This window comes from Enterobacter sp. UPMP701, from assembly GCF_053709515.1.
Genome location: NZ_JBSKJN010000007.1, coordinates 172338 through 213439, shown reverse-complemented (window position 1 = coordinate 213439; position 41102 = coordinate 172338). Strand labels below are relative to the sequence as shown.

Sequence of the window (41102 nt, the reverse complement as noted above, 5' to 3'; positions counted from 1 at the left end):
GGCCTTTTTTATTCCCCAGCCAATGCTCGCGGGAACAGAACGTTATTCTCAAGACTGATGTGCTCCATCAGGTCGTCGATCATCTCGTTGATGCCGTTGTACATCGCTTTCCAGGTGGTGCACGCCTCTGGCGGCGGTGTGACGTTGTGGGTGGTATGTTTGATGACTTCCAGCAGTTCGCCGGCGTCGTCATGTTCACTTTCCATCACGCTGATAGGCCCCATCGCCTGGCTGCCCATTCCCTGTTTGATCATCGGGAAGAGGATCTGCTCTTCTTTCATCATGTGGCTGGAAAGCTCTTCGTGCAGCATGGTCAGGTATTTTGCCAGACCGCGCGGTACGGAGGATTTATCAGCGTGAACGCGCTCAACTTTGGTCGCCTGCAGGATCAGCTCAGGTAGCTGCTCACGGTGGCGGTCGTGGTAACGTACGATGATATGGTCGATGATTTCAGCGAGCGGGGCGGTGCGCCAGTCTTTGTCGACAGGCTGTTCGGCCAGAAGTGCCAGCTCCGCTTCTATAACCTCCACGTCCAGCTCTTTACGCGAGGCCGCTCGCGCCAGCGTTTGTTTACCGCCGCAGCAGTAATCCATGTCGTATTTACGGAACAGCGCAGAAGCGCGAGGGATGGAGAGCGCCAGCTCGCCCAGGGGTTGGTCGCGAAAGGCCATAGCAGTTACCTCGTCATCAAGAATATAAGATGCATATTAAATGCATCTTTATGGCGGCGCTATAACCCTTTAGAGGGAAGGGGAAAAGTGCGACGCTGATCACAAAAAAAATGTTCCATTTAACTCCCTGAATGGACATAAGAAAGTGGTTTAGAAAGTTTTTAAAGGTGGAGAAACAGTAAACAACCCGCCGCGCATGCCGATAGATACACGTCAGACAAACCTGCATATAACAAAGGCGACGCATGTTTAAACGTATAAAAGTCATAACTCTTCTTATTTCGGTGCTGCTTGTGCTCGGCATCATGCAAGTGATTTCCGCGGGTATCTTTATCAACGCGCTGAATAACGACAAAGACAACTTCACCGTGTCGCAGCTTTCCAGCCAGAACGTGGCGGAATTTACCGACGCGTGGATCAGCCTGAACCAGGCGCGCGTCACGCTAAACCGCGGGATGCTGCGTCTGCAAAGCAGCATGGCCTCTCAGATTAACGGCGGACAGCTGAACGAGCTGGTTAACACCGCGAAAAACCTGCTGGCTAATGCGCAGGTCCATTACGACAAATACTACGCCCTGCCGAATACCCCGGGTCTGGATGAGAACCTGGCCGATCGGCTTGAAGAGCAGTACCGCATCTACTCCGCCACGTTGGCGCAAATGAACGTTCTGCTGGGCCAGGGCAACCTGGAAGATATGTTCAAACAGAATGCCGAACAGAAGCAGACGGCAATGCAAAAGGTATATCGCGAGTGGCGTGAGGCGCAGGCTGCGCTCACCAGTAAAGGCATTCAGGATAACGAAAGCGACTACAAGCGCATCCTGTGGATCCTTTCTGCCGTCATGATTCTCGTCATTGCGGTAATTCTCTCCAGCTGGATCGCCATGCGCCGCGTGCTGCTGCTGCCGCTGGAGGAGGTGATCAACCATATCCGCGCCATCGCGGCAGGGGATTTAACCCAGCCGATTCAGGCTGAAGGCAAAAACGAAATGGCGATCCTGGCGCGCAACGTTCAGGAGATGCAAACCTCGCTGGCCAACACGGTTGGCGTGGTGCGTGAAGGCGCAGACACTATCTATACCGGCGCGGGTGAAATCTCTGCGGGCAGCAACGATCTCTCTTCCCGTACCGAACAGCAGGCCGCGTCTCTGGAAGAGACCGCCGCCAGCATGGAACAGCTGACCGCCACCGTGAAGCAGAACGCCGATAACGCGCGTCAGGCTTCTCGCCTGGCGCTGGATGCCTCCTCAACCGCGAAGAAGGGCGGTAACGTGGTGGAAGGCGTCGTGCGAACCATGGACGAGATCGCCACCAGCTCCAGCAAAATCGCGCAAATTACTAACGTGATCGACGGTATTGCCTTCCAGACCAACATTCTGGCACTGAACGCGGCGGTGGAAGCGGCGCGCGCGGGCGAACAGGGCCGTGGCTTTGCGGTGGTGGCAGGGGAAGTTCGCACTCTCGCACAGCGCAGCGCCCAGGCGGCGAAAGAGATCAAAGCGCTGATCGATGATTCCGGCGAGCGCGTGAACGCGGGCTCCCAGCTGGTTAACGAAGCCGGGGAGACGATGGCGGAGATCGTCAATGCGGTCACCCGCGTCACCGACATCATGGGCGAAATTGCCTCGGCCTCTGATGAACAGAGCCGCGGTATCGATCAGGTGGGCCAGGCGGTAGCGGAGATGGACCGCGTCACTCAGCAGAACGCCTCGCTGGTGGAGGAGTCTGCGGCGGCAGCGGCGGCGCTGGAAGATCAGGCTGCGCGCCTGAACGAAGCGGTGGCGGTGTTCAAAATAACGCGTAATCAGGCGGTCAAAGCGGCGCCGGTGAAAACCTATGCGCCAAAAGCGCAGCCAGCAGCGACGGCGTCTGAAGCGAACTGGGAAACGTTTTAAAGGCTTGCCCTGCAGGCGTAGCGCCGCAGGGCATTGCTCACCTCTCCGAAGCCGGAACGATCCTTGGTTTTTCCGGCTTCGCTCTTACCGCCATCACCACCCCCACCACCAGTAGCGCGATCCCACAGGCCGTTAACAGCGGCGGCACGCTCTGGCGCATCAGGAAGGTGTACAGCAGCCCGGCCAGGGTTTCGAAAACAATCAGCGGCCCTAAAATCACCGTCGGCAGCTTCTGGCTGGCAATGTTCCAGCACAGCGCGCCTACCCAGGAGCACAGCACCGCAATCGCCACCATCAGGCCAATAAAGACCCACGGTCTTGGCCCGAAGGGCTGGGCAAACTCCGGCTGCTGATGTCCCAGCCAGATGCATGCACCGGCATATCCCACTAACGAGACGGGGAGCGTAACCAGCGCCTGCGCCGTCGCCCACATCATCGGATGTTTGTCCGGGTTCTCCCGCAGCCAGCGCGCATTGCGCAGGGCGTACCAGGCCCAGCACGCGACAGAGATGAACGCTAAAAAGATCCCCGAACCGTAACGCCATAAGCTGAAGTCTTCCAGGCCGTGGCGCAGTTCAGCGATATTGACGCACACCAGCCCCACGGCGGTGCAGGCCAGGGCGGGTATCATTTTCGACCACGCCAGCTTGCCGTCCCGATGGCTATAGAGCAGATTCGCGAAGATGGGGATGACCACCGGCAGCGTGCCGATAATCATGGTCGACACCGGCGCACCGGTACGCTGAATGGCGCTTGCCAGGCAAACGTAATAGATGAGATTGCCCATCATGGTCAACGCCAGTGCGGTGCCCCAGTCCTGACGGCTGAGCTGTCGCAAGCGCGTGCGCCCCAGCCATGCCAGAGGAAGGGCAATCAGCCCGAGTGCCAGATAACGTCCGGTAGACTGCAATATCGCCGGGTATTCCGGCACGATCAGTGGGCCGACAAAGATCAGTCCCCACATCAGACCTGCAAGCAGGGCATACAACACGCCGCTAATCATTTTTCCATCCACATTGATTTACTCTGCACTCAGTCTAGGAGGGTGAAACGCGCGCGTATTGTATGAGATTGCGCATTAGCGCCGGGCGACCTGCTTCTGATAGCGCACGGGCGTAATGCCGTAGCGGCGGGTGAAGGCGCGGGTTAAATGCGACTGGTCGGTCAGCCCCGTTGCGGCGGCTACCTCGGCGGCGGGCATACCGTGGGTGAGGAACGCTTTGGCGCGCCACAGGCGAATCGCCATCAGCATCTGGTGTGGCGTAACGTGAAAGTGGGCTTTGAACTGGCGCTGGAAATGGTACGGGCTGAGCGAGACGACATTGGCCAGTTCGTCCAGCGTCATGGCGTGCATGTAATTGTCGTGCAGGTACTCGCGCACGCGTTCGAACCGGTGCGCACCTTCGCGAATCACCGGCGCGTGATGGGCTAGCGGCTGGAAGGTCTCAATCAAATCCAGCAGCAAGCTTTTTTGCGCCAACGGGTCGTCCGTGTGCCACAGGCCGTAAATAAGCTGACCGATTTGCTGCGAGCGCAGCGGGTCATAGCGGGTTACGTCGCTAAACCACCAGTGACGCAGGCCGGTCACCTCTTCCAGAAGATCGGGTTCGATGTAGACCATCCGGTAGCGCCAGCCGCCTTCGGTGGCGGATTCCCCCGTGTGGATCTCATCCGGGTTCATGGTGACAACGGAGTTTTCCGCCGCGAGATGCTGTGTGCCGCGATAGCGAAAGCGTTCGGCGCCGGTTTCGATGGTACCGATGCCGAAGGCTTCATGCGTGTGGGGCTCAAAGGCGTAGTCAGAGATATGGGCGTGATAGAGTTCCAGGCCCGGCAGCTGCGCCAGATGGCGAAAGCGCGCGCTGTCTCTCTCGTCAGTAAACTGTTCCGGTACGCCTTGCACGGTGAGCCTCCTCATGGGTCATCGCTTCATTATCAGAGATGACCCGAGGGGATGCCACAAAAAATAACCAATCCGTAACAATTACAGAATGGCTTTGACGCTTTCCGCCAGCGGTGTGGTCGGGCGGCCGATCAGTTTGCTCAGGGTACGGCTGTCGTCAAAGAGCCCGCCTTTGGAGGCACCTACGTCGGAGTCCGCCAGCATATCAGCCAGCCCGGCAGGTAAACCTACGCTCTTCAATGCGGCTGCAAAATCCGCTTCGCTCAGGTTTTGATACGCCACAGGTTTACCGCTCTGCTTGCTCAGTTCTGCCGCCAGTTCGCTCAATGTCCAGCCGTGGTCGCCAGCCAGTTCATAGACCTTACCTGCGTGACCGTCTTCAGAAATCACTTTTGCTGCTGCCGCCGCGTAATCTGCACGGGTCGCAGAGGCAATTTTGCCTTCGCCTGCGGCACCAATGAATACGCCGTGTTCCAGCGCAGGCGGCGCGCTCGCCAGATAGTTTTCGGTGTACCAGCCGTTGCGCAGCAGGGCGTATGGCACGCCAGATTCTGCCAGTGCTTTCTCGGTTTCGACATGTTCAACGTGCAGGCCCAGCGGTGATTTATCCGCGTGCAGCAGGCTGGTGTAGGCGATAAATTTCACGCCTGCCGCTTTGGCGGCGTTGATGACGTTCTGGTGCTGGGCCGCGCGCTGGCCCACTTCGCTGGAGGAGATGAGCAGCAGTTTATCCACGCCGCTCAGCGCGGCAGTAAAGGCGGCCTCATCAGTGTAATCCGCCTGACGAACCACAATACCCTGGTTGCTTAACGCTTCAGCTTTCGCCGGGTTACGCACAATGGCAACAATCTGGTTTGCCGGAACGGTTTTCAGCAGTTCTTCAATAACGTGTTGGCCAAGCTGGCCGGTAGCGCCGGTAATCGCGATCATGATAAATCTCCTTCGTGTTTGTCTGGTGTTGTGGCACACTATCACCATAGCTAACTTTTAGTAAGTACGTACAAAAAGGTAAGTATGAAAACAACGATACCGACGCTTAGCGAGCAAATGCGCGATGGCAATCTCTTCGCGGAACAGTGCCCTTCACGGGAGGTGCTCAAACACGTTACCAGCCGCTGGGGCGTACTGATCCTGCTGGCTCTGCGCGGAGGAACGCACCGTTTTAGCGAGTTGCGCCATAAAATGGGCGGGGTGAGTGAAAAGATGCTGTCTCAGTCGCTTCAGGCGCTGGAGCAGGACGGCTTTGTCGATCGCGTGTCGTATCCGGTCGTGCCGCCGCACGTCGAGTATAGCCTGACGCCGATGGGCATCGAGGTGAGCGAGAAAGTTGCCGCGCTGGCAGACTGGATTGAGGTCAATACGCCGAAGGTGATGGCGAATCGGGATGAGCGCGCGGCGTAAAAGCCGGGAATGTGCGGTCTGATGCCCTCACCCTAACCCTCTCCCACAGGGAGAGGGAATAAACACTAAAAACGGCAACGTGCGTTGCCGTTTTGCTTTTACTTGCTCAAATCCACCTGATAAATCGCGAACCCAATATCATCCGTCGCCACCTTTTTCATCGGATACTGCGCTTTAGCCATAATAAACGCGGCTGCCTTATCGGATGGTGAGGTTTCAAAGCGGATATCCAGTTTCGTATCGCTGTGGATTGGCGCAAGACGCCAGTTGTTGTCCACCGCCGGATGAATTTCACCTGCCTTCTTCGACTCCGCGCCGATCCACGCCGCCAGCACCGAGCGGTTCTCGTCCGGAGAGGCAAAGGCAATATGGCTATCGCCCGTTCCGGCAAACTTGCCGCCGTAGGCGCGGTAGTTATTGGTCACGACCAGGAAGGTGGCACTCGGGTCAATCGCCTTGCCGTTGAAGGTCAGGTTTTTGATGCGCTCCGCCTGCGGGTTAATCGCCTGGCACTCACCGTCATATTTCGCCGGTTGGGTGACGTCGATCTGGTAATTCACGCCGTCGATCACGTCGAAGTTGTAGGTGCGGAAGCCGTCCCAGTTAATCAGCGACTGTGGTTTGCTGCTGTTCGGATCGATCTGGTTAAACTGTCCGGCGGAGCATTCCAGCCACTCTTTCACCTCTTTCCCCGTGGCTTTAACCACCACCAGGGTATTCGGGTAGAGATAGAGATCGGCGGCGTTACGGAAGGTCAGCTGGCCTTTTTCGACCTCAACATAGCTTGCCGGGTCGTTCTTGCGTCCGCCCACTTTGAATGGCGCGGCGGCAGACAGCACAGGCAGTTTTGCCAGATCCGGATCGCCCTGAACAAAGTGTTCGGCATAGGCTTTCTGCGCCATGTTGACCACCTGAACGGTCGGATCGTCCTGCACCAGCGCCAGGAAGCTGTACATGTTGTCGGCGGATTTGCCGATCGGCTTGCTGACGAATTCGCGGGTGGCGTCATGGTCATGCTTCAGCACGTCGACCAGCTTTTTATCTTCACCTGCCAGCGATTTTTTAGCCGCAGCGTCGTAAATCGGGCGCGCTTCGGCTTTTGACTGCGTCACCTTCCAGTTGCCGCCGTCGTTATTCAGCACCAGATCCACCACGCCGAGATGATCGCCCCACATGCCCGGCATCACCGACGGCACGCCGTTGAGCGTCCCTTTCTCGATATCCGCCCCTTTAATGCTGGCAAAATCTTTGCCCGGGAAAACAGCGTGAGCGTGGCCGAACAGGATCGCGTCAACGCCCGGGACTTCGCTCAGGTAGTAAACGGAGTTCTCCGCCATGGCCTGATACGGATCGGCGGAAAGACCCGAGTGGGCGACAACCACCACCAGGTCTGCGCCTCTCTCGCGCATCTCCGGCACGTATTTGCGCGCGGTTTCGGTGATGTCATTAACGGTCACTTTGCCGTCAAGATTAGCTTTATCCCACGTCATGATCTGCGGCGGTACGAAGCCGATATAGCCGATTTTCAGCGTCTGTTTTTTCCCGTCCTGATCGACAACCTCGGTCTCTTTAATCAGGTAAGGGGTAAAGAGCGGCTTTTGCGTCTTAACGTCGATGATATTGGCGTTAACGTACGGGAATTTCGCGCCAGCCAGCGCATCGTGCAGGTATTTCAGACCGTAGTTGAATTCGTGGTTGCCGAGGTTGCCGACGGCATAGTCCAGCGTATTCATCGCCTTATAAACGGGATGGATCTCGCCTTTCTTCAGACCTTTCGCCGCCATGTAATCGCCGAGCGGGCTGCCCTGGATGAGATCGCCGTTGTCCACCAGCACGCTATTTTTGACTTCGCCGCGCGCGGCGTTGATCAAACTTGCTGTGCGTACCAGTCCGAATTTTTCCGTAGGGGTATCTTTGTAGTAATCGAAGTCCATCATATTGCTGTGCAGATCGGTCGTTTCCAGAATACGCAGATCTACCGTCGCCGCCTGTACGCTCGCTGCAATCAGCGTCGCCAGAAGCGTTGCACTAAACTTAATCATCAGAGGAGTCCTTTTTTCGATGCAGACCACAAAAGAGTATGTATCTATCGCTTGTTGCTTACAGAAATGTGAATCCTGACAGAAAAAAGCGACCTGAAACCGGAATTGCTTCACAGATAGCGGAATTGTTCACATTACGATATAACTAAAACAAAGAGTTAACCTCACTGCGTTAACAAAGAGGTGGAAAATGCTAGATAAGATTTGTCAGCTCGCACGGGATGCGGGAGATGCCATCATGCAGGTGTATGACGGTGTAAAACCGATGGAGGTCGTCAGCAAGGCGGACGACTCCCCGGTCACGGCGGCCGATATCGCGGCGCATAAGGTGATCCTGCAGGGTCTGCAGGCCTTAACGCCGGATATTCCCGTTCTGTCTGAAGAAGCGCCGCAAAGCTGGGACGAGCGCCAGCACTGGCAGCGCTACTGGCTGGTCGATCCGCTGGACGGGACAAAAGAGTTCATCAAGCGCAACGGTGAGTTCACCGTCAATATTGCCCTGATTGAGAAGGGCAAAGCGGTGCTCGGCGTGGTCTACGCGCCGGTAATGAAGGTGATGTACAGCGCCGCAGAAGGGAAGGCCTGGAAGGAAGAGTGCGGCGTACGCAAGCAGATCCAGGTGCGCGATGCCCGTCCGCCGCTGGTGGTGATTAGCCGCTCGCACAGCGACAGCGAGCTGGAGGAGTATCTGCAGCAGCTGGGTGAACACCAGACCACCTCGATTGGCTCATCGCTTAAATTCTGCCTGGTGGCGGAAGGTCAGGCGCAGCTATATCCGCGCTTTGGGCCAACCAACGTCTGGGATACGGCGGCAGGCCATGCCGTTGCTGCGGCCGCCGGGGCGCACGTCCATGACTGGCAGGGCAAGCCGCTGGACTATACCCCGCGTGAGTCATTCCTCAACCCCGGCTTCCGCGTCTCTCTTTACTGAGACAGCAACGTGTGCAGCAGCGCGACAACCTGCTGCACTTCATCCTGCGTCAGTGCGCCGTCTTTTACCCACTGCACGCGACCATTCTTGTCCAGCACGATAATTGCCGAGCTCTCTTCTTCAAGCTGCCAGGCCTTCCGCGTCACGCCGTTGCTGTCGACGATAAATTGCGACCACGGGTAGAGCTTTTTATTGCTTTCAAGGCTGGAGCGCACAAACATCCCGGAGCCCGGGATGGCGTCATCGGTATTCACAATCGTGGTGGTCTGATAACGGTCATGGGGGAATTTTGCGGCCTTGATCGCTTCCACCAGGCTGGCATTTTTCTCTTTTGCGGATGTACGACCAGCAATATGTTGTACAACTCTCACTTTGCCCGCGAGCTGCGCGCTATTCCAGGCTTTATAGCTAAACTTATCATTGTCGAGAATCAATTCTCCCCGGTCAGCAATGCCGACTGGCGGTACACGTTGTCCTTTTTCAATGTTGTGAGCGGAAGCCCACAGGGGCAGTAGCAGACAGGCTGCTGCAAGGATGTTACGTAGGGTCATGGCGTTTCCTTATTGTTTGCAGGTGATCCGACCACTTGGTCTTACGCTTTTAATCATAAGTGCGATCAATGTGGTTTTCCCGCAATCCCAGTGCCAGTTTGCGGGTGAACGCACATATCCATGAAAAAACGACGGCTTATACTGCTCTCAGTCACGCTTTGCAAAGATTATTCTGAATAATTGTAATCAAACGGTAAATAAACTTATGCACACTGGGTAACACCGTAGTTCTGGTCTATAGTCATTGGGCATCAAAATTTGCGCTCAGGACAGTCGGGCCGATTGTGGCACCGCAAGAGCGTATGATTCGCAGGAGATACAAGAATGAAAATTTTCCAACGCTACAACCCGCTTCAGGTGGCGAAGTACGTGAAGATCCTGTTCCGTGGACGGTTGTACATCAAGGATGTTGGCGCTTTTGAGTTTGATAAGGGCAAGATCCTTATCCCAAAAGTGAAGGACAAACAGCACCTGTCTGTGATGTCCGAAGTCAACCGTCAGGTTATGCGTCTGCAGACTGAGATGGCTTAACCAACGTGCTATGCAGTAAGTAGTTAGAAAAACGGCTCCCGATGGGAGCCGTTGATGTTTGTGGAGAACTTAATTTTCGCACACGCTAAACGCTTGCCAGCCAGTAAGGTATTAGTTGATTTATATTTTCTAAAAATATTTTTCAGTGGCCTCATGTTGATGTAAAACAAAAAAGAACTAATTCTCTGTTGGACCTATCTCCTGACGGGCGAACAATGATTATCTCATTTACGTTAGGGAGTTCAGGAGATGGCTATTCCTGCTTATTTGTGGCTGAAAGATGATGCCGGTGCCTTAATCAAAGGTGCAGTTGATGTGCAAGGTAGAGAGTCCAGTATTGAGGTTAATGGTTTTTCACATAATGTTTCTATTCCTACTGATCCATTGACGGGGAAAGTAACAGGTTCCAGGAAACACTCCAGTATTGTCTTCCTGAAAGAGTTTGACTCTTCCTCGCCCTATCTGTTCAAAGCTGTTTGTACAGGTCAAACATTAATAAGTGCAGTTTTTAAATGGTATCGTATTAACGATGCGGGGCAAGAAGTAGAATATAATAACATGCTGCTTGAAAATGTAAGGATAGTGGGTGTTTCGCCGGTGATGCATGATACGAAAGATGCCTCGAAGGAGAAACATAACCATCTTGAATGCGTTGAAATGTGCTATGAAAAAATCACATGGAAGCATTGTGATGGAAATATCCTCTTTTCAGATAGCTGGAACGAAAGGTTATAATAATGAGGCATCCAGTAAACACGGTTACCCCTCATCCACCTTATGATATCGCTTCTTTCGCACCGTCAGGGGTTTCAGTGACAAAAAACATGATGATTGCTCGGTTTCATCATGGGCCTTCGCTATTGACCTACTTATGGTTTTATAAGCAAGTAAGAGGACACGGACCATGGGATTACAAAAATTTGTTAGGAAAACAGTATGACAATTTCGGGAATTTTCATTATGGAGCGGTAGGTATTGCCGCAGGCATTAAACCAGGGATATTATTGCGGGGGGCTGGGTTCGCACAAATTTTAGCGGGAACCAGCGATCCAGCTTTTATGAATTATCCAGGGCCAGACTCATATGGCGACGATCCTAAAGATCAGACATGGATAAGGGCGGGAATAGATTATGCTCAGCGCTCAGGTTTCTAAAAAAAAGTGGCTGTATTTAGTCGTAGTGATCGCCTTGGTTGGATATGGGCTATGGCGTGTCGTTGATAACTTTTTTTATCTTGAGCAAAGAATTACTCATAGAGAGAATATTGGTCCGTTTTCAACATTATATATAACTGAAAGCAGTGCTGGAGCAACGACTTCGAATGTGTATAAATATTATCTATACCCTGCAAAATCATCTGATGAGAATTTTTTAAAAGAAGTCAGGAATGGTTATGAACCTTTCCTTATGACTACCGCTTCAGATGTTAAATTCAACATTGAGGAAAACGCAATACATCTCAAGGTTGCTGGGGACATCTTTAAATTTAATAACGTGGCGGGTCATACCTTTATCTATCTTGAGGCGTCACCCTTCTAAAATCGTGGGCGTATTATTCTAAGGATGCAAAAAGGGCAGCTTGTCGCTGCCCTTATGGATTAGCCTGACACCTTCTCTTCCGCATCTGGCAGCTTCGGCACCAGTACGGTCGGTTTGTTGTCGATACGCGTCACCAGCAGCTGGTCGATGCGGTAGTTATCAATATCCACCACCTCAAACTTGTAGCCGGAGAACTTCACCGAGTCGGTACGTTTCGGGATTTTACGCAGCATGAACATCATAAAGCCGCCGATGGTCTCGTAATTACCGGACTGCGGGAACTCGTCGATATCCAGCACGCGCATGACATCGTCAATCGGCGTACCGCCGTCGATAAGCCATGAGTTCTCGTCACGCTGAACAATCTGCTCTTCCAGCCCCTGGCCAACCAGGTCGCCCATCAGCGTGGTCATCACGTCGTTCAGGGTGATAATACCCACCACCAGCGCGTATTCGTTCATGATCACCGCGAAGTCTTCCCCGGCGGTTTTGAAACTTTCCAGCGCTTCGGAGAGCGTCAGGGTATCCGGCACAATCAGGGTATTGCGGATCTGCACGCCGCTGTTGAGCGCCAGGCTCTGGTTTGCCAGCACGCGGTTCAGCAGATCTTTAGAGTCGACATAACCGATGATATGGTCGATATCCTCATTGCAGACCAGGAACTTAGAGTGCGGATGCTGCGCCACTTTGTTCTTCAGGCTCTGCTCATCTTCATGTAAATCGAACCAGATAATGTTTTCACGGCCCGTCATGGAAGAGGGCACGGTACGGGATTCCAGTTCAAACACGTTCTCAATCAGCTCGTGCTCCTGCTTACGCAGCACCCCGGCCAGCGCGCCGGCTTCCACCACCGCATAAATGTCATCAGAGGTGATGTCGTCTTTACGCACCATTGGCAGCTTAAAGATACGGAAAATCACGTTTGCCAGGCCGTTGAAGAACCACACCAGCGGGCGAAACACGTACAGACAGAAGCGCATCGGGTTGATGATACGCAAAGCCACGGCTTCTGGCGCAATCATACCGATGCGTTTCGGGGTCAGGTCTGCGAAGAGAATAAACAGGCCGGTCACCAGCGAGAAGGAGAGGATAAAGCTCAACTGTTCGGCAAGTTCAGCGGACATGTACTTCACAAAGAGGCTGTAAAACGCCGGGGAAAACGCTGCATCGCCCACGATACCGCCGAGGATGGCAACGGCATTCAGGCCAATCTGCACCACAGTAAAGAACATGCCGGGATTTTCCTGCATTTTCAGAATGCGGGTGGCATTGATGTTACCTTCATCGGCAAGCAGCTTAAGTTTGATTTTACGGGACGCGGCCAGCGAGATCTCCGATATCGAGAAAAATGCACTGACGGCAATAAGACAAAGTATTACTAAAATACTGTTTAACATAGTTTATCCGGCTTCTCGCCAGATCCTCAGAAGGGGAGTTGATACCATTTGTGTGAAAACACATTGAACGTCAGCTCGTAGCGTTGAGCCGATTATTTCAGCGGGTAGTATAGCGTAAAGAGATGTAAACCTGCCAGAGGTCACATTTTGACATAAAAACAGACCGGACAGCAGGGCGCTGTCCGGTGCGTGCGGCTATTTCGCGGGAGATAAACCGGGGCTTCCCACCGTTTTTCGTGTGGCATCGCCTCCCCACACCTGGTCATACTCGTATCCCGTAAGCTGCTTGATGATCACGCGGGTATTGGCGTCGCAGTCGCGGTAATCTCCGCCCAATTTCCGGCGGGCAATCTCCTTGAGCAGTTGCTTATGCGTCTCGCGGGTGAGCTTAAACTTGTAGGTCGTGAAGAAACTCACCGCCAGCAGGGCGGCCGTTGCGAAGATCATCAGGCCGATAATCGCTCCCAGCGCGCTTTCTGGCTGTGCGCCGCTGCCCTTCACGAAGCCGGACTCCTGCAGCACCAGGCCGATAATCATGATGGCAATTGCAACGGTGCTTTTGCGGGTCAGGACCATCACACCGGCAAAAATCCCTTCGCGGCGCTGCTGCGTCACCATCTCATCGATATCCGGAATGAAGCTGTAAATATTCCACGGAATATAGTAGAGGCCGGAGCGGGCGGCCCCCAGCAGGATAAAGACCGCCGAGAACAGCAGCGTCGGTACCTGCGTTTTGGTGAGGTAGACCGTAAACAGGAATACCAGCACGCAGAAGATACAACCGTAGGAGAAGCGCAGGGCAGCGGAGGGAGTGACGTTTAGCCGGTTCAGCAGCAGCATAAACCCGTACGTGCCAGGCACCGAGGCGAAGGCGGCAATGCTCAGCCAGCCGGAAACTGCTGCTGCATCCTGGCTCAGGCAATAGACAACATAATAGGTAAACACCGAGCCGAATACGTCCATCGCCGTAAACGAAAAGATATAAATAATGATATGCAGGCGAAACGCGCGAATACGGAATGAAGAAAAGAGATCCAGGACCAGATATTTCAGGTGATTAAGTAGCCCGCTGCTGCGCTGGGTATCTACTTTAAAATCGGACTCCTGCGGCACATCTTTTGCCTCCCAGGTGGTGTACCAGGTAATAAATACCGCAATGCAGAATACGCAGGAAAATATCAGCCCGGTGAGGGTATAGGTAAATGGATTGTCTTTGCCCGTGAACTGCATAATCACGCCGGGAACGGACACCGCAAGAAAACCGCCGAGTTGAGAGCAGATCATGCGCACGCCAGAGAGGCGGCTACGCTCTTCATAGCGGTTTGTCATTTCCGCCGCCAGCGTCTCCCACGGAACCAGCACCATCGCCGACAGCAGTTCAATCGAGAGATAGGTGCCCAGGTAATACCAGTAGCCCATATCCGTCAGCCACAGCAGGGCATACAAAAACATTAATGGGGAGCTGAGCAATATAAAGAAGCGGCGGCGGCCAAATTTACGTCCCAGCCAGGTATCGCCGAAATTATCGGTGATATAACCCATAATCGGGCTTAAGAGTGCATCAATGACGCGGGCAATCGCAAATATTGAACCGGCTTCAATAACCGAGAGCCCGCAATAGGTGGTGTAAAAAAATAGCAGCCAGGTGCTGATAATGGCGAAAGCGCCTCCGCCAAACAGATCGGTTACGCCGTAGCCAAGCGCTACGCCATAACCAACTCTACGTTCAGTTGGTTTGACCATAATTATATCCAGTGTAGGGTAATGATTAACCTGTTGTTCAGGTCGTATTTTTATTTACTGCTGGACGACACATTACGTTCTAATTATTGATATCTATCCATTGTCTTAATTGAGATGAGCGATAAATGGCCTCCACAAGGGTGAGTGATTTTCCGGCTGCATGAATATCGGTGTAATCCGTTTCTCCCGGGTGAGTAATGGCGTGATAAAAACGGCGGATCGCCTGTTGATGTCCCAGCCCCCAGTAGCTTTTAACCGAGCCGTCAGGGGAATCATCGCTGACCAGCCTGCGACGCTCGCCTGGGGTGATGCGCCAGAGCACGTTGTCATTCAACAGCAGCGAGCCCCGTTCGCAGTGGATCTCCAGCCAGAGAGGGGAATCCGTGGTATTGCAGTTACTGGCGTAAAACAGGCCGCGCGCGCCGTTGGCAAAGTGCAGCGTCGCCATCGCGCTGTCTTCCCCTTCGGTCACGTCTGCCAGCTCTCCGATGTCCACCACTCCCTTCAGACGCGTCACGCCGCCGGCGAACCACTGCATCAGGTCGAGGGTGTGGATCGCCTGGTTGATCAGCAGGCTGCCGCCCTCCGTTGCCAGCCGCCCGCGCCACGGGCTTTCGGTGTAGTACGCGCCGGAGCGTGACCACGTCAGCACCGCTTTCACGCTAAGCATCTTCCCCAGCTCGTCATCGCTCAGCGCCTGCCGGATGCGAAGGCTGGTGGGGTTGAGCCGGTTCTGGTAGCACACGCCAAGCAGGCCCGGAGCCTGCTCAGCGGCGCGGGCGATATCACCGAGCTCGCTGCAGTTCATCCCAACCGGTTTTTCGCAGAACACATGTTTCCCGGCAGAAAGTGCGTCCAGGATCATGCGCTTATGTTCAAAATGCGGCGTGCAGATATGGACAACGTCGATGGCATCATCCAGCAGCATTTCCCGGTAATCCTGATAAAAGCGGCACTGATAGGCCATCGCCAGCGTCAGTCCTTTGACGCTGTCGATGTCTACCAGCGCGCGCAGCGCAACGTTGGGGATCTGGCGTAAAGCATTCACATGGCAGCTGTGAATGGCTCCGGCGCCGATAACCGCCGTGTTCAGGATCGTCATGGTTACCTCCCGTTATGCCGTCGCGTTGGCCAGCATCTGCGCCTTCACGCAGAGTTCCGCCGCCTTAAAGGCGTGAGCCTGCGTCATGGCATTTTCGGTACGATTCAGGCAGTCGAGGATCAGCTCGCCAAAGAACGGGAACCCGACCTGTCCGGCGACCGGGTAACGGAATTCCCCCTCTTTATTGACCAGGTAAACCACATCCTGCTCGCCGCGGGTGAGATCGACATATTTCCGGATTTCGATATAGCCTTCGGTACCGAGCAGCGTCAGACGGCCATCGCCCCAGGTAGAAAGCCCGTCCGGCGTAAACCAGTCGCAGCGGAAATAGCCGCTGGCGCCATTTTCCCCTTTGAGCATCGCGTCACCGAAATCTTCGAAGGCCGGGTATTGCGGGTGTTTAACGTTGCGAACCTGGCTTGCCACCACGGAGGCCTCGTTGTTTCCGGTGTAAAACAGGAACTGCTCAATCTGGTGGCTGCCGATATCGCACAGGATGCCGCCGAAGTAGCGACGATCGTAGAACCAGTCCGGGCGACCAGTACCTTCCCGGTGCGGGCCGGTTCCCAGGGTTTGCACCACGCGGCCAATCGCGCCCTGCTGCACCAGTTGCCCGGCAAAAACCGCGCTCTCCACGTGCAGACGTTCGCTGTAGTACACCGCGTATTTCTTCCCGGTTTTTTCCACCATCGCTTTGGCGTCCGCCAGCTGTTCAAGGGTGGTGAGCGGCGCTTTATCCGTGAAGTAATCTTTGCCTGCGGCCATCGCTTTCAGCCCCATCGCACAGCGCTCGGACGGGATGGCGGCTCCCGCAACCAGACGCACCTCGTCGTCGTTAAGGATCGCGTCCAGCGAGTCCGCCGCTTTGGCCTGCGGATACTGCTGAAGGAATTTATCTACTTTCGCCGGGTCGGGATCGTACACCCACTTCAGCGTGGCCCCGGCTTCAATCAGGCCGTTACTCATGCCGTAGATATGGCCGTGATCGAGCGCGGCGGCGGCAAACACAAATTCCCCCTCGCGCACCACCGGCTGGGGTTTGCCCACCGGGGCGTAGTTCATTCCGTCATTCTTGTTCATGCTGACACTCCTCGATCCAGATCTTTGCCCAGAGGGATAGCGCCCACTTCGCTGAAGTTGGCGACGCTTGCGGATTTCTCATAAAAACGGGGGGCGAGGGCGTTGATCCCGCCGGTACGGTAAAACGGGTCGTCGCGGCCAATGGGCAATGAGACGACACCGCGAGTAATGGCCGATTTATAAATGGCGGTAATCAGCTCCAGCGAGCGTTTGCCCTGCAGGTCATCCACTAACGGCGCCGTGCCGTGCTCAATGGCATAAAGCAGGTCATTAATCTGCCCGGTGTGCAGCGTCCACCTGAGCTTCGGCGTCTCCTGAAAAACGGCGTTAAGCTGTGCTTCTCGCTCAAAATCGTTAGTTTCCTGCGGGAAGCCGTTATCGGCACTCACGCTGGAAAAGGCCTGCCACGGGGCGGAGATACGGGCCTTTTCACCCTGAATGATGATTTTCTGATCTTCCCCGTGGTGCACCACCGAGGCGGTAAGCTGCGCGAGCGCGCCGCCGGGGTATTTGAAGATTGCGGCGCTCAGGTCTTCCACTTCGGCGTTGTCGTGCGCCGCGTTGGTCATCATCGCCACCACCTCGGACGGGAAGCCGAGCATCCACTGCATGGCGTCGATGTGGTGAACAGCGTGGTTAAGCGTGCAGCCGCCCCCCTCTTTTTCCCAGGTGCCGCGCCACCACAGGTCGTAGTAGCAATGCCCGCGCCACCAGAACGAATCCACCTGCGCGTGGCAAACCTTGCCCGCGATCCCCGAGTCCAGCGCGGCTTTTAAGCGCCAGAAGGCATCGGTAAAGCGGTTCTGGGCAATGATGGAGAGGATCTTGCCGCTGGCCTGTTGCGCGGCGATCATCGCGTCGCACTCCTCCAGCGAGGCGGCCATCGGCTTTTCGCACAGCACGTGGCACCCGGCGTGCAGCGCATCAATGCTAATTTCCGCGTGAACGTAGGGCGGCGTGCAGACGTCGACAATGTCGATATCCGGCTCAGACGCCAGCATCTGCTGGTGGCTTGCATACACGCGGGCGTCCGTCAGGCCGTAGCGCGCTTTTTTCTCGTGGGCTTTTTCCGGGTAAATATCCACCAGCGCGACGATCCGACAGCGCTGGCCAAACTGCAAATAGCCCTGAATATGGTTATGCGAGATATTCCCTGTTCCCACGATGGCGACATTTAACATCGTTTATCTCCGGAGTTACCAGGTGCCTGAGGCATCCAGCGTGACGCTGGCGGTCTCTTTAGCCACTGAAGTGCTGATGCGCTGTTGAAGCAGGCGCAGATACTGTTTCTCGTTGAGCGGCAGATCGACCCAGTCGTCTGTCCAGGTAGAGAGGTGCATGGCGTTGGAGAGCGTCAGCCCGCGGATCCCTTCCAGACCCGGCGCAATGAGCGGCTCGCCGCGCAGGATGGCGGCAGAGAAGTTGGCGGTAATCACGTGGTGTTCGCTGCATTCCGGGGCGACGGGGATCGTGACCTCCCAGCATTCGGGTTCACCAAAACCGTTTTGCCAGCGGGCGTTGAAGGCAGTTTCGGATTCGCGCAGCCGCCAGTAGCGCAGCTTGCCCTCTTCGACGACCACCTTGCCGCAGTCGCCGACGATTTCCAGCCGGTTAGTGCCCGGCGTTTCCGCCACGGTGGTGATAAACACGCCGGTCGCGCCATTGGCGTACTCCGCGTAGGCGGTGACCTCGTCTTCCACTTCGATATCGCGATGCTTGCCAAACTGGCAGAACGCGCGCAGGCGGACCGGCATGCCCACCAGCCACTGCCAGAGATCGAGCTGGTGCGGGTCCTGGTTGAGCAGCACGCCGCCGCCTTCGCCTTTCCAGGTGGCGCGCCAGCCGCCGGAGTTGTAGTAGCTCTGCGAGCGATACCAGTTGGTAATGATCCAGTTGGAGCGGCGGATCTCACCCAGCTCGCCGCTGTCGATAAGATCTTTCACCTTCTGGTAGAGCGGATTCGGGCGCTGGTTATACATGATGCCGAACACCACGCCGCACTCCCGGGCGCAGGCGTTCATCTCCTGCACCTGCGCCGTATACACGCCCGCCGGTTTTTCACACAGGGTATGGATGCCGTTACGCATCGCCAGCATCGACAGGCGCGGATGCTCGTAGTGCGGCGTGGCGACAATCACCGCGTCGATAAGCCCGCTCTGGAGCATCTCCTGCGCGTCGCTGAATAACGGGAGGGTGCCGACCAACTGGCGAATGGCCGGGTGCTTTTCCGGTGCATTATCGCAAACCGCCGCCAGGCAGGCGTCGCTGACGGTACCCGCCAGTAAATAGCGCGCGTGGACCGTACCGATATTACCTATTCCAATAATGCCAAAACGTACCTTCTCCATGTCACACCTTAATTTCAGTTGAAAAGAAGTGATGACCGGAAAATAGGAAAGGCGAGCCGCAGCGACAATGTGTTTTTGTGAGAATACTCGCAAGGTGATTAAGTAATTTCCAGGCTTTCTGAAATTTAGTTTTAAAATCAATAGACTGTTTCTGCAAATATTTGCAAAAACTGAATGAGAGCGAGGTCACACTATGCCTGGCAGGTTAAAAATGGAGGAAATTGCGGCCCTGACGGGCTATTCCGTCAGTACCGTGTCGCGGGTATTAAGCGGCAAGTCGTATACCAGCGATAAAGCCCGGGAGGCGATCGTTCGCACCGCCAGAGAATTAGGCGTCCTGGAGTCCATGGCGAGCGGAAGACTATTAATTAACGGTATCGCTGTTTTTGCACCAGAAAGAACCTTTCAGGGACGCGGGGATATTTTTTATCTGGAAGTGACGAAAGGAATTGCTGAAGCCTGCGCGCGACACAACGTGTGGGTCACCTGCTGTGGTTTAGAAGAGCAGCACGCCGATGTGAAAGTCTTTATGGAAAAGGCAAGCCAGAAGAATATTAACGCGATAATTATTATTGGAACTGATGATTCCACCATATTTAAACTTGCCAGCACGCTGAATAAGCCCTGCGTGTTAATTAATTCCGTTGACCGGGATAGGATGCTGGATGCCGTCTCACCCGATCACCGGGCGATTGGCTTCACCGCCATGCAGTACCTTTTTGAGCAGGGGCATCGCCGTGTGCTCACGCTCACCTGCCTGCGACGAGAAACGCTGTATGCGCGCCTGGACGGCATCAAAGAGGCGTACCGCCATTTTCACGTGGCTTTTGATCCCCAGCGTGATTTGCTGGTGACGGAGTGGTTTACCGCTGAGGAGGCCGAACGGGCGCTGGACGCGTGGCTGATGAGTCATGACAGATCCCAGTGGCCGGAGGTGATTTTCCCCAACAGTACCAGCATGGTGGAAGGGGTGATCGGGGCGTTGACGCGTCACGGGCTACGCATTCCGGAAGACATTTCACTCGTTACGACCGATTTTGCATGGAACTTAGCGCACCGTCTGGAAAAACCGATCACGGGCGTGACGGTGCCCTGCCGCGAGCTGGGGATTGAAGCCGTGCATCTGCTGCAAACGCGGCTCAACCGACCGCAGGCGCCGGTCTTTAACCTGCTGCTACAGGGAAAGGTGATGGATTACGGTTCGGTCAGCAATGCGACGCGCCACGCGGCTCGCGTGGCGCTGGAGCGGTAATCAGGCCAGCTGTGGCGGCAGGCAGACGCCAATGCCCCCGATACCGCAGTAGCCGTACGGGTTTTTATGCAGATACTGCTGGTGATCGTCCTCGGCGTAGTAGAACGGTTTTGCGGTGGTGATTTCTGTCGTCACGTCGCGCGTATCGCCCGCCTCACGCATGGCCTGCTGGAAACGTTCAAGACTGGCGCGGGCGGCGGCATCCTGCTCAGGCGTGAGCGGATAAATCGCCGAGCGGTACTGCGTACCGTGGTCGTTGCCCTGACGCATGCCCTGCGCCGGGTCGTGGTTTTCCCAGAAGACCTGCAGGAGCTGCTCGTAGCTAATGACCGCAGGGTCGTAAACCACGCGGACCGCTTCTGCATGACCGGTTTCGCCGGAGCAGACTTCGCGGTAGGTTGGATTCGGCGTGTAACCGCCCGTGTAGCCGGCCGCGGTGCTGTAAACGCCGGGCAGCTGCCAGAAGAGGCGTTCAACGCCCCAGAAGCAGCCCATGGCGAACAGGGCGATTTCCATTCCATCAGGAACGTTGGTCATTGAATGGTTATTGACGGCGTGTAAGGTCGCCACAGGCATAGGGGTGTTGCGTCCCGGTAATGCATCAGCTTGTGAAACCAGATGCTTTTTGTCGAATAAACTCACGATGGGGCCTCCCGGGGTGCGATGTTTCGGTTAAGGTTGTCACGAAGCGTTTAATTGAACACAATAAATGCGCTGAATGAGACTAGATTTAATCATAAGAAATATTTGGGTGTTACACCCGTTTTCAACCCACGATTTGGGTTTTTGGCTTCCAGGCCGTATTTTGCCGCACAGCGGCACTTCATTTGCTTCCAGGGTGGAAAAGGGATATTCAGGAGAAAACGTGACAAAAATCCGCCAGTTATGTTTAGTCAGTGTGTTGCTGACAAGCGGGGTTGCCAGCGCGGCGAATGTCCGTTTGCAGGTTGAGGGGTTATCCGGGACGCTGGAAAAAAACGTGCGTGCGCAGTTGTCGACCATCCAGAGCGATGAGGTGACGCCGGACCGGCGTTTTCGCGCGCGCGTGGATGACGCGATCCGTGAAGGGCTAAAAGCGCTGGGTTATTACGAACCCACTATTGATTTCGATCTTCGCCCGCCGCCAAAGAAGGGGCGTCAGGTGCTTATTGCCCGCGTCTCACCGGGCGAGCCGGTGCTGATTGGCGGCACGAACGTCATCCTGCGCGGCGGCGCGCGTACCGATCGTGACTATCTGGACCTGCTCAGCACGCGGCCGAAAATCGGCACCGTGCTCAACCACGGTGACTACGACCACTTCAAAAAAGAGCTGACGAGCGTCTCCCTGCGCAAGGGCTACTTCGACAGCCAGTTCAATAAAAGCCAGCTGGGCATCGCGCTGGAGCGACGCCAGGCCTTCTGGGATATCGACTACGACAGCGGCGAACGCTACCGCTTTGGCGATGTCACGTTTGAAGGCTCGCAAATTCGTGAAGAGTATCTGCAAAACCTCGTGCCGTTCAAAAAAGGCGATTACTACCAGTCAAGCGATCTGGCGGAGCTGAACCGTCGTCTCTCCGCTACCGGCTGGTTTAACTCCGTGGTTGTCGCACCGGAATTTGATAAGTCTCGCAAAACCAAGGTGTTGCCGCTGCATGGCGTTGTTTCGCCGCGCACCGAGAACACCATTGAGACCGGTGTTGGCTACTCGACAGACGTCGGCCCGCGCGTAAAGGCCACCTGGAAAAAGCCGTGGATGAACTCCTACGGTCACAGCCTGACCACCAGCGCCAGCATTTCCGCGCCGGAACAGCAGCTCGATTTCAGCTATAAAATGCCGCTGCTGAAAAATCCTCTTGAGCAGTACTACCTGGTCCAGGGGGGCTTTAAGCGCACCGATCTGAACGACACCGAGTCCGATTCCACTACGCTTGCGGTGTCCCGTTACTGGGATCTCTCCAGCGGCTGGCAGCGCGCGATTAACCTGCGCTGGAGCCTGGACCACTTTACCCAGGCCAACGTCACCAACACCACCATGCTGCTCTATCCCGGGGTGATGATCAGCCGCACCCGCTCCCGCGGTGGCCTGATGCCGACCTGGGGCGACTCGCAGCGCTACTCCATCGATTACTCCAACACCATGTGGGGTTCTGACGTGGATTTCTCGGTAATTCAGGCACAAAACGTCTGGATCCGCACGCTGTATGACAAACACCGCTTTGTGATGCGCGGCAATCTCGGCTGGATTGAAACCGGCGACTTCGACAAGGTTCCGCCGGACCTGCGCTTCTTCGCCGGGGGTGACCGCAGCATTCGCGGCTACAAATACAAATCCATTGCACCTAAAGACGATGACGGCAAGCTGATCGGTGCTTCCAAACTGGCGACCGGCTCGCTGGAGTACCAGTACAACGTCAGCGGCAAATGGTGGGGGGCCATGTTCGTCGACGGCGGCGAAGCGGTGAGCGATATTCGCCGCAGCGACTTTAAAACCGGTGCAGGCGTGGGCGTACGCTGGCAGTCACCCGTCGGGCCCATCAAGCTCGACTTCGCCGTGCCGGTCGGCGACAAAGAAGAACACGGATTACAGTTTTACATCGGTCTGGGGCCAGAATTATGAGTTTATGGAAGAAAATAAGCCTCGGGGTACTGATTTTTATCGTACTGCTGCTCGGTACGGTGGCGTTTCTGGTGGGAACGACGACCGGGCTCCATCTGCTGTTTAACGCCGCGAACCGCTGGGTGCCGGGGCTGGAAATTGGTCAGGTGACGGGCGGCTGGCGCGATCTGCGTCTGAAGAACATTCGCTACGAGCAGCCGGGCGTGGCGGTGAACGCCGGGGAATTCCACCTCGCGGTGAAGCTGGGCTGTCTGCGGGACAGCAAGCTCTGCGTTAACGATCTGTCGCTAAAAGACGTTAACGTAGCGATAGATTCAAAGAAAATGCCGGAGTCTGCGCCGGTTGAGGAAGAGGACAGCGGCCCGCTGAATCTCTCCACCCCGTACCCGATCGCGCTCTATCGGGTGGCGCTGGATAACGTCAATATCAAAATCGACGACACCACCGTGTCCGTAATGGATTTCACCTCCGGCCTGCGCTGGCAGGAGAAAAACCTCACCCTGACGCCAACGTCCCTGCAGGGGTTGCTGATCGCGCTGCCGAAAGTGGCGGATGTGGCGCAGGAAGAGATCGTCGAGCCGAAGATCCAGAACCCGCAGCCGCAAGAGAAGCCGCTGGGCGAAACGCTGAAAGATCTCTTCTCGAAGCCAGTCCTGCCTGAAATGACTGACGTTCATCTGCCGCTGAACCTCAACATTGAGGAGTTTAAAGGCGAGCAGCTGCGCCTGACCGGCGATACCGATCTGACGGTCTTCAACATGCTGCTGAAAGTCAGCAGCATTGACGGCAACATGAAGCTCGACGCGCTCGATATCAACACCAACCAGGGCTCGGTGAATGCGTCAGGCAACGCCCTGCTGCGCGACAACTGGCCGGTGGATATCACCCTAAATAGCGCACTCAACATCGATCCGCTCAAGGGCGAAAAGGTGAAGGTCAAAGTGGGCGGCGCGCTGCGCGAGAAGCTGGATGTCGGGGTGAATCTCTCCGGCCCGGTAGACATGACCCTCCGCGCGCAAACGCAGCTGGCGGAAGCCGGGCTGCCGCTCAATCTGGAGGTTGTCAGCAAGCAGCTTTACTGGCCGTTCACCGGCGAAAAACAGTATCAGGCCGACGATCTGAAGCTGAAGCTGAGCGGCAAGATGACCGACTACACGCTCTCGTTCCGCACCGCGGTGAAGGGGCAGGGCGTGCCGCCCGCGAACATTACGCTGGATGCGAAGGGTAACGAACAGCAGGTTAACCTCGATAAGCTGACCGTCGCGGCGCTGGAAGGCAAAACCGAGCTGACTGCCCTGCTCGACTGGCAGCAGGCAATCAGCTGGCGCGGCGAGCTGAAGCTGACGGGGATTAACACCGCCAAAGAGGTGCCAGACTGGCCGTCAAAGCTGGATGGCCTTATCAAAACCCGCGGCAGCCTCTACGGCGGCACGTGGCAGATGGATGTGCCGGAAATCAAGCTCACCGGGAACGTGAAGCAGAACAAGGTAAATGTTGAAGGCTCGGTGAAGGGCAACAGCTACCTGCAGTGGATTATCCCGGGGCTGCACGTGGCGCTGGGCCGCAACACGGCGGATATCAAAGGCGAGCTGGGGGTGAAAGATCTCAATCTGGACGCCACCATCGACGCGCCGAATCTGGATAACGCTCTGCCGGGTCTGGGCGGCACGGCGAAAGGACTCGTGAAAGTGCGCGGCACCGTAGACGCGCCGCAGCTGCTGGCGGATATCACCGCCAATAACCTGCGCTGGCAGGAGCTGAGCGTTGCCCGCGTTCGCGTGGAAGGGGATGTGAAATCCACCGATCAGATCGGCGGCAACCTGAACCTGCGCGTGGAGCGTATTTCTCAGCCGGACGTGAACATTAACCTGGTCACTCTGGACGCCAAAGGGAACGAGAAGCAGCACGATCTCCAGCTGCGCGTGCAGGGTGAGCCCGTCTCCGGCCAGCTGCACCTGACCGGCAGCTTCGACCGCAAGGAAGAACGCTGGAAAGGGACGCTGGACAATACTCGTTTCAACACCCCGGTGGGTCCGCTGGCGCTGTCACGCTCCATCGCGCTGGACTACCGCAACGCCGAGCAGAAGATCAGCATCGGGCCACACTGCTGGACTAACCCGAACGCGGAACTCTGCGTGCCGCAGACCATTGATGCGGGCGCGGAAGGGCGTGCGCAGATCAACCTCAACCGCTTCGATCTGGCGATGCTGAAGCCATTTATGCCGGATACCACGCAGGCCAGCGGCGTCTTCAGCGGAAAAGCCGATGTAGCCTGGGACACCACCAAAGAGGGGCTGCCACAGGGCAGCGTCACGCTCTCCGGGCGCAACGTGAAGGTGACGCAGGAGGTGAACGACGCGCCGCTGCCGGTGGCCTTCGATACCCTGAACCTGAACGCCGATCTGCATAACAACCGTGCGGAGCTGGGGTGGCTTATCCGTCTGACCAACAATGGTCAGATGGACGGGCAGATACAGATCACCGATCCGCAGGGGCGGCGCAATCTGGGCGGTAACGTCAATATCCGCAACTTCAACCTGGCGATGGTGAACCCGATTTTCGCGCGCGGGGAAAAAGCCGAGGGCATGGTGAATGCCAACCTGCGCCTGGCGGGCAACGCGCAAAGCCCGCAGCTGTTCGGCCAGCTGCGCCTCAGCGGGGTGGATATCGACGGTAACTTCATGCCGTTCGATATGCAGCCCAGCCAGATTGCGATGAACTTCAATGGTATGAGCTCGACGCTGAGCGGCTCGGTGCTCACCCAGCAGGGGCAAATCAACCTGAGCGGCGACGCGGACTGGAGCCAGATCGATAACTGGCGCGCCCGCATCGCGGCGAAGGGGAGCCGGGTACGCATCACCGTACCGCCAATGGTGCGCCTGGACGTCTCGCCTGATGTGGTCTTTGAGGCGACGCCAAGTCTCTTCACTCTGGATGGCCGCGTGGACGTTCCATGGGCGCGCATCGTGGTTCACGAGGTGCCGGAAAGCGCGGTCGGCGTCTCCAGTGATGAAGTTATGCTCAATGAAAATCTGAAACCCGTTGAAGAGAAGAGCGCTGGCATACCGATTAATAGTAACCTTATCGTGCACGTGGGAAATAACGTGCGGTTGGATGCGTTTGGGCTGAAGGCGAGGCTCACGGGCGACCTGAAAGTGGCGCAGGATAAACAAGGACTTGGCCTCAACGGGCAGATCAATATTCCTGAAGGGCGTTTCCATGCCTATGGTCAGGATCTGATTGTGCGCAAAGGCGAGCTGCTGTTCTCCGGTCCACCGGATCAGCCGTTGTTGAATATCGAAGCGATTCGTAACCCGGAAGCGACGGAAAACGACGTTATTGCTGGCGTTCGCGTTACCGGTTCCGCCGACGAACCGAAGGCGGAGATCTTCTCTGACCCGGCGATGTCGCAGCAGGAAGCCCTCTCTTATCTGCTGCGTGGACAAGGTCTGGACAGCGGTCAGAGCGACAGCGCGGCGATGACCTCGATGTTAGTCGGTCTGGGGGTTGCACAAAGTGGGCAGGTTGTGGGTAAAATCGGCGAGACGTTCGGCGTAAGCAACCTGGCGCTCGACACCCAGGGCGTGGGTGACTCCTCGCAGGTGGTGGTCAGCGGCTATGTACTGCCGGGTCTGCAGGTAAAATATGGTGTGGGGATCTTTGACTCACTGGCAACACTCACGTTACGCTATCGCCTGATGCCTAAGCTATATCTGGAAGCAGTGTCCGGCGTAGACCAGGCACTTGATCTGCTCTATCAGTTTGAGTTTTAGCAATGCGAATATTTGTCTACGGCAGTTTACGAACCAGGCAAGGCAACAGTCACTGGATGACCAATGCCCAGCTACTGGGGAATTACAATATTGAGAACTACCAGTTGTACAGCCTGGGCCACTATCCAGGCGCGGTTCCCGGCGAAGGAACAGTACAGGGTGAAGTTTATCGTATTGATAATGCTACACTTGCCGAACTTGATGCCTTGCGCACCAGGGGCGGTGAATACGCTCGCCAGTTGATCCAGACGCCGTACGGAAGCGCGTGGATGTATGTCTACCAGCGTCCGGTCGACGGGTTAACGCGGATTGTAAGCGGTAACTGGTTAGACAGAGACCAGTACTGAAAAACGACAACGCCACCGTGAGGTGGCGTTGTTTTTTGTGCCTTAGCAGCAGTAAGAATTACTTCTTAGCAGCGCGTTCGAAAGAGGCGATGATTTCTGCTTTCGCCGCTTCTGCGTTGTCCCAGCCGTCAACTTTAACCCACTTGCCTTTTTCGAGGTCTTTGTAGTGCTCGAAGAAGTGAGTGATCTGCGCTTTCAGCAGCTCTGGCAGGTCGTTCACATCTTTGATGTGATCGTACTCTTTGCTCAGCTTGGTGTGCGGGACCGCAACCAGCTTCGCATCTTCACCGGATTCGTCGGTCATCTTCAGGACGCCAACTGGACGGCAGCGAATAACAGCGCCTGGCTGCAGCGGGTATGGCGTTGGGACCAGCACGTCAACCGGGTCACCGTCCAGAGACAGGGTGTGGTTGATGTAACCGTAGTTGCACGGATAGAACATCGCGGTAGACATGAAACGGTCTACGAACAGGGCGCCGCTCTCTTTGTCCACTTCGTATTTGATCGGATCTGCGTTGGCCGGGATTTCGATAACTACGTAGATGTCTTCTGGCAGTTCTTTACCCGCTGGGACGTTGAGTAAGCTCATGTCGGTGTCCTTTAAAATGGATGGTAAACAAGTGGCAGGTATTATAGCCAACTCACGCTGAATGTCTCCGCCTGTTTTCGCTTTCTCTCCTCGCTCGCGCCACTTTTCAGACCGATTCCATGACAGGAAAATCCATAAACTCAGCCGCATTTTTAATGGTGAAATGAAAGCGATTACAAACTTGTGATTAACGTTTTATTCACTTTTCTGAAGTGTGATGTAACGCAATTCGTTACATATTTCATTAGCTATAGTCATTTCGCAGAACATCTTTTAACCAACAATAAACACCCCTACGAGGACGCTCATATGTGGAAGCGCTTACTTCTTGTTACAGCAGTTTCGGCAGCCATGTCGTCTATGGCGATGGCCGCCCCTTTAACCGTAGGTTTTTCGCAAGTTGGCTCTGAATCCGGCTGGCGTGCAGCAGAAACCAACGTTGCGAAAAGCGAGGCTCAGAAACGCGGCATCACCCTGAAAATCGCCGATGGTCAGCAAAAGCAGGAAAACCAGATCAAAGCCGTGCGCTCGTTTATCGCCCAGGGCGTGGATGCCATCTTTATTGCTCCGGTCGTAGCGACGGGATGGGAACCGGTTCTGAAGGAAGCGAAAGACGCTGAAATTCCGGTCTTCCTGCTCGACCGTTCCATCGATGTCAAAGACAAATCTCTCTATATGACCACCGTCACCGCCAACAACGTGCTTGAAGGGCAATTGATTGGCGACTGGCTGGTGAAACAGGTCGACGGTAAGCCGTGTAACGTCGTTGAGCTGCAGGGTACCGTCGGCGCGAGCGTGGCCATCGATCGTAAGAAAGGGTTTGCCGAAGCCATCGCTAAAGCGCCAAACATCAAGATCATCCGCTCCCAGTCCGGCGACTTTACCCGCAGTAAAGGTAAAGAGGTTATGGAGAGCTTTATCAAGGCTGAAAACAACGGCAAGAACATCTGCATGGTTTACGCCCACAACGATGACATGGTGATCGGGGCAATTCAGGCGATTAAAGAAGCGGGCCTGAAGCCGGGCAAAGATATCCTCACCGGCTCTATCGACGGCGTGCCGGACATCTACAAAGCGATGATCGACGGTGAAGCCAACGCCAGCGTCGAGCTGACGCCGAACATGGCGGGCCCAGCATTCGATGCGCTGGAGAAATTCAAGAAAGACGGCACGATGCCTGAGAAGGTGACGGTCACCAAATCCACGCTCTACCTGCCGGATACGGCAAAAGAAGAGTTAGAGAAGAAGAAAAATATGGGCTACTAAGCCCCGCAGCGCCCCTCACCCTAGCCCTCTCCCCGGAGGGGAGAGGGAAAAATGCGGGGTGGTGCAGGGACTTAACCATTGGCACGAAGAGTCCCCTCTCCCCTCCGGGGAGAGGGTCAGGGTGAGGGGAGGACATATGAATAATGATCAACACCAGGAAATCCTCCGCACAGAGGGCTTAAGCAAATTCTTCCCCGGCGTAAAGGCGCTGGATAGCGTGGATTTTAGCCTGCGGCGCGGTGAGATCATGGCGCTGCTGGGCGAGAACGGTGCGGGGAAATCGACGCTGATTAAATCCCTGACCGGCGTTTATCACGCCGATCGCGGCACCATCTGGCTGGAAGGCAACGCCATTTCGCCAAAAAATACCGCCCATGCCCAACAGCTGGGGATCGGGACGGTGTACCAGGAAGTGAACCTGCTGCCGAATATGTCGGTGGCGGATAACCTGTTTATTGGCCGTGAACCACGCCGTTTTGGCCTGCTGCGCCGCAAAGAGATGGAGGCGCGCGCCACGAAGCTGATGGAATCGTACGGCTTCTCCCTCGACGTTCGCGAGCCGTTGAATCGCTTTTCCGTGGCGATGCAGCAGATCGTCGCCATCTGTCGTGCGATCGATCTCTCTGCGAAGGTGCTGATCCTCGATGAACCCACCGCCAGCCTCGATACCCAGGAAGTGGAGATGCTCTTTACCCTGATGCGCCAGCTGCGCGATCAGGGCGTGAGCCTGATCTTCGTCACGCACTTCCTCGATCAGGTGTACGAGGTGAGCGATCGCATCACGGTGCTGCGCAACGGCAGCTTTGTCGGCTGCCGCGAAACCCGCGAGCTGCCGCAGATCGAGCTGGTAAAAATGATGCTGGGCCGCGAGCTGGAGACCAACGCCCTCCAGCGCGCGGGCCGCACGCTGCTAAGCGAGAAACCGGTCGCCGCGTTCAACGATTACGGTAAAAAAGGAACTATCGCGCCGTTTAATCTGGAAGTGCGTCCCGGCGAAATTGTCGGGCTGGCGGGTCTGTTAGGATCAGGCCGGACCGAAACCGCCGAGGTGATCTTCGGGATCAAGCCCGCCGACAGCGGCACCGCGCTGATCAAGGGCAAACCGCAAACGCTGCGATCGCCGCATCAGGCCTCCTGTCTGGGCGTCGGCTTCTGCCCTGAAGACCGGAAAACGGACGGTATTATTGCCGCTGCCTCGGTACGGGAAAACATCATTCTGGCGCTTCAGGCACAGCGCGGCTGGCTGCGCCCGATCCCCCGTAAAGAGCAGAACGCCATCGCCGAGCGCTTTATCCGCCAGCTCGGGATTCGCACCCCGAGCGCGGAACAGCCGATTGAATTTCTCTCCGGTGGTAACCAGCAGAAGGTGCTGCTCTCCCGCTGGCTGCTGACCAAACCCCAGTTCCTGATCCTCGACGAGCCGACGCGCGGTATCGACGTGGGCGCGCACGCCGAAATTATCCGGCTTATCGAAACGCTCTGTGCGGACGGGCTGGCGCTGCTGGTCATTTCCTCCGAGCTGGAAGAGCTGGTGGGCTATGCCGATCGCGTCATCATCATGCGCGATCGCAAACAGGTGGCAGAGATCCCGCTGGATAAACTGTCCGTTCCGGCAATCATGAATGCCATCGCGGCGTAAGGAGTGAATCGTGATGTCCCGTTCGCTTTCGCAAACCGGTGAGTCAAAGCGCCGCTTTAACTGGCCAACCGGCACGCCGCAAATTGCGGCGCTGCTGGTGGTACTGCTGGTAGACAGCCTTGTCGCACCGCACTTCTTCCAGATTATTGTTCAGGATGGCCGCCTGTTTGGCAGCCCGATCGATATTTTAAACCGCGCTGCCCCCGTGGCGCTGCTGGCCATCGGGATGACGCTGGTGATTGCCACCGGCGGGATTGACCTCTCCGTCGGCGCGGTCATGGCCATCGCTGGGGCCACGGCAGCCTCCATGACCGTCGCCGGACACAGCCTGCCGGTGGTATTGCTGGCGGCCTTAGGCACCGGCGTGCTGGCTGGATTATGGAACGGCATTCTGGTGGCGGTGCTGAAAATACAGCCCTTCGTCGCTACCCTCATTTTGATGGTGGCCGGGCGCGGGGTGGCGCAGCTGATTACCTCCGGACAGATTGTCACCTTTAACTCGCCGAGCCTGGCGTGGCTCGGTAGCGGCAACCTTCTGTTCTTCCCGACGCCGGTGATTATTGCCCTCGTGACGCTGGTTATCGTTTGGCTCTTTACCCGCAAAACGGCGCTCGGGATGTTTATTGAAGCGGTGGGGATCAACATCCGCGCCGCGCGCAACGCCGGGGTCAATACCCGCTTGATGGTGATGCTGACTTACGTGCTGAGCGGCGTCTGCGCCGCCATTGCCGGGGTCATCGTCGCGGCGGATATTCGCGGGGCCGATGCCAACAACGCCGGGCTATGGCTGGAGCTGGACGCGATCCTCGCGGTGGTGATCGGCGGCGGGTCGCTGATGGGTGGGCGCTTTAACCTGCTGCTTTCGGTGGTGGGGGCGCTGATCATTCAGGGCATGAACACCGGGATCCTGCTCTCGGGATTCCAGCCGGAACTCAACCAGGTGGTGAAAGCGGTGGTCGTGCTCTGCGTGCTGATCGTCCAGTCGCCGCGCTTTGTCAGCATCATTAAGGGGATCCGTGGCCATGATAAAACGTAATTTACCGTTAATGATCACGCTGGGCGTGTTTGTGCTGGGGTATCTCTACTGCCTCGCTCAGTTCCCCGGTTTTGCCTCGACGCGCGTGATCTGCAACATTCTGACGGACAACGCCTTTTTAGGCATTATTGCCGTCGGCATGACCTTTGTGATCCTCTCCGGCGGGATCGATCTCTCCGTCGGATCGGTGATCGCGTTTACGGGCGTGTTCCTCGCAAAGGCGATCGGTTTCTGGGGGATCTCTCCGCTGGTGGCGTTTCCACTGGTGCTGGCGATGGGCTGCGCGTTTGGCGCCTTTATGGGGCTGCTGATTGACGCGCTGAAAATTCCGGCGTTTATCATTACGCTTGCCGGGATGTTCTTCCTGCGCGGGGTGAGCTATCTGGTGTCGGAGGAGTCGATCCCGATTAACCACCCGGTCTACGACACGCTCTCCAGCCTGGCGTGGAAGATCCCCGGCGGCGGTCGTTTAAGCGCGATGGGGCTGCTGATGCTGGGCGTGGTGGTGATTGGCATTTTCCTCGCCCACCGCACCCGGTTCGGCAATCAGGTTTACGCCATTGGCGGGAACGCTACGTCGGCAAACCTGATGGGGATCTCCACCCGCAGCACCACCATCCGCATCTATATGCTTTCGACCGGCCTGGCGACGCTGGCGGGTATTGTCTTCTCAGTGTATACCCAGGCGGGCTATGCCCTTGCAGGTGTAGGTGTGGAGCTGGATGCCATTGCTTCGGTCGTCATTGGCGGCACGCTGCTCAGCGGCGGGGTAGGGACGGTGCTGGGCACTTTGTTCGGCGTGGCGATCCAGGGGCTGATACAAACCTACATCAACTTCGACGGCACGCTCAGCTCATGGTGGACGAAAATCGCCATTGGCATCCTGCTGTTTATTTTTATCGCCCTGCAGCGTGGCCTGACGGTGCTCTGGGAGAACCGGCAAAGCTCACCAGTTACCCGCGTGAACACATCGATAACAGAGCGATAACATGCTGAAATTGCTTAAACTCTAAACATTTTCCGGTAGCGGCCGATACTCTTTTTTTATGCCCAGAAATATCTCGCTACCGGAAATAATATCATGCTTAAAACGCTATCGATTCGTACCGGCTTGCTCTCTTTACTGGCCGTTATGACCCTTCTGCTGCTAATTGTCAGCGGCATTGGCATTTATGCCCTCACACAGAGTTCTTCTTCACTGCAGCGTATTAATCACCTTCAGGGTGAGCAGATGGTGCAGCTTAATTCAGGCTATACGCTGATCCTGCGCGCACGCAATGAGGCGGGCCAGGCCGTCCGAATGATGGAAATCGGCATGCTGGACGATGCGGCCAAAGCGGTAAAAAACATCAATCAGGAAGTTGCCCTGGCCCAGAAAACGCTGAAAGGCGTGATCGACGGCGGCGTGGCTGACGAGCAGGGACAACAGCTCCTCGATAACGTGGCGGCCAGCCTGGCGACGTACAACCAGCAGGGGATCAACCCGATGCTGAAAACCCTGAATGACCAGAGCGCGGACAGCTATTACGATCTGCTGGAGAACACGCTGATCCCGCTGGCAAAGCAGTTTGATAACGATATGCAGGCGTTTCAGAAATGGAGCGAAGCGCGAGGCCAGGCGGAAGTGAGTGCCGTGCAGGCGAGTAAAACCCGCGTACTGATCCTGATTATCGTCGCCGCGCTGCTGACGGCGGGCATAATCGTCCTCGCCTGGCTGGTGCTGCGCCATATGCTGCTTAAGCCGCTGTCAGCGTCCATTTCGCAGCTGGAGAACGTGGCGGCGGGAGACTTAACCCATGCGCTGAATGCCCCGGCGAGCCAGGAGTTTAATCGCCTCAACGCGGCAATCGAGGAGATGCGTCAGTCGCTGATGAGCTCGGTCCTGCGGGTTCGCGATGCCAGCTCGCAAATTGACACCGGCAGCCGCGAGCTGACGGAGGGGAACCGGGATCTTGCCGAGCGCACCGAATCCACCGCCACGTCGCTGGAGCAGACCGCCGCCAGCATGGAGCAGATCACCGCCACGGTGAAGCTCAACGCCGATAACGCCGAACAGGCGCACCAGCTGGCGAAGTCCGTTTCCGACACCGCCGATCACGGCAGCGAGATGGTCTGCTACGTGATTGAAAAAATGCGCGATATCTCCGGCAGCTCGGCGCGCATCGCCGATATTCTGAGCGTGATTGACGGTATCGCCTTCCAGACCAACATTCTGGCGCTGAACGCCTCCGTGGAAGCGGCGCGTGCGGGCGAGCAGGGGCGCGGGTTTGCCGTTGTCGCGGGTGAAGTGCGAAACCTTGCCAGCCGCAGCGCCGACGCGGCGAAAGAGATCCGCTCTCTTATCAGCGATTCGCAGACCCACGTTAATGAGGGCAGCGAGCTGGCCCAGCAGGCGGGCGAAACGATGGACGAGATCGCAACAGAAGTGCTGCGCATGACCAAACTGATGCGTGAAATTGCTACCGCGTCTCAGGAGCAGAGCCGCGGCATTGAGCAGGTGAATATTGCGGTGAACCAGATGGATGAAACCGCGCAGCAGAATGCGGCGCTGGTGCAGCAATCCTCCGCAGCGACCCGCTCTCTTGAGGAGCAGTCGCGTCAGCTGATGGAAGCCATGTCATCGTTTAAAGTGACGGCTCAGACTGCGGCATAATATTTCCCAGCCCCGGTGCGTTCTGTGCCGGGGTTTTATTTCTCGCGGAATTCACCGCTGCAATATTATCGTGAATATCACCCATTAATATTTCCAGCGAGCTGGTTAACGCTAACGCGTTTTTCGTGGGTTCAAGATATAAACCTTTGCGGAAAAATAACGGTTCATCAAACAGTTGATTAAAGCGTTTCAACGCCAGGCTCACCGCAGGACGGGACATCTCCAGACGCAACGAGGCTTTTGCCATACTGCCGCAGCGGACGACTTCAATAAATACAGGAATAAGGTTTAAATCAATGCCGGTATTCGCCCGGGAATAATTTTTCATTGCAATTCTGCTCCAGCAAATAATTATCAAACTGTTATAGAAATAATGCAGGAGCAGGGGTGAAGATTAAAGCGTGATTTTTATAAACACTTATACGGTAAAATATATAAATGTGTTGGGGAGCCAGGCTGGCTCCCCAGGAGAGGTATTACGCGTCCGGGTACTCACGGATAAAACGTTCAACGTCTTCAACCATGTGGTTGTTGCCGACGAAGAACGAACGACGCTGGTGCAGGCTTTCCGGCACGATATCCAGAATACGCTGTTTACCGTCGCTCGCCTTGCCGCCCGCCTGCTCGGCGAGGAATGCCATCGGGTTGCATTCGTACAGCAGGCGCAGCTTCCCGTCCGGGTGGCTGGCGGTGCTTGGGTAGAGGTAGATACCGCCTTTCAGCAGGTTACGGTGGAAATCTGCAACCAGAGAGCCAATATAGCGGGACGTGTACGGACGCTGCGTCGCTTTATCTTCTTCCTGGCAGAATTTAATGTACTTCTTCACGCCGTTCGGGAAGCGGATGTAGTTGCCTTCGTTGATGGAGTAGGTGTTGCCCTTCTCCGGGAAGCGCATGCGTTCCTGGCTCAGACAGAAAACGCCCAGTGAAGGATCGTACGTAAAGGCGTGAACCCCGCATCCGGTGGTGTAGACCAGCATGGTGGAGGAGCCATAAACGACGTAACCGGCAGCAACCTGGTTAATGCCCGGCTGCAGGAAATCTTCTTCGGTTACCGGCGTGCCAACAGGCGTGACGCGGCGGTAGATGGAGAAAATGGTACCGACAGAAACGTTAACGTCGATGTTGGAGGAGCCGTCGAGCGGATCCATCAGTACGACGTATTTCGCGTGTTCACACCCTTCGAATACAACAATTTCATCTTCTTCTTCGGAGGCGATACCCGCAACGATGTCGCGTGCGCGCAGTGCAGCTTTCAGTTTTTCATTTGCGAACAGATCGAGTTTCTGCTGAACCTCGCCCTGAACGTTCTCGGCACCGCTGGCACCCAGGATATCGACCAGACCGGCCTTGTTGATATCACGGTGGATGATCTTAGCGCCCAGCTTTATTGCCGACAGCAAAGCAGTGAGTTCACCCGTAGCATGAGAGAACTCGTGCTGCTTTTCGACAATAAATTCACCTAACGTTTTCATAACACTTTCCCTGCATCTTTGTGAGTAGAGCGATTGTATGTTCACTAAAACGACTAAAGCCCAACAATCTTAACAAATATTCAAATAGTAGCGCAGAGGTGAATCGCGCCAGCAACATACGGATTTACCTGAAATGCGTTTCACAGCCGCTAACATGTGAGTAAAATGTGCGCCACATTGAAGAAGGATAGTGACGTATGCGCATTCATATATTGGGGATTTGTGGCACTTTCATGGGCGGACTGGCAATGCTGGCGCGCTCGCTGGGCCATGAAGTGACAGGTTCGGACGCCAATGTGTATCCGCCGATGAGCACGCTTCTGGAGAAACAGGGCATCTCGCTGATTCAGGGCTACGATGCCAGCCAGCTGGATCCTGAGCCGGATCTGGTCATTATTGGCAACGCCATGACCCGCGGTAATCCGTGCGTTGAAGCGGTGCTGGAACGTAACATTCCGTTTATGTCTGGCCCACAGTGGCTGCATGATTTTGTGCTGCGCGACCGTTGGGTGGTTGCCGTTGCCGGTACCCACGGCAAAACCACGACCGCCGGCATGGCGACCTGGATCCTCGAAGCCTGCGGCTACAAGCCGGGCTTCGTGATCGGCGGCGTTCCGGGCAATTTCGACGTTTCTGCGCGTCTCGGCGACAGTCCGTTCTTTGTGATCGAAGCCGACGAATACGACTGCGCATTCTTCGACAAACGCTCCAAGTTCGTGCATTACTGCCCGCGCACGCTGATCCTCAACAACCTTGAGTTTGACCACGCGGACATCTTTGACGACCTGAAAGCGATTCAGAAACAGTTCCACCACCTGGTGCGCATTGTTCCGGGCCAGGGCCGCATCATCCTGCCGGAGAATGATATCAATCTGAAGCAGACCATGGCGATGGGCTGCTGGAGCGAGCAGGAGCTGGTGGGCGAGCAGGGTCACTGGCAGGCGAAAAAACTCAACGCCGATGCCTCCGAGTGGGAAGTGCTGCTCGACGGTGAGAAAGTGGGTGAGGTGAAGTGGGGCCTGGTGGGCGAGCACAACATGCACAATGGCCTGATGGCGATTGCTGCGGCGCGTCACGTGGGCGTGCTGCCTGCGGATGCCGCAAATGCGCTGGGCTCGTTCATTAACGCCCGCCGCCGTCTGGAACTGCGCGGTGAAGCGAATGGCGTGACGGTATATGACGATTTCGCGCACCATCCGACCGCCATTCTGGCAACGCTTGCCGCATTGCGTGGCAAAGTTGGCGGCACCGCCCGCATTCTGGCCGTGCTGGAACCGCGCTCGAACACCATGAAGATGGGCATCTGCAAAGACGACCTCGCACCGTCCCTGGGACGTGCCGACGAAGTTTTCCTGCTGCAGCCGCAGCACATTCCGTGGCAGGTGGCCGAAGTGGCAGACGCCTGCATTCAGCCAGCGCACTGGAGTGCGGACGTGGATGTCTTAGCGGATATGGTGGTGAAAGCCGCACAGCCTGGCGACCACATTCTGGTGATGAGCAACGGTGGGTTCGGTGGGATCCATCAGAAGCTGCTGGACGGTCTGGCGAAGAAAGCGGAAGCGACGGCAGAGTAGTCTCCCCTCACCCTGACCCTCTTCTCAAAGGGGAGAGGGCTGGGGTGAGGAGGAACAGGCGGTTCGATATTACTCTGCGTTCTCAGACAGCTCGCGCAGATACTGGAAAATCAGACGCGCGGACTTCGGCGGCTTATTCCCTTCTTTCTCTTTCTTCGCGTTGCGGATCAAAGAACGCAGCTGCTGGCGGTCGGCATCCGGCCACAGGTTCAGCACTTCCGGTACCGCATCATCACCCTGTTCAATCAGACGATCGCGGATCTGCTCAAGCTTATGGAACAGCGCAACCTGCTGGTTGTGGCGGTTTTTAAGCTTGTCCAGCGCCTGGCGGATCGGATCGACGTCGCGCTGACGCAGCATTTTCCCGATAAGCTGAAGCTGGCGACGACGGCCTTCTTTTTTGATTTTCTGTGCCAGTTCAATGGCATCACGCAGATCCTGGTCGAGCGGGATCTTATCCAGCGCGTTTTTACCCAGTTCTACCATTTCTGCGCCAAGCTGTTTTAACTCTTCGGCGTCACGTTTAATTTCACTTTTACTGACCCAGATGATCTCATCATCTTCGTCTTCGATGTCATCACCGGGAACGTCGTCGAGCCAGTCTTCGGGCTGCTTAGTCATGTCAGGCTCCTTAAAAAAAGAGGCTAATGTTACCAGTTAAGACGCGCACTGAAAAACGGTTCTCTGTTAGACTTCACTTAACTCTCTCTTACAGTATGGCATTTGCGATGAAAGTAACCTCACAAGTTGAAGCGCAGCGTAAGATCCTGGAAGAAGCCGTCTCCACCGCGCTGACGCTCGCTTCAGGTAAATCAGATGGCGCCGAAGTGGCGGTCAGCAAAACCACCGGCATTAGCGTGAGCACCCGCTATGGCGAAGTGGAGAATGTAGAATTTAACAGCGACGGGGCGCTGGGGATCACGGTGTATCACCAGAATCGCAAAGGCAGCGCGTCGTCCACCGATCTCAGCCCCGATGCCATTGCCCGCACGGTGCAGGCGGCGCTGGATATCGCCCGTTATACCTCTCCGGATCCATACGCAGGCGTGGCCGATAAAGATCTGCTGGCGTTTGACGCGCCGGATCTCGATCTTTTCCACCCGGCTGAAGTGACGCCGGATGAAGCCATTGAGCTGGCCGCGCGCGCCGAGCAGGCTTCCCTGCAGGCGGATAAGCGCATCACCAATACCGAAGGCGGCAGCTTCAACAGCCACTACGGCATCAAAGTCTTCGGCAACAGCCACGGCATGCTGCAGGGCTACTGCTCCACCCGTCACTCGCTCTCAAGCTGCGTGATCGCCGAAGAGAACGGTGACATGGAGCGCGACTACGCGTACACCATTGGCCGCGCGCTGGGGGATTTGCAGTCTCCTGAGTGGGTGGGAAAAGAGTGTGCCGAACGCACGCTGTCTCGCCTGTCGCCGCGCAAACTCTCCACCATGAAAGCCCCGGTCATTTTTGCCAATGAAGTGGCAACCGGTCTGTTTGGCCATCTGGTGGGCGCGATCGCGGGCGGCTCGGTGTACCGTAAATCGACCTTCCTGCTCGACTCGCTGGGCAAGCAGATCCTGCCGGAATGGCTGACCATCGAAGAGCACCCACACCTGCTGAAAGGGCTGGCCTCCACGCCGTTCGACAGCGAAGGTGTGCGCACCGAACGCCGTGATATCGTTAAAGACGGCGTGCTGACCCAGTGGCTGCTGACCAACTACTCCGCGCGCAAGCTGGGGCTGAAAAGCACCGGGCACGCGGGCGGGATCCACAACTGGCGCATTGCCGGGCAGGGCCTGAACTTTGAGCAGATGCTGAAAGAGATGGGCACCGGGCTGGTGGTCACCGAGCTGATGGGCCAGGGCGTCAGCGGCATCACCGGCGACTACTCTCGCGGTGCGGCGGGCTTCTGGGTCGAAAACGGCGAAATTCAGTATCCGGTGAGCGAAATTACCATCGCCGGCAACCTGAAGGACATGTGGCGCAATATTGTTACGGTCGGTAACGATATTGAAACACGTAGCAATATACAGTGTGGTTCTGTACTTCTGCCGGAAATGAAAATCGCCGGTCAGTAATACCCGTAAAGGCGTTTTAATAATAAAAAAGGAAGTGAGCAATGCGTAAACACCTGTTAGCGATCGTCGCGGCTTCAACGCTGGTTATTGGCTCTTCTGCGTTTGCTGCCGATCTTGAAGACGACATGGGCATCCTCGGTCAAAACCTGAAGGTGGTGCAGAAGACGGACAATGCGGCGGAAATGAAAGACGCGCTGACCAAAATGCGTGAAGCGGCGCTGGACGCACAAAAAGCGACGCCTCCGAAGCTGGAAAGCAAAGCGGCAGACAGCGCAGAGATGAAAGACTACCGTCACGGCTTTGACGTGCTGGTCGGCCAGATCGACGGCGCGCTGAAGCTGGCTAACGAAGGCAAAGTGAAGGAAGCCCAGGCGGCGGCCGAGCAGTTTGTGACGACCCGTAACACGTATCACAAGAAATACCGTTAACCGATCGCGCATCTGACAAACAATCAGCGGGGGCCAGTGGCCCCCGTTTTTTGTACGCGGTAATAAGTAAACCCTATCGCCATCACATTTTTGCGTCACCACGCCTGAACGTTTCGTTTCCCCGGCGCGCGTTTTGCCGCTGGAATACGTGATATTCATCACGCAAATACCGCGATTAATTCAAATTCACCGCATTTATGTGGCACAGATCACTGCTGCGGCTCGCCTTTCCACTTCGAAGTGGAAAACAACTCGCTACAAACAATTCCCCCCCACCGTTAGTTTTATTCCAGAGCCATTAACGGGGTAAGACGAGTGATTAACGGAGCGGTAATGAACGACGTTGGGGAAAAGGCGGTGCAAACAGAACAGCTCGCGACCACCATGCTGCAGCAGGTTTACGCCCTGCTGGCCCGGCACAACATCATCCCCAATGCGGTACAGGAGCAGATGCTCACCTCCCACGTGCGCGCGATGGCGCACCGGTCCGTGACCGGCGAGCCGCTGCCGGAGGTTGAAGCAGAGCTGTTCGACGAAATTTCACCAGATTCAATGCAACTTGCCCGTGAAGTGGTAGCGCAGTTTGGCAACCTTCCTGATGAAGAAGCCTGGCTGCTCTCCGTTCACTTCGAAGTCGCGAAAGACAACCTTTAAGGAGCAACACATGGAACAGATTACAGTCGTGATTGGCGATCGCCTGGGCAAAGGTCAGAAAGTGGCTGCGGGTGTGGAAAAAGCAGGTGGACGCGCGGTGGTTGTGCCGGGCATGGCGGCAGACATGAAGCTCGGCGACGTGATGAAAGCGGAAAACGCCACCTTCGGCATCTCCTTCTGCGGCAGCGGCGGCGCGGGTGCCATCACTGCCCAAACCAAATATGGCTACAAGGCCAAATACGGCATGCGTTCGGTTGAAGAGGGCGTGACCGCCATCAACGAAGGCTGCAACGTGCTGGGCTTCGGCTTTATGGATAAAGAAGAGCTGGGCGAGCGTCTGGTACAGGCGTGGCAGAAGAAATACGGCGCATAAGCATGAAAGAACAGTTCACAACCACGGTGAGAGTGAAGGGGAAGGGCGACGCTAAAGCGCGCGCCTTTGCCGACGCGCTCAACCACGTTCAGGCCGCGGTGATGAAAGCCTCACCGCATATCTTACTGCGTATTGAGCCACAGGATGTGCAGGTTGTTCAGGCGCAAGAAGCGGTGCGAAAAGAAGCGTTTCTGTTCTTCTTTTTGCGTCGGGAAAGACGCACCTACAGCGTGGAGCTGGA

The 41102-nt window shown here is 56.1% G+C and carries 39 protein-coding genes (1 of these 39 only partly in view); 22 read left to right on the top strand and 17 right to left on the bottom strand.

Going from position 1 to position 41102, the window contains the following annotated elements; genetic code table 11:
* Window positions 1–8: 8 nt before the first annotated feature.
* Window positions 9–671, bottom strand: a complete 663-nt coding sequence (gene ytfE / locus ACWKXT_RS16500; RefSeq protein WP_454528634.1) for an iron-sulfur cluster repair protein YtfE — start codon at window positions 669–671, stop codon at window positions 9–11.
* Between the two features lie 245 nt (window positions 672–916).
* Here ytfE and ACWKXT_RS16495 point away from each other — a divergent pair, with 245 nt between their 5' ends.
* Entirely contained in the window at window positions 917–2566 is a 1650-nt protein-coding gene (locus ACWKXT_RS16495) for a methyl-accepting chemotaxis protein (RefSeq protein WP_454532929.1), read from the top strand.
* A 37-nt stretch (window positions 2567–2603) separates the two neighbouring features.
* Here the strand turns inward: ACWKXT_RS16495 and ACWKXT_RS16490 are convergent, their stop codons facing one another.
* The 3 genes from ACWKXT_RS16490 to ACWKXT_RS16480 all read right to left on the bottom strand — a co-directional run bounded on the left by ACWKXT_RS16490 (window position 2604) and on the right by ACWKXT_RS16480 (window position 5399).
* On the bottom strand, window positions 2604–3569 hold the full coding sequence (locus ACWKXT_RS16490; RefSeq protein ID WP_454532928.1) for a DMT family transporter: 966 nt from the start codon (window positions 3567–3569) through the stop codon (window positions 2604–2606).
* Window positions 3570–3644: 75 nt separating this feature from the next.
* Window positions 3645–4469 (bottom strand): AraC family ligand binding domain-containing protein, encoded by an 825-nt coding sequence (locus tag ACWKXT_RS16485; RefSeq protein ID WP_454528637.1) that lies wholly within the window; start codon window positions 4467–4469, stop codon window positions 3645–3647.
* 81 nt (window positions 4470–4550) lie between these two features.
* Window positions 4551–5399 (bottom strand): SDR family oxidoreductase, encoded by an 849-nt coding sequence (locus ACWKXT_RS16480; RefSeq protein WP_454528638.1) that lies wholly within the window; start codon window positions 5397–5399, stop codon window positions 4551–4553.
* Between the two features lie 84 nt (window positions 5400–5483).
* Between ACWKXT_RS16480 and ACWKXT_RS16475 the strand changes: the two genes are divergently transcribed.
* Window positions 5484–5870, top strand: a complete 387-nt coding sequence (locus ACWKXT_RS16475; RefSeq protein ID WP_454528639.1) for a winged helix-turn-helix transcriptional regulator — start codon at window positions 5484–5486, stop codon at window positions 5868–5870.
* 98 nt (window positions 5871–5968) lie between these two features.
* On the opposite strand, the gene ACWKXT_RS16470 is transcribed toward ACWKXT_RS16475, so the two are convergent.
* Window positions 5969–7912, bottom strand: a complete 1944-nt coding sequence (locus tag ACWKXT_RS16470; RefSeq protein WP_454532927.1) for a bifunctional 2',3'-cyclic-nucleotide 2'-phosphodiesterase/3'-nucleotidase — start codon at window positions 7910–7912, stop codon at window positions 5969–5971.
* Window positions 7913–8102: 190 nt separating this feature from the next.
* On the opposite strand from ACWKXT_RS16470, the gene cysQ reads away from it, so the two are divergent.
* The gene (cysQ, locus tag ACWKXT_RS16465) at window positions 8103–8843 is read left to right on the top strand and encodes a 3'(2'),5'-bisphosphate nucleotidase CysQ (RefSeq protein WP_028015281.1); all 741 of its coding nucleotides are present in this window, start codon (window positions 8103–8105) and stop codon (window positions 8841–8843) included.
* Here the strand turns inward: cysQ and ACWKXT_RS16460 are convergent.
* Entirely contained in the window at window positions 8837–9394 is a 558-nt protein-coding gene (locus ACWKXT_RS16460; protein ID WP_454532926.1) for a YtfJ family protein, read from the bottom strand. The genes cysQ and ACWKXT_RS16460 overlap by 7 nt on opposite strands.
* A gap of 324 nt (window positions 9395–9718) precedes the next feature.
* Between ACWKXT_RS16460 and ACWKXT_RS16455 the strand changes: the two genes are divergently transcribed.
* From ACWKXT_RS16455 to ACWKXT_RS16440, 4 genes are all read left to right on the top strand, one after another.
* Window positions 9719–9925, top strand: coding sequence for a DUF1107 domain-containing protein (locus ACWKXT_RS16455; RefSeq protein ID WP_003856054.1), 207 nt, complete (start codon window positions 9719–9721; stop codon window positions 9923–9925).
* Between the two features lie 249 nt (window positions 9926–10174).
* Window positions 10175–10660: an Hcp family type VI secretion system effector gene (locus ACWKXT_RS16450; protein WP_336239089.1), complete on the top strand. Its 486-nt coding sequence runs from the start codon at window positions 10175–10177 to the stop codon at window positions 10658–10660.
* Window positions 10661–10737: 77 nt separating this feature from the next.
* Window positions 10738–11079, top strand: coding sequence for a polymorphic toxin type 44 domain-containing protein (locus tag ACWKXT_RS16445; protein WP_454532925.1), 342 nt, complete (start codon window positions 10738–10740; stop codon window positions 11077–11079).
* A complete protein-coding gene (locus ACWKXT_RS16440; RefSeq protein WP_217479382.1) occupies window positions 11057–11464 on the top strand; it encodes a hypothetical protein in 408 nt (135 codons plus the stop codon). The genes ACWKXT_RS16445 and ACWKXT_RS16440 overlap by 23 nt, the downstream gene beginning before the upstream one ends.
* Before the next feature lie 59 nt (window positions 11465–11523).
* Here ACWKXT_RS16440 and ACWKXT_RS16435 read toward each other — a convergent pair whose 3' ends face one another.
* The 6 genes from ACWKXT_RS16435 to ACWKXT_RS16410 all read right to left on the bottom strand — a co-directional run bounded on the left by ACWKXT_RS16435 (window position 11524) and on the right by ACWKXT_RS16410 (window position 19134).
* Entirely contained in the window at window positions 11524–12861 is a 1338-nt protein-coding gene (locus ACWKXT_RS16435) for a hemolysin family protein (protein ID WP_217479383.1), read from the bottom strand.
* A 195-nt stretch (window positions 12862–13056) separates the two neighbouring features.
* A complete protein-coding gene (locus tag ACWKXT_RS16430) occupies window positions 13057–14604 on the bottom strand; it encodes an MFS transporter (protein WP_454532924.1) in 1548 nt (515 codons plus the stop codon).
* A 79-nt stretch (window positions 14605–14683) separates the two neighbouring features.
* Window positions 14684–15706, bottom strand: coding sequence for a Gfo/Idh/MocA family protein (locus ACWKXT_RS16425; RefSeq protein WP_454532923.1), 1023 nt, complete (start codon window positions 15704–15706; stop codon window positions 14684–14686).
* A gap of 12 nt (window positions 15707–15718) precedes the next feature.
* Window positions 15719–16786, bottom strand: coding sequence for a Gfo/Idh/MocA family protein (locus tag ACWKXT_RS16420; protein WP_454532922.1), 1068 nt, complete (start codon window positions 16784–16786; stop codon window positions 15719–15721).
* Window positions 16783–17967: a Gfo/Idh/MocA family protein gene (locus tag ACWKXT_RS16415; protein ID WP_454532921.1), complete on the bottom strand. Its 1185-nt coding sequence runs from the start codon at window positions 17965–17967 to the stop codon at window positions 16783–16785. The genes ACWKXT_RS16420 and ACWKXT_RS16415 overlap by 4 nt, the downstream gene beginning before the upstream one ends.
* Before the next feature lie 15 nt (window positions 17968–17982).
* On the bottom strand, window positions 17983–19134 hold the full coding sequence (locus tag ACWKXT_RS16410) for a Gfo/Idh/MocA family protein (RefSeq protein ID WP_454528649.1): 1152 nt from the start codon (window positions 19132–19134) through the stop codon (window positions 17983–17985).
* Between the two features lie 193 nt (window positions 19135–19327).
* On the opposite strand from ACWKXT_RS16410, the gene ACWKXT_RS16405 reads away from it, so the two are divergent.
* A complete protein-coding gene (locus tag ACWKXT_RS16405) occupies window positions 19328–20386 on the top strand; it encodes a LacI family DNA-binding transcriptional regulator (protein WP_454532920.1) in 1059 nt (352 codons plus the stop codon).
* Here the strand turns inward: ACWKXT_RS16405 and msrA are convergent, their stop codons facing one another.
* The gene (gene msrA / locus ACWKXT_RS16400) at window positions 20387–21028 is read right to left on the bottom strand and encodes a peptide-methionine (S)-S-oxide reductase MsrA (protein ID WP_061099445.1); all 642 of its coding nucleotides are present in this window, start codon (window positions 21026–21028) and stop codon (window positions 20387–20389) included.
* Window positions 21029–21251: 223 nt separating this feature from the next.
* Here msrA and tamA point away from each other — a divergent pair, with 223 nt between their 5' ends.
* The 3 genes from tamA to ACWKXT_RS16385 are packed head-to-tail and all read left to right on the top strand — an operon-like array spanning window position 21252 to window position 27105.
* Window positions 21252–22985 (top strand): autotransporter assembly complex protein TamA, encoded by a 1734-nt coding sequence (gene tamA / locus ACWKXT_RS16395; RefSeq protein ID WP_454528651.1) that lies wholly within the window; start codon window positions 21252–21254, stop codon window positions 22983–22985.
* Window positions 22982–26758 (top strand): autotransporter assembly complex protein TamB, encoded by a 3777-nt coding sequence (gene tamB, locus ACWKXT_RS16390; protein ID WP_454528652.1) that lies wholly within the window; start codon window positions 22982–22984, stop codon window positions 26756–26758. Before tamA ends, tamB begins: the two co-directional genes overlap by 4 nt.
* A gap of 2 nt (window positions 26759–26760) precedes the next feature.
* Window positions 26761–27105: a gamma-glutamylcyclotransferase family protein gene (locus ACWKXT_RS16385; RefSeq protein ID WP_008501424.1), complete on the top strand. Its 345-nt coding sequence runs from the start codon at window positions 26761–26763 to the stop codon at window positions 27103–27105.
* Between the two features lie 58 nt (window positions 27106–27163).
* Here ACWKXT_RS16385 and ppa read toward each other — a convergent pair whose 3' ends face one another.
* Window positions 27164–27694, bottom strand: a complete 531-nt coding sequence (gene ppa / locus ACWKXT_RS16380) for an inorganic diphosphatase (RefSeq protein ID WP_008501423.1) — start codon at window positions 27692–27694, stop codon at window positions 27164–27166.
* Window positions 27695–28003: 309 nt separating this feature from the next.
* On the opposite strand from ppa, the gene ytfQ reads away from it, so the two are divergent.
* The 5 genes from ytfQ (at window position 28004) to ACWKXT_RS16355 (ending at window position 34288) form a co-directional block, all read left to right on the top strand.
* Window positions 28004–28960 (top strand): galactofuranose ABC transporter substrate-binding protein YtfQ, encoded by a 957-nt coding sequence (gene ytfQ, locus ACWKXT_RS16375; RefSeq protein ID WP_014882271.1) that lies wholly within the window; start codon window positions 28004–28006, stop codon window positions 28958–28960.
* A gap of 136 nt (window positions 28961–29096) precedes the next feature.
* Window positions 29097–30599: a galactofuranose ABC transporter, ATP-binding protein YtfR gene (ytfR, locus tag ACWKXT_RS16370; RefSeq protein WP_454528653.1), complete on the top strand. Its 1503-nt coding sequence runs from the start codon at window positions 29097–29099 to the stop codon at window positions 30597–30599.
* A 10-nt stretch (window positions 30600–30609) separates the two neighbouring features.
* On the top strand, window positions 30610–31635 hold the full coding sequence (gene ytfT, locus ACWKXT_RS16365; protein WP_454532919.1) for a galactofuranose ABC transporter, ATP-binding protein YtfT: 1026 nt from the start codon (window positions 30610–30612) through the stop codon (window positions 31633–31635).
* Window positions 31622–32623 (top strand): galactofuranose ABC transporter, permease protein YjfF, encoded by a 1002-nt coding sequence (yjfF, locus tag ACWKXT_RS16360; protein WP_454532918.1) that lies wholly within the window; start codon window positions 31622–31624, stop codon window positions 32621–32623. Before ytfT ends, yjfF begins: the two co-directional genes overlap by 14 nt.
* A gap of 93 nt (window positions 32624–32716) precedes the next feature.
* Window positions 32717–34288: a methyl-accepting chemotaxis protein gene (locus tag ACWKXT_RS16355; RefSeq protein WP_454532917.1), complete on the top strand. Its 1572-nt coding sequence runs from the start codon at window positions 32717–32719 to the stop codon at window positions 34286–34288.
* Here the strand turns inward: ACWKXT_RS16355 and ACWKXT_RS16350 are convergent.
* A complete protein-coding gene (locus tag ACWKXT_RS16350; RefSeq protein ID WP_454532916.1) occupies window positions 34260–34616 on the bottom strand; it encodes a helix-turn-helix domain-containing protein in 357 nt (118 codons plus the stop codon). The two genes, ACWKXT_RS16355 and ACWKXT_RS16350, sit on opposite strands and share 29 nt — an antisense overlap.
* A gap of 148 nt (window positions 34617–34764) precedes the next feature.
* Window positions 34765–35763, bottom strand: a complete 999-nt coding sequence (gene fbp / locus ACWKXT_RS16345; protein ID WP_454528657.1) for a class 1 fructose-bisphosphatase — start codon at window positions 35761–35763, stop codon at window positions 34765–34767.
* Window positions 35764–35960: 197 nt separating this feature from the next.
* Here fbp and mpl point away from each other — a divergent pair, with 197 nt between their 5' ends.
* On the top strand, window positions 35961–37337 hold the full coding sequence (mpl, locus tag ACWKXT_RS16340) for a UDP-N-acetylmuramate:L-alanyl-gamma-D-glutamyl-meso-diaminopimelate ligase (RefSeq protein ID WP_454528658.1): 1377 nt from the start codon (window positions 35961–35963) through the stop codon (window positions 37335–37337).
* A gap of 69 nt (window positions 37338–37406) precedes the next feature.
* Here the strand turns inward: mpl and yjgA are convergent, their stop codons facing one another.
* Complete coding sequence (gene yjgA / locus ACWKXT_RS16335; RefSeq protein WP_028015295.1) at window positions 37407–37958, bottom strand: ribosome biogenesis factor YjgA; 552 nt, start codon at window positions 37956–37958, stop codon at window positions 37407–37409.
* Between the two features lie 95 nt (window positions 37959–38053).
* Here yjgA and pmbA point away from each other — a divergent pair, with 95 nt between their 5' ends.
* From pmbA to ACWKXT_RS16310, 5 genes are all read left to right on the top strand, one after another.
* Entirely contained in the window at window positions 38054–39406 is a 1353-nt protein-coding gene (gene pmbA / locus ACWKXT_RS16330) for a metalloprotease PmbA (protein ID WP_237994613.1), read from the top strand.
* Between the two features lie 41 nt (window positions 39407–39447).
* A complete protein-coding gene (gene cybC, locus ACWKXT_RS16325; RefSeq protein WP_454528659.1) occupies window positions 39448–39834 on the top strand; it encodes a cytochrome b562 in 387 nt (128 codons plus the stop codon).
* A 315-nt stretch (window positions 39835–40149) separates the two neighbouring features.
* Window positions 40150–40488 carry a glycine dehydrogenase gene (locus tag ACWKXT_RS16320; protein ID WP_454528660.1) on the top strand — a complete coding sequence of 113 codons (339 nt, stop codon included), beginning with the start codon at window positions 40150–40152 and terminating at the stop codon, window positions 40486–40488.
* Window positions 40489–40498: 10 nt separating this feature from the next.
* Window positions 40499–40861 carry an SFCGS family glycine-rich protein gene (locus ACWKXT_RS16315; RefSeq protein WP_023293430.1) on the top strand — a complete coding sequence of 121 codons (363 nt, stop codon included), beginning with the start codon at window positions 40499–40501 and terminating at the stop codon, window positions 40859–40861.
* 2 nt (window positions 40862–40863) lie between these two features.
* Window positions 40864–41102, top strand: the 5' portion of a protein-coding gene (locus tag ACWKXT_RS16310; RefSeq protein ID WP_006810338.1) for a DUF4312 family protein. 61 nt of this gene lie beyond the right edge of the window; 239 of the gene's 300 nt are visible here — the first part of the coding sequence; the start codon lies at window positions 40864–40866; the stop codon falls past the right edge of the window.

Excerpts from the sequence above, each read along its gene's own strand:
- ytfE (WP_454528634.1), bottom strand. The coding sequence starts at position 671 with ATGGCCTTTCGCGACCAACCCCTGGGCGAGCTGGCGCTCTCCATCCCT.
- ACWKXT_RS16495 (WP_454532929.1), top strand. The coding sequence starts at position 917 with ATGTTTAAACGTATAAAAGTCATAACTCTTCTTATTTCGGTGCTGCTT.
- ACWKXT_RS16490 (WP_454532928.1), bottom strand. The coding sequence starts at position 3,569 with ATGATTAGCGGCGTGTTGTATGCCCTGCTTGCAGGTCTGATGTGGGGA.
- ACWKXT_RS16480 (WP_454528638.1), bottom strand. The coding sequence starts at position 5,399 with ATGATCGCGATTACCGGCGCTACCGGCCAGCTTGGCCAACACGTTATT.
- ACWKXT_RS16475 (WP_454528639.1), top strand. The coding sequence starts at position 5,484 with ATGAAAACAACGATACCGACGCTTAGCGAGCAAATGCGCGATGGCAAT.
- ACWKXT_RS16470 (WP_454532927.1), bottom strand. The coding sequence starts at position 7,912 with ATGATTAAGTTTAGTGCAACGCTTCTGGCGACGCTGATTGCAGCGAGC.
- cysQ (WP_028015281.1), top strand. The coding sequence starts at position 8,103 with ATGCTAGATAAGATTTGTCAGCTCGCACGGGATGCGGGAGATGCCATC.
- ACWKXT_RS16460 (WP_454532926.1), bottom strand. The coding sequence starts at position 9,394 with ATGACCCTACGTAACATCCTTGCAGCAGCCTGTCTGCTACTGCCCCTG.
- ACWKXT_RS16455 (WP_003856054.1), top strand. The coding sequence starts at position 9,719 with ATGAAAATTTTCCAACGCTACAACCCGCTTCAGGTGGCGAAGTACGTG.
- ACWKXT_RS16450 (WP_336239089.1), top strand. The coding sequence starts at position 10,175 with ATGGCTATTCCTGCTTATTTGTGGCTGAAAGATGATGCCGGTGCCTTA.
- ACWKXT_RS16440 (WP_217479382.1), top strand. The coding sequence starts at position 11,057 with ATGCTCAGCGCTCAGGTTTCTAAAAAAAAGTGGCTGTATTTAGTCGTA.
- ACWKXT_RS16435 (WP_217479383.1), bottom strand. The coding sequence starts at position 12,861 with ATGTTAAACAGTATTTTAGTAATACTTTGTCTTATTGCCGTCAGTGCA.
- ACWKXT_RS16430 (WP_454532924.1), bottom strand. The coding sequence starts at position 14,604 with ATGGTCAAACCAACTGAACGTAGAGTTGGTTATGGCGTAGCGCTTGGC.
- ACWKXT_RS16425 (WP_454532923.1), bottom strand. The coding sequence starts at position 15,706 with ATGACGATCCTGAACACGGCGGTTATCGGCGCCGGAGCCATTCACAGC.
- ACWKXT_RS16420 (WP_454532922.1), bottom strand. The coding sequence starts at position 16,786 with ATGAACAAGAATGACGGAATGAACTACGCCCCGGTGGGCAAACCCCAG.
- ACWKXT_RS16415 (WP_454532921.1), bottom strand. The coding sequence starts at position 17,967 with ATGTTAAATGTCGCCATCGTGGGAACAGGGAATATCTCGCATAACCAT.
- ACWKXT_RS16410 (WP_454528649.1), bottom strand. The coding sequence starts at position 19,134 with ATGGAGAAGGTACGTTTTGGCATTATTGGAATAGGTAATATCGGTACG.
- ACWKXT_RS16405 (WP_454532920.1), top strand. The coding sequence starts at position 19,328 with ATGCCTGGCAGGTTAAAAATGGAGGAAATTGCGGCCCTGACGGGCTAT.
- tamB (WP_454528652.1), top strand. The coding sequence starts at position 22,982 with ATGAGTTTATGGAAGAAAATAAGCCTCGGGGTACTGATTTTTATCGTA.
- ACWKXT_RS16385 (WP_008501424.1), top strand. The coding sequence starts at position 26,761 with ATGCGAATATTTGTCTACGGCAGTTTACGAACCAGGCAAGGCAACAGT.
- ppa (WP_008501423.1), bottom strand. The coding sequence starts at position 27,694 with ATGAGCTTACTCAACGTCCCAGCGGGTAAAGAACTGCCAGAAGACATC.
- ytfQ (WP_014882271.1), top strand. The coding sequence starts at position 28,004 with ATGTGGAAGCGCTTACTTCTTGTTACAGCAGTTTCGGCAGCCATGTCG.
- ytfR (WP_454528653.1), top strand. The coding sequence starts at position 29,097 with ATGAATAATGATCAACACCAGGAAATCCTCCGCACAGAGGGCTTAAGC.
- yjfF (WP_454532918.1), top strand. The coding sequence starts at position 31,622 with ATGATAAAACGTAATTTACCGTTAATGATCACGCTGGGCGTGTTTGTG.
- ACWKXT_RS16355 (WP_454532917.1), top strand. The coding sequence starts at position 32,717 with ATGCTTAAAACGCTATCGATTCGTACCGGCTTGCTCTCTTTACTGGCC.
- ACWKXT_RS16350 (WP_454532916.1), bottom strand. The coding sequence starts at position 34,616 with ATGAAAAATTATTCCCGGGCGAATACCGGCATTGATTTAAACCTTATT.
- fbp (WP_454528657.1), bottom strand. The coding sequence starts at position 35,763 with ATGAAAACGTTAGGTGAATTTATTGTCGAAAAGCAGCACGAGTTCTCT.
- mpl (WP_454528658.1), top strand. The coding sequence starts at position 35,961 with ATGCGCATTCATATATTGGGGATTTGTGGCACTTTCATGGGCGGACTG.
- yjgA (WP_028015295.1), bottom strand. The coding sequence starts at position 37,958 with ATGACTAAGCAGCCCGAAGACTGGCTCGACGACGTTCCCGGTGATGAC.
- pmbA (WP_237994613.1), top strand. The coding sequence starts at position 38,054 with ATGGCATTTGCGATGAAAGTAACCTCACAAGTTGAAGCGCAGCGTAAG.
- cybC (WP_454528659.1), top strand. The coding sequence starts at position 39,448 with ATGCGTAAACACCTGTTAGCGATCGTCGCGGCTTCAACGCTGGTTATT.
- ACWKXT_RS16315 (WP_023293430.1), top strand. The coding sequence starts at position 40,499 with ATGGAACAGATTACAGTCGTGATTGGCGATCGCCTGGGCAAAGGTCAG.